Raw genomic sequence first — 54,569 nt, 5'->3', positions numbered from 1 at the left:
GGATGTGCGGTAAAACAGCGGAAACCTCCGATCTACAGGATCTGCTGATTGCGTCACTGCAAGGCCTCTCCGCCTGGGCGCTCCAGGCCCGCGAATATGGCATTATCGACCACGACGTCGATAGCTTTGCGCCGCGCGCTTTTTTCTCTACGCTGACTAACGTTAACTTCGACTCCCCGCGTATCGTTGGCTATGCGCGCCAGGCTATCGCCATGCGTGAAGCGCTTAAAGCGCAGTGCCTGAACATTGATGCCCACGCGACGGTTAACAATCCGATGGCCGCTCTGCAACTGGCTAGCGACGATCTGGGCGACCTGCAGCGTCAGGCGGCGGAATTTACCCCGAACAAAGACAAAGCGGCCATCGGCGACAACATTCTCGGCCTGCGCCTGCTGTGCCTGTACGGCCTGAAAGGCGCTGCGGCTTATATGGAACACGCGCACGTTCTCGGCCAGTACGACAACGACATCTACGCCCAGTACCATAAAATCATGGCATGGCTGGGTACCTGGCCTGCCGATATGAACGCGCTGCTGGAGTGCTCAATGGAGATCGGCCAGATGAACTTCAAAGTCATGAGCATTCTGGACGCCGGTGAGACCAGCAAATACGGTCATCCGACCCCAACCCAGGTCAACGTTAAAGCGACCGAGGGCAAGTGCATCCTGATCTCCGGCCATGACCTGAAAGATCTCTATAACCTGCTGGAGCAGACCGAAGGCACCGGCGTTAACGTCTATACCCACGGGGAAATGCTGCCGGCGCACGGCTATCCGGAGCTGCGTAAATTCAAACACCTGATTGGGAACTACGGCAGCGGCTGGCAGAACCAGCAGGTGGAGTTCGCCCGCTTCCCGGGCCCCATCGTCATGACCTCTAACTGCATCATCGACCCCACCGTCGGCGCCTACGACGATCGTATCTGGACCCGCAGCATCGTCGGCTGGCCGGGCGTGAACCACCTGGAAGGTGAAGACTTCGCGCCGGTTATCGCCCAGGCGCAGCAGATGGCGGGCTTCCCGTACAGCGAGATCCCGCATCTGATCACCGTCGGCTTTGGCCGTCAGACCCTGCTCGGCGCGGCGGATACACTGATCGATCTGGTCAGCCGGGAAAAACTGCGTCACATTTTCCTCGTCGGCGGCTGCGATGGCGCCCGCGGGGAACGTAACTATTTCACCGATTTTGCCACCAGCGTACCGGACGACTGCCTGATCCTGACCCTGGCCTGCGGTAAATACCGCTTCAATAAACTCGATTTCGGCGATATTGAAGGCCTGCCGCGTCTGGTGGATGCCGGTCAGTGCAACGATGCCTACTCGGCGATTATTCTGGCGGTCACGCTGGCGGAAAAACTGGGCTGCGGCGTCAACGATCTGCCGCTGTCGCTGGTGCTCTCCTGGTTCGAGCAGAAAGCGATCGTCATCCTGCTGACGCTGCTGTCTCTCGGCGTGAAAAACATTGTCACCGGCCCGACGGCGCCTGGCTTCTTCACTCCGGATCTGCTGGCTATCCTCAATGAGAAGTTTGGTCTGCGTTCCGTGACCACCGTGGAACAAGATATGCAGCAGCTGCTGAGCGCGTAAGGAGTCCCTGATGACCATGCCAACCTCACAATGCCCGTGGCGAATGCAGGTGCATCACATCCATCAGGAAACGCCGGATGTGTGGACCGTTTCATTGCTCTGCCATGACTATTATCCGTACCGTGCCGGGCAGTACGCCCTGGTCAGCGTGCGTCATTCGGCAGAGACCCTGCGCGCTTACACTATTTCGTCCACGCCGGGCGTCAGCGAATATATTACGTTGACCGTTCGTCGTATTGACGATGGCGCGGGCTCACAGTGGCTCACCCGCGACGTAAAGCGCGGCGACTATATCTGGCTGTCAGACGCGATGGGGGATTTCACCTGCGAGGATAAAGCGGATGATAAGTTCCTGCTGCTGGCCGCTGGCTGCGGCGTCACGCCGATCATGTCGATGCGCCGCTGGCTGGCGAAGTACCGTCCGCAGGCCGACGTGCAGGTGATCTATAGCGTTCGTTCGCCGGAGGATGTGATCTTTGCCGAAGAGTGGCGCAACTATCCGGTTACCCTGGTGGCGGAGCACCACGCGACGCACGGTTTTGTCGCCGGCCGTCTGACCCCGGAACTACTGCAGAGCGTGCCGGATATCGCCAGCCGCACCGTGATGACCTGCGGGCCAGCGCCGTATATGGAGAAAGTTGAACAGGACGTTGCCGCCCTGGGTGTTACCCGCTTCTTTAAGGAGAAGTTCTTCACCCCGGTGGCGGAGGCCGCCACCAGCGGGCTGAAATTCACCAAACTGCAGCCGGCGCGAGAATTTTACGCGCCGGTGGGCACCACCCTGCTCGATGCGCTGGAGAGCAATCAGGTGCCGGTGACCGTCGCCTGCCGCGCCGGCGTCTGCGGCTGCTGCAAAACCAGAGTCGTTTCCGGGGAGTATAGCGTCACCAGCACCATGACGCTGACCGACGGCGAAATCGCCGACGGCTATGTGCTGGCCTGCTCCTGTCACCCGCTGGGCGATCTGGTTCTGGCCTGACCTTAAAAGGCCGGATGACGCTATGCTTATCCGGCCTCTGTTTCTGCTTTACGTCGTACGCAGTTGTTCCGCCTTTCGGCGCATGGCTATCGCCAGACCGACTGACCGGCCAGCGAGTAACGCCCGGCGCCCAAAAGCGCTATCGCCAGCGCGCCAACAAAAAAATAGACCAGATTCTCGATCGCCCACGCGCCCACCGCATCAAGCGCAAACGTCTTGCCGAGACCGACCATCAGCCACGCCACTACCATGGTGAAAGCCAACACCAGCGCCGCTGGGCGCGTCAGGATGCCGACAATCAACAAACAGGGGGCAACCACTTCCCCCACCAGCACACCGTAGGCGATAAACCCCGGCAACCCCTTCGCCACCAGCATCCCGCTAATGCCGTCCACGCCATCCAGCAGCTTGTGCAAACCGTGAAAGAGCATTAACCCGCCGACGGCGAGTCGTAACAAGAGTTTACCGGCATCTTCATGCGACAGCGTTCTGTTTACTGTGTTTAACAATCCCTTAACCATTTGATGTGCTTCCTGTTTTACACCCTTTGAGACCCCAGAGTATGCCCAATACTTCAGCAATAAAACCAGCGAAAAATTGAGGGAAATCGGCAACGTACGCTGCAGTTTCATCTAAGCTTGAAGGCGTTATCAAAAAAAGGAGATGGAGATCATGAAACAAACCGTGGCCGCATACATTGCCAAAACGCTGGAACAGGCCGGCGTGAAACGTATCTGGGGCGTCACCGGCGATTCCCTCAATGGATTGAGCGATAGCCTGAACCGCATGGGCACCATCGACTGGATGGCCACCCGGCACGAAGAGGTCGCCGCTTTCGCCGCCGGCGCGGAGGCGCAACTGACCGGCGAACTGGCGGTCTGCGCCGGTTCCTGCGGACCGGGTAACCTGCACCTGATCAACGGTCTGTTTGACTGTCACCGCAACCATGTCCCGGTGCTGGCGATTGCCGCCCACATCCCTTCCAGCGAGATTGGCAGCGGCTATTTCCAGGAGACCCATCCTCAGGAGCTGTTCCGCGAATGCAGCCACTACTGCGAGCTGGTCTCCACCCCGGAGCAGATCCCGCAGGTGCTGGCGGTGGCGATGCGTAAGGCGATGATTAACCGCGGCGTATCGGTGGTGGTTCTGCCCGGCGACGTGGCGCTGAAAGCCGCCCCGGAGAGCGCCAGCAGCCACTGGTACCATGCGCCGTTGCCGACGGTCTCCCCGGCCGACGAGGAGCTGCGCAAGCTGGCGCAGCTTATCCGCTACTCCAGCAATATCGCGCTCATGTGCGGTAGCGGCTGCGCCGGCGCCCACCAGGAGCTGGTGGAGTTCGCAGCGAAAATTAAAGCCCCCATCGTCCATGCGCTGCGCGGTAAAGAGCATGTGGAGTATGACAACCCGTATGATGTGGGCATGACCGGGCTGATTGGCTTCTCTTCTGGCTTCCACACCATGATGAATGCCGACACCCTGATCCTGCTCGGCACCCAGTTCCCCTATCGCGCCTTCTATCCGACCGACGCCAAAATTATTCAGATCGACATTAACCCCGGCAGCATCGGCGCGCACAGTAAGGTTGATATGGCACTGGTGGGCGACATCAAATCAACGCTAAAGGCGCTGCTGCCGCTGCTGGAAGAGAAAACCGATCGCCGCTTCCTCGATAAGGCGCTGGAGCACTATCGCGACGCGCGAAAAGGACTCGACGATCTGGCGAAGCCCAGCGAGAAGGCGATCCACCCGCAATATCTGGCGCAGCAGATCAGCCATTTTGCCGATGAAGACGCCATTTTCACCTGCGATGTCGGCACCCCGACCGTCTGGGCGGCACGCTATCTCAAGATGAACGGCAAACGCCGCCTGCTGGGTTCATTCAACCACGGCTCCATGGCCAACGCCATGCCGCAGGCCATTGGCGCCAAAGCCACCGCGCCGGAGCGTCAGGTGGTGGCCATGTGCGGCGACGGCGGGTTTAGCATGCTGATGGGGGATTTTCTGTCGCTGGCGCAGATGAAGCTGCCGGTGAAAATTATCATCTTTAACAACAGCGTGCTGGGTTTCGTGGCGATGGAGATGAAGGCCGGGGGCTATCTCACCGACGGCACAGAGCTGCACGACACCAACTTCGCCCGCATCGCCGAAGCCTGCGGTATTAAAGGTATTCGCGTTGAGAAAGCCGCCGAGGTGGATGAAGCGCTGCAGACCGCCTTCCGCACCGACGGTCCGGTGCTGGTCGACGTCGTGGTCGCCAAAGAGGAGCTGGCGATCCCGCCGCAGATCAAGCTGGAGCAGGCGAAAGGCTTTAGCCTGTATATGCTGCGGGCGATCATCAGCGGGCGCGGCGATGAAGTCATCGAACTGGCGAAAACCAACTGGCTCAGGTAAAACAGAAGCAATACTCTGAACCAGAACAAGGAAAAGCCGTGATCGATCTGCGCAGTGATACCGTTACCCGTCCCGGGCGCGCTATGTTGGAAGCCATGATGGCCGCCCCGGTCGGGGACGATGTGTATGGCGACGACCCTACCGTCAATGAACTTCAGCGCTACGCCGCCGACCTGGCCGGCAAAGAGGCGGCGCTGTTTCTGCCCACCGGCACCCAGGCCAACCTCGTCGGCCTGCTCAGCCACTGCCAGCGCGGCGAAGAGTATATCGTCGGCCAGGGGGCGCATAACTATCTGTACGAAGCCGGCGGGGCGGCGGTTCTCGGCAGTATTCAGCCGCAGCCGATTGACGCCGCGGCGGACGGCTCGCTGCCGCTGGATAAAGTCGCAGCGAAAATCAAACCTGACGATATCCATTTTGCCCCGACCCGCCTGCTGAGCCTGGAAAACACCCATAACGGTAAGGTGCTGCCGCGCGACTATCTCCAGGAAGCCTGGGCGTTTACCCGCCAGCGCGATCTGGCGCTGCACGTCGACGGCGCGCGCATCTTTAACGCCGTGGTCGCCTACGGCTGTGAGCTGCGCGATATCGCCCAGTACTGCGACTCCTTCACCATCTGCCTGTCAAAGGGGCTTGGCGCCCCGGTTGGCTCGCTGCTGGTCGGCAGTGAGGCGTATATTCGCCGCGCCGTTCGCTGGCGGAAAATGGTCGGCGGCGGGATGCGCCAGGCGGGCATTCTGGCCGCCGCCGGGCTGTACGCGCTGAAAAATAACGTGCAGCGCCTGCAGGAGGATCATGATAACGCCGCGTGGATGGCGGATCAGCTGCGCGCCATCGGCGCCGACGTCACCCGTCACGATACCAACATGCTGTTCGTTCGCGTCGGTGATGAACAGGCCCGGGCGCTCGGCGAGTTTATGCAGGCGCGCGGCGTGCTGATCAACGCCTCGCCCATCGTCCGTCTGGTCACTCACCTGGATGTCAATCGTCAGCAGTTGAGCGAAGTGGTCGCCCACTGGCAGGCTTTTTTACAACGCTAAGGAGTCAGGCGTGTCGCAATCGGTTTTGGTGCTCGGCGCCAGCGGCTATATTGGTCAGCATTTAGTCCGCGAATTAAGCGCACGGGGTTATCCGGTGCTGGCGGCGGCGCGCCATACCGACCGACTGCAAAAACTCGCTTTGCCCGGCGTCACCTGCCGGTCAGTCGATCTCAATCAGCCGCAGGCTCTGCCTGCGCTGCTCACAGGTATCGATACCCTTTACTATCTGGTACACGGCATGGGCGAAGGCGGCGATTTTATCGCCCATGAGCGTCGGGTGGCGACGCATGTTCGCGATGCCCTGCGCCAGACGCCGGTGCGTCAGATTATTTTTCTCAGCTCGCTGCAGGCTCCAGCGCAGGAGCAGTCCGACCATCTGCGCGCTCGTCAGGTCACCGGCGATCTCCTGCGCGAGTCGGGCGTGCCGGTAACCGAGCTGCGGGCCGGAATTATCGTCGGCGCCGGCTCCGCCGCCTTCGAGGTGATGCGCGACATGGTCTATAACCTGCCGGTGCTGACCCCCCCGCGCTGGGTGCGTTCGCGTACCACCCCTGTCGCGCTGGAAAACCTGCTCGTTGACCTCGTTGAGCTACTGAATCATCCTTCCGACGCGCACCGCGTCTTCGAAGCCGCCGGTCCGGAGGTGTTAAGCTATCAGCAGCAGTTCATTCGCTTTATGGCCGTCAGCGGCAAACACCGCCCGCTCATTCCGATTCCCCTGCCGACGCGCTGGATCTCGGTGTGGTTCCTCAATGTCATCACCTCGGTGCCGCCGACCATCGCCAAAGCGCTAATTCAGGGGTTGAAGCACGATCTGATCGCCGATGACCGGACGCTGCGGGCGCTGATCCCGCAAACGCTGGTCCCCTTCGATCAGGCGGTTCGCCGCACCCTGAAAGAAGAAGAGCAGCTGGTAAACTCCAGCGACTGGGGCTACGACGCCCAGGCTTTCGCCCGCTGGCGACCGGAGTATGGCTATTATCCGAAACAGGCAGGCTGCACCATCACCACTCAGGCGAGCCGCAAAGCCCTGTGGCAGGTCGTTAACCAAATCGGCGGTAAAGAGGGTTATTTTTTCGGCAATCTGCTGTGGAAAACCCGCGGCGCGATGGATCTGCTGGTCGGCCACCGGCTGGCCAAAGGGCGACCGCAGCGCGACTATCTGCAGACCGGCGATACGGTCGACAGCTGGAAGGTGATTATCGTGGAGGAAGAAAAACAGCTCACTCTGCTGTTCGGCATGAAAGCGCCGGGACTGGGCCGGTTAAGCTTTACCATTAACGATAAAGGCGATCGTCGTGAACTGGACGTCCGCGCCTGGTGGCACCCGCACGGTATGCCGGGCCTGGTCTACTGGCTGCTGATGATCCCGGCGCACCTGTTTATTTTCCGCGGTATGGCGCAACGCATCGCCCGGTTGGCCGAACAAATCTCAGGCAGAGTCGAAGGATAAGCATTATTCTTTCATGATTCTCATTGCATAGTCGGGAGAATCACGGAAAAATGCGCACGAAATTCTTTTCTGGGACAGTAGAGTAATATGAAGGTACTGGTTACCGGTGCGACCAGCGGATTAGGCCGCAACGCAGTGGAATATCTGCGCAACAAGGGCATCAGCGTGCGAGCGACCGGGCGCAACGAAGCGATGGGTAAGCTTCTGAGCAAAATGGGGGCGGAATTCATCCCGGCAGATTTAACCGAGCTGGTCTCTTCGCAGGCTAAAGTGATGCTCGCCGGTATCGATACCCTGTGGCACTGCTCAAGTTTCACCTCGCCCTGGGGCACGCAACAGGCTTTCGATCTCGCTAACGTCCGCGCCACCCGCCGCCTCGGCGAATGGTCGGTAGCATGGGGCGTACGCAATTTCGTCCATATCTCTTCGCCCTCGCTCTATTTTGATTATCACCACCATCGCGATGTTCAGGAAGATTTCCGCCCGCACCGCTTCGCCAATGAGTTTGCCCGCAGCAAGGCGGCCAGCGAAGAGGTGATCAACCTGCTGGCGCAGGCCAACCCGCACACCCGTTTTACCATTTTGCGCCCGCAGAGCCTGTTCGGGCCGCACGATAAAGTCTTTATTCCCCGGCTGGCGCAAATGATGCAGCACTACGGCAGCGTCCTGTTGCCGCGGGGCGGCAGCGCGCTGGTCGATATGACCTATTATGAAAATGCCGTCCACGCGATGTGGCTGGCGAGCCACCCTGCCTGCGATCATCTTCCCTCCGCCCGCGCGTGGAATATCAGCAATGGCGAACCGCGCACCCTGCGCAGCATCGTGCAGAAACTGATCGATGAGCTGGGCATCAAATGCCGGATCCGTTCAGTTCCCTACCCGATGCTGGATATTATCGCCCGCAGCATGGAGCGTTTTGGCGATAAAACGGCCAAAGAGCCGGCCTTTACCCACTACGGCGTCTCTAAACTTAATTTTGATTTTACGCTCGATATCACGCGCGCGCAGGATGAGCTGGGCTATCAGCCGGTGGTGACGCTGGACGACGGGATTGTGCGTACCGCCGCCTGGTTACGCGACCACGGTAAACTTCACCGCTAACCCTGGCCATATTTCTCTAACAGCGCCTCGGCTATCGCTTCGGTTTGCGCATCCGCTACGCCATCCCAGCGCTGGGGGCGGAAGTGCATCTGGAAGGCGATAATTACCCGTTTCTTCTGCGCGGGAGTCATCTCCGGCGTGACCTGATAGCCGTAGCGCGCCAGCAAATCCAGCACCTCCTCAGGGTCCACTGGCTCACTGGGCGGCCGCCCGTTCAGATAAAAAGCCACCCGCTGCTCGTCCGGCCAGGCGCCAATCCCCTGCTGCGCCAGCTGTTGCCAGGGGAACAACGGCCCCGGATCGTCTTTGCGCTGCGGGGCGATATCGGCATGGGCCACCACGTTCTGCGGCGCGATGTGGTAGCGGGTGATAATATCGCGCGCCAGCGGGATCAGGGCCGCGATCTGTTCCGGGTGAAAGGGGGTAAAGCTTTTACCTCCCGCGGTCTTCTGCCAGCCGCGGTTTTCCAGTTCAATACCGATGGAAGTATCGTTGATGCGCGTGCTGCCGCGCCAGTAGCTTACACCGGCGTGCCAGGCCAGATCCTCTTCCGGCACCAGCTGCCAGATCCGCGGTTTATTATGGTGGCGCGGCGGCTGTTCAGGAATTAAATAGTGGGAGCTGACCTCTTTATCGGTCAGGGTCGCCAGAGAAGTATCAAAGTTGTCTGCCGTATAGTGGATCACCAGCACTTTTATTCGCGGATAGGCCGCCTGCGCCGGATGGCGGGTGTCCAGCTGGTATCCATCGCGATCGATAATCCCTTTTTCGCCGGCACAGCCGCTTAGCAGTAACGCCAGCAGCGCGATCAGCGCAATCCGTGTCATTGTTTCATCCTTGCCCGGCAGCGTCTCCGGGTTAATAAGACCATCGATTTCGTCCTTTATTTTTCGCCTGGTACAGCGCGCTGTCCGCCCGGGCGATCAGCGTCTCCATCGGAACCGTGCCGTCGGAGGCGACGACCCCCATACTGACGGTCACCACCGAGGCCACCGCCGAAGCCTCATGGGGGATCGCCGCCTCGCTAATTTTCTGCTGAATGCGCTCGGCAATGGAGGTGGCTCGCGCTAAGGAAACCCCCGGCAGCGCGATGACAAACTCTTCGCCGCCGTAGCGGGCGACCAGATCGCCCTCTGCCCGTACCGCCATTTTAAGCACCTGGGCGACAGTCGATAAGCAATCGTCGCCAGCCTGATGGCCATAGTGGTCGTTGTAACGCTTAAAGTAATCGACGTCGATCATCATCAGCGCCAACGGCGTTTTTTGCTGCCAAATCTCCGCCAGATAGGCATTCAGCGCCCGGCGATTCGCGGTCCCGGTTAATGCATCCTGGTTGGCAATACTTTCCAGCCGCTGAATAAGCCGCATATTTTCCTGATGCGTCTTCCAGGCCTCATCATACCAGCGCTTAAGAATACGCCTGCCATAGAGTAAAATCGCCGTAAAAATGCCCCACAGGATCAAAAAGCGGACCTCAGTGTGAGGGTGGTTCTGTATACCCGCCAGCAAGGCGGTTCCCCATAGCGGAAGCATAAAAGCGATAATGCCGGGCCAATGGTGATACAGCGCGGCGAGGCCGGTGGTCATTAATATCACCAGCAGCGGCCAGGCGAAGGGCAGTGTCCAGAAAAAGATAAAACAGTAATTACTCAGGGACCAGCACAGGCTGAGTGCCAGCTGCAGGCCGGTGATAATACTCAACGTATAGCGCCCCTGCGCCAGGCGCGGCGTGACGGCAATAATGGCTAAAATTACCGAAATAATAATAACCGCGATCAGCGCGACTTCGACATAAGGAATAACCGCCTGGTGCGTTAACAGCTTCTTATCAAAATGAGTAAAGATAAAATTGCGGAAGAAAACTATTAACGCAAAAGCGATATTGACAAAGGCCAGCCAGGGCATACTCATGGATAGCGCATGGCGCTGGACATTATCTCTGGTGGCCCACAGCTCGGTTCGCAGCTGGCGGACGCCCTCTTGCTTATTTGTTAACATCTTATCTCCCTGGTGACCTGCATGACCATGGGCGCAGACCCTGCTTTGCTTTATGATAAACCATGTTTCCGGGAATGTCTGTCAACGCTGCCCCCCTTTCTGCCCCGGCGCCTTAAGCTGATTTTCTGCTAACGTCAGATGAAAAGGGTCTGGTCCTCTCCCTATGTGTATCCGGCAAAAAAAAGCAAGCATTATCAATGCGAAATACGTCATCTTTTCTTTAAAAAAGAGTTAACTAACCGTCATAAAATTGCAGTATTCCACTTGAAAAAAAAACGGTGTTAGTACAATCTGAAACCGCTCATTGGTGAGATAAAACAAGAGCATGATGATAGCAAGATAAACAATGGAGTCTAAAAATATGAAATATGCAGCTTTAGTGGCAGGTGCAGCATTGTTTTTAACGGCGAACGCCTTCTCTGCAGAAATTTTAACGAAAGAAGCCTTCGATAAGGTCCATACGCAATATACTAAAATCGGTACCATTTCTTCTACCGGTCAGACTGCACCCAGCGATGCCCGTGAAGAACTGATTAAAAAGGCCGATGAGAAAGGCGCAGACGTTATCGTGCTCTCTTCCGGTAATACCGATAAAAAACTGCACATCTCCGCTAACATCTATAAGAAGAAGTAATTAATCTTATATTTCAAGAAACATTATCATATTGCCCGGGTAATGTTTCTTGTTTGCCCAAAAAGTCTGTTTATTTTTAAACGGCCCCCAGATTTTCCTGCCTTAATATCATACAGCGATCTCCCCTGTCGATGTCCTGCCCTAAGGCCGTAGTCACATCAAGGTCTTAGCTCTTTGCGTCAAGTACAATCCGCACGCTATACGCTATGCTTTAACGGAAACTGAAAACGTAGTTCGCTTATAAGGAAATCATCATGCGCTACAAACTTCTTGCAGCACTTCTCCCTTGCGCGCTGGCGCTCAGCGCCTGTACGACCGTCACCCCGGCCTATAAAGATAATGGCACCCGCAGCGGCCCCTGTGTCGAAGGCGGCCCTGACGACGTAGCGCAAAAATTCTACGACACCCAGCTCCAGAACCGTACGCAGGATCCGGCGGCGCTGCGCCCCTATCTCAGCGACGGCCTGGCGAAGTTACTCAATGACGCCCGTCAGGATCCGGCCAACAGCAAACTGCTGCAGGCTAACCTGTTCTCGAGCAGCAGCACCCCGGCGGACAGCGCCGTCGTCGCCAGCGCCTCAACCATCCCTAATCGCGATGCGCGCAACATTCCGCTGCGCGTGGAGCTAAAGCAGGGAACCCAGAGCTGGAAAGACGAAGTGCTGATGATCCAGGAAGGCCAGTGCTGGGCCGTCGATGACGTTCGCTATCTCGGCAACAACAGCCACGCGCCGGCCGGGACGTTGCGACAGAGTCTGGAGAAACGTTAGTTCCGGAGTTGAAGCGACGTCGCTGAAACGATAACCCCGGTAAAATGTCGGTATTCGCCCCGAGAATGCCGACATTTACTCCCCCCTCACCCACCAGGCAATATTTTGTGCTAACTTTAAAGCTAAACGTGGTTTAGATTTAACTTTTAACGCATAAATATTGCATAACTATTCTGCCAAAGGTAGTATTTGCGGCCTCAATAGCTATTCGTATCAGACTGCCCAGATGAGTATTAAACTAAACGGCATTAATTGCTTCTACGGCGCGCACCAGGCGCTGTTCGACATCACGCTGGATTGCCCGCAGGGGGAAACGCTGGTGCTGCTCGGCCCCAGCGGTGCCGGGAAGAGCTCGCTGCTGCGCGTACTCAACCTGCTGGAGATGCCGCGTTCCGGTTCATTAACCATCGCCGGTAACCATTTCGACTTCACCAGAGCGCCGTCCGATAAAGCGATTCGCGAACTGCGGCAGAACGTCGGCATGGTCTTTCAGCAGTACAACCTGTGGCCGCACCTGACGGTACAGCAGAACCTGATCGAGGCCCCCTGTCGCGTACTGGGGTTAAGCAAGGATCAGGCGCTGGCTCGCGCAGAGAAGCTGCTGGAGCGCCTGCGTCTGAAGCCCTACAGCGATCGTTACCCGCTGCATTTATCCGGCGGTCAGCAGCAGCGTGTGGCGATCGCCCGCGCGCTGATGATGGAGCCGCAGGTTCTGCTGTTCGATGAGCCTACCGCGGCGCTCGACCCGGAAATCACCGCCCAGATCGTTAGCATCATCCGCGAGCTGGCTGAAACCGGCATCACCCAGGTTATCGTCACCCATGAAGTTGAAGTGGCGCGCAAGACGGCAAGCCGGGTGGTGTATATGGAAAATGGCCATATCGTCGAGCAAGGGGATGCCTCCTGCTTCACGCATCCGCAAACTGACGCGTTTAAAAACTATCTTTCACACTGATGTTTTTCGGGGAAATGACGATGAAAAAAGTACTGATTGCCGCCCTGCTCGCAGGCATGAGCCTCTCCGCTTCCGCCGCGCAAACCATTCGTTTCGCCACCGAGGCCTCCTACCCTCCGTTTGAGCTGGTGGATGCCAACAACCAGATCGTCGGTTTCGATGTGGATCTGGCTAACGCGCTGTGTAAAGAGATCGACGCCACCTGTACCTTTACCAACCAGGCCTTTGACAGCCTGATCCCGGGCCTGAAATTCCGCCGTTTCGACGCGGTCATGGCCGGGATGGACATCACGCCTGAGCGTGAAAAGCAGGTCCTGTTCTCCACCCCGTATTATGACAACTCGGCGCTGTTCGTCGGTCAGCAGGGCAAGTTCACCAGCATTGACCAGCTGAAGGGCAAAAAAGTGGGCGTACAGAACGGCACCACCCACCAGAAATTTATCACGGATAAACATCCGGAAATCACTACCGTGCCTTACGACAGCTACCAGAATGCGAAGCTGGATCTGCAGAACGGTCGTATTGACGCGGTCTTCGGTGATACCGCCGTGGTCACCGAATGGCTGAAGAGCAATCCGAAGCTGGCGGCCGTGGGCGATAAAGTGACCGACAAAGCCTATTTCGGCACCGGGCTGGGCATTGCCGTGCGTCAGGGCAACACCGACCTGCAGCAGAAATTTAACGCTGCGCTGGAAAAAGTGAAGAAAGACGGCACTTACCAGACCATCTATAACAAATGGTTCCAGAAGTAAGACTGAATGAACGAAATTTTTCCATTAGCAAGCGCCGCCGGGATGACCGTCGGCCTTGCCGTTTGCGCGCTCGCCATCGGCCTCGTCCTGGCGATGCTCTTCGCGGTACTGGAGTCAGTGAAATGGCGCCCGGTAGCCTGGCTTGCAACCGGCATTGTGACCATTCTGCGCGGCCTACCGGAAATTCTGGTGGTGCTGTTTATCTATTTCGGCTCGTCCCAGCTGCTGCTGACGCTCTCTGACGGTTTCACCATCCCGCTCGGGTTCACGCAGATCCCGGTGCAGATGCAGATTGAGAACTTTGACGTCAGTCCGTTCCTCTGCGGGGCGATCGCCCTGTCGCTGCTGTATGCCGCCTACGCCTCGCAAACGCTGCGCGGCGCGCTGAAAGCCGTTCCGCAGGGTCAGTGGGAGTCCGGCCAGGCGCTGGGGCTGTCGAAAGCGGCCATTTTCTTCCGCCTGGTGATGCCGCAGATGTGGCGCCATGCCCTGCCCGGTCTCGGCAACCAGTGGCTGGTGCTGCTGAAGGACACCGCGCTGGTGAGCCTGATCAGCGTCAACGATCTGATGCTGCAGACCAAAAGCATCGCCACCCGCACTCAGGAGCCCTTTAACTGGTATATCATTGCCGCAGCAATCTATCTCGTCATCACCCTGTTGAGTCAATACATTCTTAAGCGGATTGACCAGCGTGCGACGCGCTTCGAACGGAGACCAGGCTGATGCTCGACTACTTACCCGAACTGCTGAAAGGCCTGCATACCAGCCTGACGCTGACCGTGGCGTCGATTATCGTGGCGCTGATCCTGTCGCTGATCTTTACCATTATCCTGACGCTGAAGACGCCGGGGCTGGTGTGGATAGTGCGCGGCTACATCACCCTGTTTACCGGTACGCCGCTGCTGGTGCAGATCTTCCTGATCTACTATGGCCCCGGGCAGTTTCCTTCGCTGCAGGAATATCCATGGCTGTGGCATCTTATCTCCGAGCCGTGGCTGTGCGCCCTGATCGCCCTGTCGCTTAACAGCGCCGCCTATACCACCCAGCTGTTTTACGGCGCCATCCGGGCGATCCCCGACGGGCAATGGCAGTCGTGCAGCGCGCTGGGGATGAGTAAAAAGGATACCCTGGCGATCCTGCTGCCGTACGCCTTTAAACGCGCGCTGTCGTCCTACTCCAACGAAGTGGTGCTGGTGTTCAAAAGTACCTCTCTGGCCTACACCATCACCCTGATGGAAGTGATGGGTCACGGCCAGCTGCTGTACGGACGGACCTACGACGTGATGGTGTTCGGCGCCGCCGGGATTATTTATCTCATCGTCAACGGGTTGCTGACCCTGTTGATGCGCCTGGTGGAGCGCAAAGCGCTAGCTTTCGAACGGCGTAACTAGCGCCTGGCGTATTTGCATAATAAGCGAACAACAAGACGGACAAGTCTAATACCTGTCCGTCTTTTTTTATATCAAATAAAATAGTTAATCATTTTTATTGAATACAAATTCATTTAATGGCATTGTCACCCTATGCCGCAGACACGGCGAATAATCATAAGATTGACAGACGGGAGTTCCACGATGAAAAAGTTAGTTCTGGCTGCACTGCTCACCACGTTCACCTTCGGCGCCGCCGCCGCGGAGAAAATCAGCTTCGGCGTGTCCGCGACCTATCCGCCGTTTGAATCGATGGACGCGAATAACCAGATTGTCGGCTTTGATATCGATCTGGCCCATGCGCTGTGCAAACAAATGCAGGCAGAATGCACCTTTACCAACCACGCGTTTGACAGCCTGATCCCGGCGCTGAAGTTTAAGAAGTATGACGCGGTGATTTCCGGAATGGATATTACGCCGGAACGCAGCAAGCAGGTGGCCTTCACCGACCCGTACTACGCCAACTCCGCGCTGGTGATCGCCAAAAAAGACGCGTTCCACTCGTTCGATGATTTGAAAGGCAAACGGATCGGCATGGAAAACGGCACCACCCACCAGAAATATCTGCAGGATAAACATCCTGAGGTGAAGACCGTCGCCTATGACAGCTACCAGAACGCGATTATCGACCTGAAAAATGGCCGTATCGACGGCGTGTTCGGCGACACGGCGGTGGTCAACGAGTGGCTGAAAACCAACCCGCAGCTGGGGGCAGCCACGCCGAAAGTAACCGATCCGCAATACTTTGGCACCGGCCTTGGGATTGCCGTGCGCCCGGATAACAAGGCGCTGCTGGAGAAACTGAACGCCGCGCTGAAGGCGATTAAAGCCGACGGTACCTACCAGAAAATCAGCAACCAGTGGTTCCCGGAGTAACTTTTTTGCCGGGGGGGCGCTGCGCTTACCCGGCCTGCTCCGTCCCCGTAGCCGGGTAAGGCGTAGCCGCCACCCGGCAATTTCTCAAAGTGGCACGAAGAACCTGAACCGCGCCCCGCTTACCGACTCCACCAGCCGGATCCCGCCCCCGTGCAGCTCCAGCATCCGTTTCACAATCAGCAGTCCTAACCCACCGCGATCCTCCCGCGACGCCTGGGTAGACAACGCCGACGGCCGCTGGAACAGATCATCGCGCAGCGCGGCATCGACGCCCGTTCCGTTGTCTGCCACTTCAACCTGGAGCTGTTGATTCTCCTGCCAGACCGCCAGACGGATCTCCCCGCCGACGGGAGTATGCCGCATCGCGTTATCGAGCAGGTTGGTCACCACCCTCTCAATCATCGACACATCGGCGTTGATCAGCGGCAACGGCCCCGGCACATCAATTTGCAGGTTCACCTCGCGCGTGCGGGCGGTGAGTTCAAACTTCTGCGCCACGTCGGAAATCAGCTCCGCCATCGCGAAACGCTCGCGCTGCGGCTTAATGCTCCCGTGCTCCAGTCGCGCCAGCTCAAACAGCTGCTGTGAAAGATGGCGCACCTTGTTGCCCTGGCGCAGGGCGATGGTGAGATACTGCCTGCGCTCCTCGGCGGTCAGCCTTTCGTCCTTCAGGGTCAGCGTTTCCAGATACCCCAGCAGCGAAGTCAGCGGTGTGCGCAAATCGTGGGAAATATTGGCCACAAATTCGCGGCGCTGGCGGTCGCTGTCGGCCAGCCGATCCCACTGACCGGCTATCTGCCGGGCAAGGTCAATAAAGCGGTTCTCAAGAACCGCTACCTCGTTACCGGGCTGTGGCTCCGGCGTGCGGGCCGCCAGGGTTTTGATGGCGCTGATGCTGTCCCGATCGTTCGCCGCCACCTGGGCGGTGAGCTGGCGGACAGGCCGGGTAACCCAGAACCATGCCAGGCCTCCCGCCAGCAGACCAAACAGGGCCACCAGTAGCAGGGTCCACAGAACAATGCTCCACAGCGTTTTTTGCCAGGCGTCGGCCGCCAGCTGATTAAAGGTCTCCCCCTGCAAAATGATATACAGGTAGCCGCGCAGCTGGCCGTCGACGCGCAGCGGGGCGGCGCTGAAGACTTTTCGCCCGTCGAGGCTGCGGGGATCGTCGCCATACACCGGCGACGTACTGCCGGTGAGAAAAACCTGTACCGGCGCCATGTCGATCCGCTGGCGCTGGATATGGCCCGGCGGCGCCGCATCGGCCAGCAGGTCGCCATCCGGCGACAGCAGATAGAGCTCCACGCTGGGATTAAAGGTCATCAGGCGGTCAAACAGCGACTTCAGGGTTTGCCGGTTGACCTCGCCATGGGCGTCCAGCAGCGGTTCGCGGGCCACAATTTGCTGAGCCAGCCCGGCGGAGAGGCGCTGCACCATGGCGTTGCCATACTGCGCGCTGCTGTGTAACTGAACGGCGCACACCGCCGCCGCGCACAGCATCAGCAGGGAGACCACCACCAGCGCCAGCCGCTGGCTGAGGCTCAGGCGGCGGATCACGGGGCGGCCTCCTGGGTCACCGGGGCGAACTTATAGCCTTTTCCCCAGACGGTCAGAATGATGTCCGGCTCGGCCGGGTCACGTTCGATTTTGCTGCGCAGGCGGTTGATATGAGTATTGACCGTGTGCTCATAGCCCTCATGCTGATATCCCCAGACCTGCTCCAGCAGCGCCAGCCGGGAAAACACCTCCCCGGGATGGCGGGCAAAGTAATACAGCAGCTCGAATTCGCGCGGGGTGAGGTCCACCATCTCGCCGCGCAGCCTCACTTCGCGGGACAACGGATCGATGCTCAGACCATGGCAGGACAGGCGCCCGGCGTCCATCAGCAGGTTCTGCCCCATCGCCTCCTGGCGACGAAACAGCGCTTTAACGCGGGCGATAAGTTCCAGTAACGAAAAGGGTTTCGCCAGATAGTCGTCGGCGCCCATCTCCAGGCCCAGCACACGGTGCATTTCGCTGGTGCGAGCGCTGATGATGATCACCGGCAGATAGCGGGTCATCTGGCGGATGCGCCGGCAGATCTCCAGGCCGTCGACGCCGGGCAGCATCAAATCGAGGATCACCGCATCCCAGACCCGCGTTTCCAGTCGGGCGAGGGCCTGGCCGCCATCGGCCTCATGCACAATCTGATAGCCCTCATCCTGCAGATTGAGCCGCAGCAGCGTGGCTATATCCTCATCATCTTCCACCAGCAGAATGGTTTTGGCCATTAGATTCCCCCCACCAATAACAAAACATGCTGCGTCAAGCTTACCCGATTTCGGCGGCGCAAAGCCTTCACATTTTGTTTAAACTTCGCGGACCAGCAGGGTCAGCACTTCGTAGTGGGCGGTATGAGGGAACATATCAAACAGCTGGACCCGCTCGACGCGATAGCCGCTAAGACGGGCAATGTCGGTCGCCATGGTGCGGGCGTTACAGCTGGAATAGATAATGTAGGGCGGCGCCATGCGGCTTAAATAGTCGCACAGTTCAGGGCCAATGCCGCGTCGCGGCGGGTTGACCAGCACCAGCTGCGGGATATCCGCTTCATGCGTGGCGAACCGCGTGGAGTCCAGCGCCTGAAAATGCAGATTGCCGAGCCCCAGCTGCGCGGCAGACTGCCTGGCGCAGGCGATCGCTTCCGGGGCTATCTCTATCCCGGTCAGGCGCATCGCCGGCGTCGCGCAGTGCAGGCCAAAACCGCCGACGCCGCAAAACAGATCCCACATATGCTGGACCGGCAGCGCGCGCACCCAGTCGCGGGCGGTGGCGTACAGCCGGCTGGCTACCGTCGGGTTAGTCTGAAAGAAGCTTTGCGGACGGATCCACAGCGGCACCTCATTAAAGACCTCGCCCAGCGCCTGCTGTTCGGTGAAGAAGATCTCCTGTTCGCCTTCCATGATTGCCATATGCACCGGCTGGATATTCGCCGTGATCACCTTGAGCTGCGGGAGCTGTGCCTGCAGCCAGGGCAGCGCGGCGCGCAGCTGGGCCACCTTGGCCTCTGAGCGCAGCACGAAGCGCAGCATCATCTCCCCCTGCTGGCTGGCGGTCAGCAGCAGATATTTCAGCTCCCCGCGCTTGCGCGCGACGTTGTAGGGAGTTAACCCGGCGCGGGCGATAAAGGGCTTCAGGCCGGCAAACACCGGCGCAAACTCGGCGGGATAGAGCGGGCAGTCGGTGAGGTCCACCGGGGTGCCATCGCGGTGCAGCATCCCCAGTAGCGGACGCTCAACGCTGCCGCTGACCACCATTTTGGCCTTGTTACGGAAAGCCGCCTCCGGCCCGCTGACCGGCTCGCCCCAGTCGGCGACGGGGATTGCCGCCAGCAGCGTGCGCAGGTCGGCCATTTTATCGGCGAGCTGTTGCGGAACCGACCGTTCCAGCCATTGACAGGAACGGCAGCGGCCGGCGTCGTAGAGTGCGCAATGCATAATTGACCTTCAAAATTCCAGGGGCGGGGATTGTATCACCGTTATTGCAGGCGGAAAAACCGACGGCAGGTCGCTGGCACAAACAGCAGCGTCAGGACCAGCAGATCCGGCAGTTTTTGCATCACCAGCGAGTGGAAGATCTCCCGTTTGGATTCGCCGGGAATACTGAACAGCTCCGGATACCCGTAGCCCAGCGACGCCGCCCACAGGTAGCCGGCGGCTATCATCTGCGTCAGCAGATAGACCCAGCGCGCCCAGTTGCGCCCTTTCACCAGCGAGAAGGCGCACCAGATTTCGATAAACACCAGCGCCAGGCTGCCGAGGAAGACCAGCGTCAGGTTCCAGGTCTGGACGCTACGGTGTATGAATTCGTTCAGCCCCTGCAGGCCCAACAAATTGAGGATCATCAGCAGATCCAGACCGCGAATCAAAATAATCGCAAAGGCCGCCACCTGCACCAGCGCAGGGACGTTAAGGCGGGCATGCGATGAGCGAGTTTTCGTAAACAATCCCAACGTAATGTCTTCCATGAAAACGGCGCCACAGAGTGGCGCCGACCGGAGGCTGCTGTACCGATTTTAGGTGGTTCAGCCTTGTCTTGCACGCTGGATATCGCGCACTCGCTGCTTTTCTGCGCGGGCCATCAAATACCAGGCGATAAAACCAACAACGCCGACCACGCCGAGGATGAGCGTCGCCAGGGCGTTAATCTCCGGGTTGACCCCCATGCGCACGCTGGAGAAGACCAGCATCGGCAAGGTCGTGGCCCCGGGACCGGAGACAAAGCTGGCGATCACCAGGTCATCCAGCGACAGCGTGAAGGCCAGCAGCCAGCCGGAGATCACCGCTGGCATAATCATCGGCAGCGTGATGACGAAGAAGACCTTCAGCGGCGCGGCGCCCAGATCCATCGCCGCCTCTTCGATCGAGTGGTCCAGCTCACGCAGGCGCGAGGAGATCACCACCGCCACGTAGGCGGTACAGAAGGTGACGTGCGCCAGCCAGATGGTCAGCATCCCGCGATCCGACGGCCAGCCGATGGCATGTCCCAGCGCCACGAACAGCAGCAGCAGCGAGAGCCCGGTGATCACGTCCGGCATGACCAGCGGCGCGGTGATCATAAACGCGAAGCCGTTGGAGCCGCGAAAACGTCCAAAGCGCACCATCACCACCGCGGCGATGGTGCCAAGGATCGCCGCCGCCGTCGCCGCGCAGGCGGCGATAGTCAGGCTGAGCCCCACCGCGCTCATCATCGCGTCATCGTGGAACAGCTCGCTATACCAGCGCGTTGACCACCCGGCCCAGACCGTCACCAGCTTTGAGCTATTGAAGGAGTAGATCACCAGCATCAGCATCGGGGCATAGAGGAAGGTGAACCCGAGCACGAGGATCAGAATGCGCCACGGCGAGCGTACTACCGGCAAGTCGTTCATCCCTGCTCTCCCATCTGTTTTTGCTGGTGCTTATGGAACCACATGATCGGCACGATCAGCAGCAGCAGCATGACAATCGCTACCGCCGAAGCCACCGGCCAGTCACGGTTGTTAAAGAACTCCTGCCACAGCACGCGGCCAATCATAATGCTGTCCGGCCCGCCCAGCAGCTCCGGGATCACGAACTCCCCCACCGCCGGGATAAACACCAGCATGGAGCCAGCGATAATCCCCCCTTTGGTGAGCGGAACAATCACCTGAAAGAAGGTCTTCAGCGGCCGGGCGCCGAGATCCAGCGAGGCCTCCACCAGCGAATAGTCGATGCGGGTCAGCGCGGTGTAGATAGGCAGCACCATAAACGGCAGATAGGCATAGACGATACCGATATATACCGCCAGGTTGGTGTGCAGGATCTCCAGCGGCTGATCGATAACCCCTAGCCACAGCAGGAAGTTATTCAACACCCCGTTGCTTTTCAGCAGTCCCATCCAGGCATAGACGCGGATCAAAAACGACGTCCACGACGGGAGGATCACCAGCAACAGCAGAATATTGCGCGTCGACGGCTTGCTGTGCGCCACCGCCCAGGCCAGCGGATAGCCCAGCAGCAGGCAGCAGAGCGTCGAGATGCCCGCCACCTGCAGCGACTGCAGATAAGCCTCAAAATAGAGCGGATCGTCGGTCAGCTGCAGGAAGTTGGCAAAGTTAAGGGTCAGCGTCAGCTGACCATCCGCCCACTCCATCAGATCGGTGTAGGGAGGGATCGCCCGCGCCATCTCGGCAAGACTTATCTTGAACACGATCAGGAACGGCAGCATAAACAACAGGATCAGCCACAGATAGGGCAGCGCGATCACCAGCTTGCGGCCATGCGCCATCTGCAGACGCGCCGCCCACAGCGCGAAGCCGCCCGGTTTTTTCGCCCCTGACGGGGATTCAACGGTACTCATCGCCCTCTCCTTACACCGTCAGTACAACGCAGCTGTCCGCATCCCAGCATAAACGCACCTCGTCACCCCAGGTGGGCGTCCCTTTCCGATGGCGGTGCTCATTCTGCAGCTGGGCGCTGATCATCTGCCCGCTTTGCAGGCGCACATGGTAGATGGAGAGATCCCCCAGATAGGCGATATGAATCACCTCGCCGACGGCAAAATTGTAGCCATCCGCCGGCGGCTCATCGCACAGCATGATCTTCTCCGGACGCAGCGCCACCCACACCGGCACGTTGTCCACCACCGAGGCGTCGGGGTCGACCTTCAGCGGATGCACCAGTCCCGGCGAGCGCAGCACCAGGCCATCTTCCAAACGCTCTTTCACCAGCCCTTCAAAGACGTTCACCGAGCCGATGAACTCGGCGCTGTAGCGGGTGGTCGGGTGCTCGTAAATCTCTTCCGGTTCGCCAATCTGCACAAACTTGCCGCGGTTCATGATGGCGATACGGCCCGCCATGGTCATGGCCTCTTCCTGATCGTGAGTCACCATCACGCAGGTCACGCCAACGCGCTCAAGAATATCCACCACCTCCAGCTGCATGCGATCGCGCAGCTTTTTATCCAGCGCCCCCATCGGCTCGTCGAGCAGCAGCAGCTTTGGTCGTTTCGCCAGGCTGCGCGCCAACGCGACGCGCTGGCGTTGACCGCCAGAGAGCTGGTGCGGCTTACGTTTAGCGAACTCCTGCATGTGCACCAGAGCCAGCATCTCCTGCACCCGGGCGGTGATTTCCGCCTTAGGCAGACGATCCTGCTTCAGACCGAAAGCGATATTCTGCTCAACGGTCATATGGGGGAACAGGGCGTAGGACTGGAACATCATATTGATAGGCCGCTGATAGGGCGGTACGCGCGCCAGATCCACGCCGTCGAGCATAATCTGTCCGGCGGTCGGTTGCTCAAAGCCCGCCAGCATGCGCAGCAGGGTCGATTTCCCGCAGCCTGATGCGCCCAGCAGAGCAAAAATTTCGCCTTTATAAATAGTGAGACTGACATCGTCGACAGCGTGCTGGCCATCAAACGACTTGGTTAAGTTACGGATTTCCAGCAGCGGGGTCAGCGCTTTGGGGGCTTTCGCCTGTGGGCGGGGCATTACGTCGTTCAATCGGGTGCTCTCCGGCAAAAAAACGATCACCATATGGTCCGGTGCCATACTTCGTGCTTAACAGTGCAGGTGCACCATCCTGGTGCTTCTGCTCGCCGGGCGCGCTGCCATTTCCCGGCGAGTGCCGTTCTGATACGGCCCGCTTACCGGGCCGTCAGAGTTTATTTACCGCTCTTCACTTTGGTCCACGCGCGGGTGCGCACGCGGTCGATCTTCGGATCCTGCACCTTCAGCGTGAACAGTTTGGCGAACACATCCGCTGGCGGATAAATCGCCGGGTTGTTACGGATAGTCTCGCTGACCAGCGGCGTAGAGGCCTTGTTGCCGTTGGCGTAGAACACTTGGTCGCTGATTTTGGCGATCACATCCGGGCGCATTAGATAGTTAAGGAACTGATAGGCCTCATCTTTATTCTTAGCGTCGGCCGGCATCGCAAAGACGTCAAAGAACGCCAGGGCGCCTTCCTTCGGAATAAAGTAGGAGACGTTGACGCCGTTCTTCGCCTCTTTCGCGCGGTTCGCCGCCTGCCAGACGTCCCCAGCCCAGCCGATCGCCACGCAGATGTCGCCATTGGCGAGGTCGTTAATATATTGCGAAGAGTGGAAGTAGCGGATGTTCGGCCGCAGCTTCAGCAGCAGATCGGTGGCCGGACCGGTGTAATCATTCGCTTTGCTGCTGTTCGGATCCTTGCCAAGGTAGTTCAGCACGGTGGCGAAAATCTCTTCCGGCGCGTCGAGGAAGGAGACGCCGCAGCTTTTCAGTTTTTCTAGGTTCTCCGGCTTCAGCACCAGATCCCAGCTGTCCACCGGCGCATCTTTGCCGAGGACGGCTTTCACTTTATCAACGTTGTAGCCAATGCCCGTCGTCGCCCACAGGTAAGGCATGGCGTATTTATTCTCCGGGTCATGCTTGGCGACCAGCTTCAGCACTTCGGGGTCGAGATTCTTCCAGTTCGGCAGCTTGCTCTTATCCAGCGGCTGGAACACGCCCGCCGCCAGCTGGCGCTCAAGGAAGCTGGCCGATGGCACCACCAGATCGAAACCGGTGCTGCCGGCCATTAATTTACCTTCCAGCACTTCATTGGAATCAAAAACGTCATACACGACTTTAATCCCGGTCTCTTTTTCGAAATTGGCCACGGTGTCCGGCGCAATATAATCAGACCAGTTATAGACATGCAGGGTTTTTTGTTCGGCGGCGAGCGAACCGGCAGAGACGGCCATCAGCGCACCCGTAACCAGACCTGTTAACCATTTTTTACCAAAGGCGGTCATATCTCTTTTCCTTCTCAACGCCCGTTAACTTACGGGCTCAAATATACGCATTTCTACGCATGCAAAAATCATGCATATTTTTTCATTGCCTGAGAAAAGGAGAGCGGATCTCTCCCGGAGTGGTTGCTCGCAACTGGAAGCATCGCCAGAATAACTGTAGCCAGAATAAGAGGCTATAGCCCAGGTAAAAAAACGCCTTTTATCAAATTTTTATGCAATAACGGTCTACGTGATAAGCCAAAACGGCCTGAATGGCGGTGAATAATGCTTTAAAGAAAGGTTAAATGCAGAATAAAAGCGGGTAATACGCAGCCGCTGCGGTAGTGGCTGCGCTAATTTTAGGCAGGTTTAGTGAAGAAAATGGTATTGCACGTTTTCTGCGACCGGCTCTTCTTCTTCGCCTTTGTACAGCAGCTGATTGGCGCCGGCTTCGAGGATCACCATCGAGATCTGCTCCTCACTTTGGCGGAAGAACCAGGCGAACTGCTCCATCGTCACCCCGGGGCCGATAGACAGCGACTGGCAGACCACCAGCTTGGGCAAATTATCGTCCTGAATGTCGATAAACGCCTTCACGGTTAACGAACTGGCGTTGATGGCCGAGAGATCCGCCGACAGCGCCAGTAAAGCAGACGGCTTCACCTCCGCCAGGGCGGAAAAGAGCACCACGTTATCCACCAGGTCAATTTTGGCATCAAAAATACCGTCGAAATTCTGCATATGCGGCAGGTGCAATGCCTGACAGGAATCGCACTCAAAAAAGCTGATGCCGATCTCATCCAGCCAGCGACGTAGCGTATCCAGACCTGGAACGACCAGTGAATCCATAGTGCCTGTGACCTCTTACAGTGGAAAAACGACGCCATAGCTTACGCAAAAAAAGCGCCGCATACCATGACAGTCTTGCATCCGGCGGTTAGCCGCCTATTTTCAAACAGAATTCCGGTGTCGCCTGGCGCTCGATCCAGGCGATCATCCTGCTGGCGATGTCCACGCCGGAGGTGGTTTCCACGCCTTCCAGTCCGGGCGAGGCATTCACCTCCATCACCAGCGGCCCGCGGGTGGCGCGTAAAATATCGACACCGGCGACGTCCAGGCCCAGCGTTTGCGTCGCCTTGATGGCAATGGCGCGCTCCTCATCGCTAATCTGCGCCACCGTAGCCATGCCGCCACGGTGCAGGTTAGAGCGAAAATCGCCCTCTTTCGCCCGCCGTTCGATCGCCGCCACCACCTCATTGCCAACTACCAGGCAGCGAATATCGCAGCCTTTCGCCTCGGCAATATACTCCTGCACCAGGATGTGGGCGTTCAGCCCGCGAAAGGCGTCGATCACGCTCTCCGCCGCCTGGCGGGTCTCCGCCAGCACCACGCCGATCCCCTGGGTACCCTCCACCAGCTTCACCACCAGCGGCGCGCCGCCGACCATGGCGATCAGATCGCTGGTGTCATCGGGGGAGTGAGCGATGCCGGTCAGCGGCAGATCGATGCCCTGGCGCGCCAGCAGCTGCAGCGAGCGCAGCTTATCGCGAGCGCGGGTGATGGCGACCGATTCGTTCAGCGGATAGCTTCCCAGGAGCTCAAACTGACGCAGGGCCGCGGTGCCATAGTAGGTGATCGCCGAGCCAATGCGCGGGATCACCGCATCAAAGTGCGGCAGCTGGCGCCCTTTATAGTGGATCGAAGAGGCTACCGGGCTGACGTTCATATAACAGGAAAGCGGATCGAGGATCTCGACCTGATGCCCGCGCTGTTGCGCCGCTTCGCGCAGGCGTCGACATGAATAAAGCGTTCCATCCCGGGATAATATGGCAATTTTCATCCTGCACCTCTGCAAAAAGACCCGCACTGGCGGGCCTCAGCTATCGAACACACATCCACCTTTCCTGCCGCCAGCGGCGGATACCGCCTGGCCGGAGCAGCAGTGTACACGTAATCAGCGCGTTGCCCACCCCTGCTTATGCAGATAGTCGAGAATAAACGGACGACTCTCTTTCACGATAGTGCGACGGATATGATCGCTCCAGGTATCGCGGCGGGCGTTGCTGCCGCGCGACAGATAATAGTGCGCCAGCTGTTCGTCATACTCAGCCAGCAGCGCGTTATCCAGCGGCTGATAGCGGTTCTCATGCACCAGCATGGCGGCCGGCATCCGCGGCTTGATGTCCGGGTTATCCGCCGGCCAGCCAAGGCAAAGACCGAACAGCGGCAGGACGTGCTGCGGCAGCTCCAGCAGCTCGGTCACCGCCTCGATGCTGTTGCGCAACCCGCCGATATAGACGCCACCCAGCCCGAGGGACTCGGCGGCGGTCAGCGCGTTTTGCGCCAGCAGCGCCGTATCGACAACGCCGATCAGCAGCTGTTCCGCCAGCCCCAGCTCCGCCTGCGGGCAGATCTGCAGGTGGCGGTTAAAGTCGGCGCAGAAGACCCAAAACTCCGCCGCCTGGGCGACGTGCTGCTGGCCGCCGGTCAGCGGGACCAGACGTTCACGCAGGGCCGGGTCGGTAATACGGATGATGGAGGTGCACTGTAAAAAACTCGAGGTAGATGCCGCTTGCGCGCTGGCGATAATCGCCGCGCGCTGTTCGTCGCTCACGGGCGCATCGGTGAAGTGGCGGATAGAACGGTGGCTGCGCAGCAGCTCAATGGTCGGCGTCATTTCGTTTTTCTCTGTCAGACAAGGATTCAGGCTCAGGAGAGTGGGTTAACTGCGGGGCCACGATCTGCGCCATCCGCCACATCACGACGATGGCGGCGGGGATCATCAGCACGATCCCGGCAAAGAGCATCACCAGCGCCGCGGTCGGGCTGGCAATGGGCGCAGGCAGCTGGACATACTGGTTAAGCGAGAGCCAGGCGAGGGTTAACAGCCCCATCCCGAGGATCTCAACCAGCAGTATGCTTTTTGGCAACGGGGCAAATTTTCGCATCACGCCTCTCCGGTTGATAAACGCGGCGCGCCAGCCAATGCCACCGCGCCGCCGGGTCAGTATACGGGTTTTGATAGTACGACATTTATCAAACATAGCCGTAAACCATCGAAGCAAAAGGCAGAACCTTCTTTCCCTCACCGGCCAATGCAGGCATCATAAGCGCCATTCGCCATCCGGCTGAGGTTTAAGGAGAGAAGCAATGTTTACCGTTATTTTTGGTCGTCCAGGCTGCCCTTACTGCGTTCGCGCCAAAGAGCTGGCAGAAAAACTGACCAACGAGCGTGATGACTTTAACTACCGTTACGTGGATATTCACGCCGAAGGCATCAGCAAAGCTGATCTGGAAAAAACCGTCGGCAAACCGGTTGAAACCGTACCGCAGATTTTCGTCGACCAGAAACACATCGGCGGTTGCACCGATTTCGAAGCCTGGGCGAAAGAGAACCTTGGCCTGTTTGCCTGAGTAAATTTATTTACTCGATGAATGACTGCGCCAGGTATCAAGCCAGGCGCAGATAAACAAAAAGCACAACGCCCCGAGCGCACACCAGAACACCGCGCTCAGTACCCACGCCATCTCCTGCCAGAACGTCCGGTGCGTGACGAAAAACAGCCGCATCGTCACCATACAGACCGGCGCCGCCAGTATCGCGCCGAGCAAAGGACGCAGCACCCGCCGTCCGGGAGAGAGACAGCTCGCCGCCGCCCCTGGCAGCAAAAAGAAGAGCAGGCCCAGCTCCGGGTTGCCGCTGGCGCGAAAGGCCCCTTTCATATGTAACAACAACGATAAGCACACCACAATGAACAGAACGAAGCCACAGATAATGCCGGCCCAACTACGCTCAGATTTCACCGTATCCTCCTGATGTTGCCTCTAACTCACGTCCACGTCGCCCAGTCAGATAAAGCATTTCGGCAATCCATGCCAATAACTCCCCTACCAGCCTAAAAACGATTGTCACTAGCCGCCGCATCCAGGAAGGATTAAACTAGCGGGTATATTTTTGCTGGTTATAACAGGGTGCCAGAATAGGTTCGCGACAACGCGAACGCCTGAGCAACCTTAGACCAAATAACCATTTCCTTCAACAACTTACTAGTAAACGAGAAGTTGGCTTTCGTGAATATAAACGTCGCAGATTTGTTAAACGGGAATTACATCCTGTTATTATTCGTTGTACTTGCATTAGGACTATGCCTGGGAAAACTGCGTCTCGGCTCAGTACAACTTGGTAATTCCATTGGCGTTTTAGTCGTTTCTCTATTATTAGGTCAGCAGCATTTCGCGATTAACACCGATGCCCTTAATCTCGGCTTTATGTTGTTTATTTTTTGCGTCGGCGTGGAAGCCGGTCCTAACTTTTTTTCGATTTTTTTCCGCGACGGGAAAAACTATCTGATGCTGGCCCTGGTGATGGTCGGCAGCGCGATGCTGATCGCCATGGTGCTGGGTAAAGTGTTCGGCTGGGATATCGGGCTCACCGCCGGTATGCTGGCGGGGGCGATGACCTCCACCCCGGTGCTGGTGGGCGCGGGGGACACCCTGCGCCATTTCGGCCTGCCCAGCGATCAGCTGGCGCAGTCGCTTGACCACCTGAGCCTCGGCTATGCCCTGACCTACCTGGTTGGTCTGGTGAGCCTGATCGTCGGCGCCCGCTATATGCCCAAGCTGCAGCATCAGGATCTGCAGACCAGCGCCCAGCAAATCGCCCGCGAGCGCGGCCTCGATACCGATTCCAAACGTAAAGTCTACCTGCCGGTGATCCGCGCCTATCGCGTCGGCCCGGAGCTGGTGGCATGGGCGGATGGCAAAAATCTGCGCGAGCTGGGCATTTATCGCCAGACCGGCTGCTATATCGAACGCATCCGCCGCAACGGCATTCTGGCCAACCCGGACGGCGACGCGGTGCTGCAGATGGGCGACGATATTGCGCTGGTGGGCTACCCGGACGCGCACGCCCGCCTCGACCCGAGCTTCCGCAACGGTAAAGAGGTTTTCGACCGCGACCTGCTCGACATGCGCATCGTCACCGAAGAGATTGTGGTCAAAAACCACAACGCCGTCGGCCGCCGCCTGGCGCAGCTCAAGCTTACCGATCACGGCTGCTTCCTGAACCGGGTCATTCGCAGCCAGATCGAGATGCCTATCGACGACAACGTGGTGCTGAACAAAGGCGACGTGCTGCAGGTCAGCGGCGACGCCCGCCGCGTGAAGACCGTAGCCGACCGCATCGGCTTTATCTCCATTCACAGCCAGGTGACCGATCTCCTCGCCTTCTGCGCCTTCTTTATCGTCGGCCTGATGATCGGCATGATCACCTTCCAGTTCAGCTCCTTCAGCTTCGGCATCGGCAACGCCGCCGGCCTGCTGTTCGCCGGCATCATGCTTGGCTTCCTGCGCGCCAACCACCCAACCTTTGGCTATATCCCGCAGGGGGCGCTGAACATGGTGAAAGAGTTTGGTCTGATGGTGTTTATGGCCGGGGTCGGGCTCAGCGCCGGGGCCGGGATCAATAACGGGCTGGGCGCCGTCGGCGGCCAGATGCTGGCGGCCGGGCTTATCGTCAGCCTGGTGCCGGTGGTAATCTGCTTCCTGTTCGGCGCCTACGTGCTGCGCATGAACCGGGCGATGCTGTTCGGCGCCATGATGGGGGCCCGCACCTGCGCCCCGGCGATGGAGATCATCAGCGATACCGCGCGCAGCAACATCCCGGCGCTCGGCTATGCGGGCACCTACGCCATCGCCAACGTGCTGCTCACCCTCGCCGGGACGCTCATCGTGATCATCTGGCCAGGGCTACAATAAATTTTTTGCGAAAAAAGCCGCCACAGGCAGAACTTTTTCTCAGGGCATCAGTCATAAGTAATGCCACTGCTTTTCTTTGATGTCCCCATTTTGTGGAGCCCATCAACCCCGCCACTTCGGTTCAAGGTTGATGGGTTTTTTGTTGCCTGAATTTTACAGCCTTTAAAATCATTGAGTTACAAACTCTCTTTTTAAGTCATGGCGACAAAGTGGCGACAGCCTCAAAGAGCCAGCGCAGCCTGGCCTGAATTTGTGGGGTGAGGCTGCACAGGATGGGCCTCTTTAGGTGTAGAAATTGAGCGAACAAAAGTCTCATGCGTTACGAACGTATGGCTGCAGTTGATATTCTGGCACTGGTTGTAACGTTCTTTGGTCATTGAAGAGACCTGGAAACTGCTGCGAGTATGGGCTGCACTTCCACATAATGGGCAAATCATCATTTTTACGTTCCCGCCATTTTTGCTGAAATCGCAATAATGATACAACATTATTTCACTTTGTGAACTTTTAGTTCTCTTTTGAAAACCTCAGTCCATTACTAAATCATCAATTTTCACTTCCAGCTCGATACTGGTTGTAAATCCGCTATCCGGGTTGACGGTGTGCGTTAACGTGGTGATGGTCCAGCTGGCGTCATCAATGGGTTGTTTAAAGCCAGTGACCTTCACGGGCATTTCCGTATAGAGATCCGCGCGGCCTTCTGCCAGTTGCAGGGAAAATGACGCCACACCACGCTGCAGCCGCTCCCAGTTCATTTTTGCAGCCCGCTCTGCATTACTTCGGTTCGCATAGGTCCGGTTCAGAACCAGCACATTTTCATCCGTCCCGATCAGGTAATCCCCCTGCTTTGCTTCCGGCTCTTTGGGTTTTGTCGTCTTCCGGCGGCGCTTCACCTTAGCCGTTTCTTTCTTTTCCGGTTCCCGCGTATGCAGCCAGTGAGCTATAACCCCGGTATACGCTCCCCTGTCCGCCAGGCTGAACCGGTGGCTGTCACCGTCCTTACGGGAAATAGTGATGACCGGCAGCGCTTTACCACTTGCCGTTTTTCCCTGCCCCTGCCGGATAAACAGCAGATTACTATCCTTCACCGAGGCAATCGCACCGTACTGCCGCGCCAGCTTCATCAAAAAACTCGCATCGCTTTCGTTGGTCTGATCAAGGTGGTCCAGTGCCTGCGCAGCAACATCTTTGCCGATGGCAACCTTCAGACTGTGCCGCGTGGCAATCTCCTTAACCACCTCGCCCACCGTCGTTTTGTGCCATGACTTTTCACGCCTGACATTCAGCGTCTCCCTGAAATCAGCGCTGCGGGCACGGATTGTCAGTCGGTCCGGGCTGCCGCTATGTTCGATCTCATCAACGGTAAACTTTCCTTTTGAATACAACGGCTCACCTTTCCATCCCAACGCCAGAGAAATCACCACGCCACGACGCGGCATAATTACCAGCCCGTCCGTGTCGTCCAACTCCAGATCGAGCTGGTCAGCTTCAAATCCGCGGTTGTCGGTCAGCGTCATACCCAGCAGGCGCTTATCCAGCGTCTGCGTGGCATCCTTACCCTCTATCACGATGCGAAAGGCCGGGGTCTTGCTGAGGTTGAGTAAATCAGTCATCTCGCTCACTGCAGTAACCCTCCTACCGTGGTTCTGATATTCCCGATCGCTGCCGCTGCGGAGTCCTGCAGACTGCTAAGCTGGTCGCTCAGGCTGCCTAACATTTCGGACAGCGACTCATCAACACGCTTAAGCCCCAGCGAAAACTCTATTTTTCTCGCTTCACCGCTGGCGAAAAATTCCGTTTTTGTCTGGCTCAGGTTTTCAATCACGTACATACCGTAGATGGTCCCGCCGCCCTCGATCAGCGGCCAGGCCTTTCCCTGCTCCGCCATCAGCTCCAGCGCCAGCAGCGACAACATGCCGCCGGTCACTTCCGGCATGAGGACGCCGGAGAGCGTCAGCTGATCGTTATCTGGCCCCAAAAATTGCGTTGTCGGACGGCGATTAACGCGGTTGTTGGTAACGTGCCGCCAGTTCCGCTGATACTGCAGTTGCTGATAGGGAACCGTGCGCAGCTGAAACACAAACAGGCCCAGGACCATCATCATGAATCGTACCCCCCTTGATCGCTGAAATTGCTGCGGGCCTTAGCCCTCATGCGGCGCTCACGCTCATCGAGCTGTCGCGCAACCTCCCGCGCAATATCCTGCGGACTCTGGCCTGGTTGCGCCTGGATAATAATTTGTGCCTGGGTTTCAAACTGAAATACCGGCCGCGTGCCTGCCGGTTTTTCTGCTGCCGGACGATAGGATGCTACCGGCAGACTCATTGGATGAAGCGGCGCAGCCTCTGCAGGCATAGCTCCCCCCATAATTCCGGCGACAACGGACGCCAGCGCTGCCGTCCTCCGGCGGCTGGTCACATAGGCCGGGCCGTTAATCAGTTCCGGGCCATTCTCGCCAGCAATGCCCACCTGCCCGCGTGGAATATAGCCGCCGCTGTCATACATCCCCGCGAAAAATCCACCTGCGCCTTTTTGCTGGGGTGCGCCTGGCGATTTGTCTCCGCCGGTCATCCAGTCCGGCAGGTAGCTTTTCACCGATGCCAGCTTGCTCTTGAGCGTCTCCCACTTCTCATTGATACCGCTCAGGATTCCGTCAATGATCGCGCCGCCCACCGCTTTAAACTTCGCGGGCAGTGCGGCAACATCACTCAGAATTTCATCCCATTTGCTGCTGATGGTCTGCTTAATCACAGCCCATACCCTGGATACCCCGGATGAGATGGCGTCCCACATTGCTTTGAATTTTGGCCCCAGCGTTTCCCAGTTCTGCCAGATATAAATGGCTCCCATCGCAATCAGGCCAATTATCGCCAGAATGGGGTTAGCCATCATCAACCTGCCCAGCCACAGGATCGCCTGGCCCGCACCGCCGATGACTTGCTTAATCAGACCAAAAGCTGACACAAACTTAATTCCCAGAACCCCAGCGCTCACCCGTACTACCGCCATCGGCCCCAGAATAGATGCCAGCACCAGCGACAACACGCCCGCAGCGGTAGCTACCACGGCAAACACCGCCGCAATCTTAAACAGCGCCGCCGTCAATTGCGGATGCCTCTTAACAAAACCATCCAGCGCGGACGCCAGATTTCCCAGCCAGTCCGCAATATTTTTCAGTACCGGCGCGACGGTTTCACCGATACTCGCCATGGCGTTAGTAAACGAGCCGCCAGCGGCTTCCCATTTATTCCCCAGGGTATTAAGGGACGCCTCGACGCGCTCGCGCAGGGTTGCCTGGTTCTCCAGTTTTGCCACGGTTTCGCGGTAGCCCTCGATACCTTTTGTAGTCATGATGCTCAGCGCTTTTAGCACTTCGTTATCATTACCAAACAGGGCTTTCATCGTCGCAAGCTTTGTTTCTGGATTTAGTTTTTCAAGCTTATCTAACTGTGCGTACATCTTTTCCAAGCCGCCAAATCCGCCTTTCCCGTCGGAAAAATCAAACTTGATACCTTTGCCTTTCAGCTCATCGTTTACACTCTTAATCTTTTTAGCATCCAGCGTGGCCTGAAAAATTTTACGGTAGGCATTACCCGCTGATTCTCCGGCCATCCCCGCCTGATCAGCCATGACCAAAAGAGGGCTGAAGGTTTTAGCAGCATCAAGCCCCCTCTGCTTGATAATCTCCATTGCACTGCTGATATTTGCAAAACCCTGCAGCATATTACCGGGGTCAACGCCCGCGTAATAACCTCGCTGGATCACGTCCATCAGGCTCATCATGTCTCTTTCGGTGGTCTGCGTGGCGTCCTGCAGTTTCGCAGCGAACTCGGCGGCATCCGTCGGGGCCATCTGCAGCTGTACGCCGAGATACGCCGCCGACTCACCCAGCCCGCCCAGGATGACCTGCGCAGACATACCCTGACGGCGTAACATGGTCATCATGTTCTGAAAGTCTGCCGTGGTGCCGGGTAGCCGGTCACCCAGGGCGATCGCCAGCATGTTTAGCTTCGCAAACTCCGGCGCCACCTTTCCGCCCGGCCCCATCATGGAGCCTGCCAGCTGGTTAGCCGCGTTCTCTGATTCCGAGTAGGCGCGAATAGGCGCCATCAGCGTTGCGCCCGTTGTCACCCCGGCGGCCATCATCCCGGCCCCGTTCCCCGCCAGGTTGTTACGCACGTCGCGCATCTTGTCCGCTTTGGCCCTGACTGCATTCAGCTTGCGCTGGCGCTCGCCCACGTCCCGCAAGCGTCGCTCCTGCTCTGCCAGCTGTTTGTTATAGCGATCCGTTTCGCGGGTAATACGTGCCGTTTCACGGGCACCGCCGCCCGCAGAGATGCCGAGGCGGTACAGCTCCGCCCTTGCTGCCGCCATCTGCCGCGTTTCCTGCCCCTGTTTTTGCTCCAGACGTGACACGGCCCGCCATTGCGTTTCAAGCGCTGCCGTCTGCTTTTTCGTGGGGGATTCCAGGGCTGACATTTCGCGGGTCATCATCTGCGCACGCAGCCGCGCCTGGTCCAGTTCGTTACTGGTCCGGCTCAGGCTCTGCGACAGCTGATCGAAAGATTTTAACTGGCCCCCTGCATCGTTCAGCCTCTTAAGCTGTTCGCGGGTCTGCCGGACGGCGGAGACCAGCTCCTTAGAGCCAGCCTGCGCAACTTTTAAAGGGCGGGTGAGTTTATCAACCGCATTCAGAACCACCTGCAGACGCAGGTTCTTATCACTCATCGCTGGCCCCGCTTCGCATTATCGCTCTGTGCCGCCACTCCAGCACCTCCGTGAGCGGCATAACGTCAGTGACGGACGGCGGCCAGTGAAAGATCGTGGCGATATCCGCCACCAGGTCATCTACCGTCAGGCTGTCGGCAAATCGGCAAACGCCGACTTCGGCAACAAAAAAAGGACAACCTCGATCGACATCGCGGCCAGGTCTGCCGGGTCAAGGTCCGCCATTTCCTGCGGGGTCAGCGTAGGTGTGGAGATGCGGGGGATCACGGTCATCATAGAGGCCACGTCCATCTCCATCACCGCCTGCAGCCGCGTACCGCGCAGCGCGCCGGATTGCGGCTTACGCAGCACAATTTCCGTAATCGTGGTATCACCGCGCGTGATCGGGCTATCCAGCTTCACCGTTGCTACTGTTTTCTCACTCATGCTCTTTCCCTGTTATGGGGGGGCTGGCGCGGCATCCCGCGCCAGTGCTGAATTAAAGGCCGATGGCGTTTCGGTGCTCTTCCATCAGGTCAACGCCGTCAACAATTTCAATCATGTTGATCGCATCGACCTCATAGAGCACTTCACCGTTAATGGTCAGCTTCGCGTAACAGTTAACGCTGCTGACTTTGGTGGAATTGCTCTCGCCGGTTTTCCACTCGCCGGAATCCACCTCTTTGTGGCGCCCACGGACGACCAGCTCAACGGCCTGCACTTCGCCGGTGTCGTCGCGCTGAATAGACCCTGTAAAGCGCAGCTGCACGCCGTCCACCGTGGCTTTGCCCATCTGTTTAAACAGAAGCGCCTCCGTACCGCCGATGGTCATTTCCGTATCCAGCGCGCCATCATCCAGCCCCAGATCAATACCGACTGAACCAGGCATGCCGCCGCCGCGGTAGTTTTCTAGCTTGCGGGTGAATTTCGGCAGGGTGACGGATTCAGCAATGCCCATCCAGTTGTTACCGGCGTTAAAAATATTCAGGTGTTTTAACTTGCGTGGTAAGGCCATGGGTCCCCCTTATGCGCTTACGCGGGTGGTGAAATCCACCAGGTAACGGTCAGTGATGCGCTGGCGCAGCATCAGGTTTTCCAGTGGCGGTACTGGCGTGTAGTCGTAGTCGATCCAGAGTTTCCCGGCTTTCAGCGTGTCTTTGTCATTCACACTGTCATCAATCCAGCAATCACCGCCGATGAGGTAGCCCTGATTCACCAGGCTGCGCATTTTGGCGCGGATGCCCTCGATAATGTCGCGGGCCAGCGACGGGTTAAGCGGCATGTCCACTGCCCACATATGGCCCTCTGCCATAGTGTCAGCGAGTACCTGCGCGGTGCGGGTGTAGTTTTCAAACTGGAAGAGCGGGTCATCGCTGAGGCAGCGTGAACCCCAGAAGCGGAAACCATCCTTGCGGATCAATGTGGTGACGTCATGCTGGTTCAGCAGCCCCGCATCGGTTGCCGGGTCTTGCAGGTCCCAGAACACATCCGCAGATAGCCCGGTAACGCCATTCACGCCCACGTTAGACAGGGTTTTGTGCCAGCCGGTCTGCTCGTCGATTTTTGCACGCAGGCCAAGAGCGCGGGCGGTGGCGTAAGCGGTCGCATCCGCCTGCAGCACCGAGTCAAAGTTGATAAAGTCAGGCCAGATCAGCATCCCTTCGCGCTGGCTGAAATTTTCGCGGTAGGCGATCGCCTCTTCCACGGTTTTACAGCCATAGGCAGACAGGTACGCAAATCCGCGCAGGCTCTGCGCCACGCTTAACAGCTCAGTGGATACGGCCTGCGTATCATGCCCCGGCACGCCGAGAATACGCGGCTTCACCCCCAGCTGCGACTGCGCCGAAAGCAGCGCCTTCATGCCGGTTTTCTTGCCGTCCGCGGTCACACCGCCGATGATGTTAGCGGTGGTTTCCGCTTCGGTTTCGCCCTGGGCAACACGCACCACTACGGTGACGGGTTTTGCCTGGTCTGCGATAGCGTCCAGTGAGCGGGCCAGCGTGCCGGACTCGCCCGCTTTGCCGCTGGCGGTCAGTACATCGGTAAGCAGTACCGGCTTATTGAGCGGAAACATAGACGCATCGGCATCATCGCCGGTGCATACCATGCCCACAATCGCCGTACTCACCGTCGTGATGGTTCGGGTGCCGTCGTTAACTTCTACAACGCGCACGCCGTGGTGATAGTCTTGCGCCATGAATGAATCTCCGGTTTAGGGGTTCACCCATGGTATGGAAATCATTCACCGCAAGCCGTTGATGCCCGTTGTACCGTGGATGGCACAAATGCAGGCAGAAAAAAGCCCCTTGTCGGGGCTGATTTATTCATGGTTTTACCCGGTAATCAGGCAACACGGCTCCAGCACATCAGCAGGATGTGATCCTCGACGACGCTGAATGATTTACCCTCGCCGAGGTTATCGGTTTTGCCGCTGACTGAGTGACCGTGACCGGGTACCGTGTATTCGTGGTCATGTTCACCTTCGTCAGAGGTATAGTTTCGCGTTCTGCGGCTGTCATTATCGGAGCCCACAATATAATTACTGTCCCAGGCCTCGCCTGGTCCCGCCATCCCGCCTTTGTGCTTATGTCCTCCGCCTCTGCCGGTTCTCAGTCTCTGCTCCTCCACCTCGGAGGCTGAGCCGGCTACATCAACCTGCACGGCGGGAAGATTCGCCCGCTGCAGGGTGACCGTATCGCTGCCGCCGGTGGCGCCGACGTTCGAACCGTCCGCTTTTGCCACGCGGATGGTTCTGTTCTCACCGGTATACGTCCACGTTGACCACGGGTAGCGTTCATTCGGGTCCACATGCTGACTGTAAAACCGGACCGTGCCGACAGGGTTTTCCGCTTCCCAGAAATCACGAATGGCGGTGCTGACCGCTGAGGTGATGGCCTCCCGCGTCTCATTCTCCAGAGTGGAAACTATGTCATCGGCATAATCTTTGGCGTTGTTCCCCGCCCGGCGGACTTCTTCCACCGTCGCCAGAATGACTGACGGGTCCGCAATCATCTGCACATCGGCAGTCTGACTCACCATCAGCCAGATGTTAATCACCTGAAAACGTCCCGACCCTTCCGCCAGAAGCGGCTTGTAGGATTCGGGCAGGTTCGCCACCGCCAGGCAGATGCCGGTTTCGTCAAAGAGTGCGGCCTCGCGTATCCAGAAGCCCCCGGCCTGCGGCGGCATTATCATTTCGGCGCGGATAACATTTGCCGCCTGGTCGGCGATGACCAGCCGGTTCAACGGTGCGCGGTACTGCTCGTTAATCAGGGCGGTCTGGTCCGGGGACGGCACCGGCAGGACGCCTCCCCCGTCACCGACGGCCATGTGAGTGATACCCAGAGGGATACCCTTCACCGCCGCAGCGGCCAGGCGTTCAGCCCCCTGCGCGGTCAGTATGGCGCTGAATTTTTTACTCATAAGGCAGTCCGTAATAGCGGGCTTCCCCGCCGGAGCGGGGCGGCCTCGGGATTAACTCAGGGGCGCGTAATAAACCGGGCGCAGACCCATCTCGGAGTTCAGCACCTCGATATTGTTGGCAAAGCCAAACTGGAAAATATCGTTCTTACCGCGCACAGGATGCATGCAGCTTGTCGCGCCCGCATTGTAGTTGACGGTGGACCCCGCCGGGACAATCGCCTTCCCGGTCAGGGACGGCCACACGCCATACAGCTCCAGAAGATTTTTTACCGCTTCCGGCAGCGTGTTCTGCGGCTGAACGAAAGTCCCGCCCCAGGCCGGGTGATAAAACTCGTTGTCAGCCAGCCCGGTGGTTTTTGTCACCGCCCGCACGCTGTTGGGGGTTGTGGCCACATAGTCTGCCGTGGTGGTGTTCCCTGTATGTGTCGGGGTGATAAAGGCCCCGGTCACCGCATGGATAGCGTACCAGCCCGGCACATCAGCGCCGTGCGCACTGAACACCGAGGAGGCGGCGAGCGCGGCCTCATTGCCGGTCCCGTAGAGCTGGATTTCACCGCCCACCACGCGCGCACCGTAGGTACGCTCCCAGACGTTTCCGGCAAGGTCGCTGATGCCGTTGTATTTTTTGTCCTGGCGATAAGAGACCGGACCGGAGCCGGTATAAATGCGCGGAGACTGTGAGGACAAATCGCCTGCCTCTTTGCCGTCGATACGGCGTCCGGTCTGGGTCGCATCCAGCGCGGACTTGCCGTACACATCGGCCCCCAGGGGACTGTACCGGCTTTTCACGGCCATCGCCTGCATCAGCGCCCACTCCACCGACGTCATGCCGTGCCAGGTGCTGCCCATCGCTTTCAGTAACGGGAAAAGGGTGGCACTGGTTGCGTTACAGGCATTCGCATCCACGTTGGGCAGACTCAGGACCTCGCCGTTCAGCACGCATCCCTGATAGGTTCCGACATACAGGTACGGGATTTCCCTGTCGCCCTGCTTAAAGGCCGGGTGTACGCCGGAAATCCCCAGCGCCGGGTTCAGGCTTTCGATACTCACCTTCGGGATAATGTTCACAAAGGTCGGCTGTCCCTTCGGGGTATACAGCACCGTCTGTTTTCCGCCCGAAGCCGCCTCAACGGAGGTCCGCAGCGCATCTTTGACTAAAATCGTGGTCATGGTGGGTCCTTACTGGTGGTAGCTGAAAAAAGTGTCCAGGTATGCAATACGCTGTCGGGTCCAGTCCATCATCTGGTCCAGACTGGTGATGCTCAGGGAGGGCACATTCGGCCATTTTTCATATTCAGCCTGCATCAGTTCCGGGGTGTAACGCCCCAGCAGGTCGCGGGCCAGCTCCAGCACGCCGCCCTGTGAAAGCAGGCCGTTATCCCGCAACTCCGCATAGCGGGCATTCATTTCCGCCTGGAAGGTGGTACGGACTTTCTTCCAGAAGGTGCGGTTGACCTGCATGGCGAGACCGTTATCAAACAGATTCAGGTCTGGCGGATAGGCTATCGACGTCCCGGCGTAATGCAGACCAAAGGTGGTATCCAGGTCATAGGGCATGAAAAACCATTTCGTGCCGTCCCAGGTGATAAACGTGGTGTTCTTCTGCACGCAGTCCGGGGCGCAGATAAAGCTGAGGAAGACGTAGAAATCCACCACGTTGTTTTTATCCAGATGTGTACCGGCGGCGGCGGTAAACGCATCCTGTGCGGACTGCGCGAAGTCCCGCCAGCGGTCGAGGCAGGCAGCCGTTTCCGCCGTGGGTTTCGAGGGTGAGTCCATCACCCAGGTGCCGTTATCCGTGAGCGCCGGGATGTTAATCGCCCCGTCCCAGATAATCATGATTTGCTCCGGGCTGTTTTTGGCGATGTTGTAATCCTTGCGCGACGAGTTGTAGAGAAAATCCCCGATGCCGTAAAACTCACCGTTGATATACAGCACGCAGGCGTACCCCTTCGGGCAGCCGATGGCACCGGTATCAATGGCGCTGGCCCCCAGCTTCCCCACATAGCTGTTATCAATATCCCGGCGCGGCCAGCCGCTGCGGGTCGCCATCACCTTCTGCCACAGGTTGTAGCAGAGCACATTGCGCAGGTGGGTCGAGTCAATCCAGTTCGCCTTGAAAATCCATTTGTCCTTTGGCACCACATCGCCGATTTTCAGGCTGACATTTTCGGTATGCGCCGCGTCGGCAAACAGCTCGAATTTCATGTTCTTTTTCGGATACCCCGCCGACGAGGCCCCCTGAACCTTGAAGGACACGTATGCCGTGAACATCTCCCCGTCGACGTCCACCTGTAAGGTGCCGTTAACCGGGTTGTCCTTGCTGGTCGGTGCGCCGCTGTCGGAGGTCACGTCCAGGCGAATCAGACCGCGCGGCTCACCGAAGGCAAACACGCCCGGATATTTCGCCTGCGCCTCCCGGTTTCCCGTGCCGCTGCCTGCCGCTGAGGGGTCGAAGCCGTCGAGCGGGAGCAGTTGACGGGCCAGCACCTGGAAGGCATAGAGGTTACTCAGCTGATGACTTTCCACCTCTTCGGGGGTGGCCTCCACCAGAGCCAGCGCCCGCATACCGGACTGAAACGCCAGCATCAGCGCCTGAATCTGGTCTGACTGACTTTTTTGCGAGGCGGCCATGCTGGTCACCTGCGCGGCCATCTCATCGAGACCGAGCTGCATCAGGGCGGCCGTCAGCGACTGGAGACCGGACTGCAACGCGGTCAGGCCATCCAGCGCCTCGCCGGTGTCCTGCTCCAGCTGCTGGCGCAGGGACGTAATCGCCTGCTGACTTGCCAGCGCATTCAGCCGGTTCGCCTGGCCGTTGCGCTTCTGGTAATAGATAAAGGCCAGCAGTTGCCCCTCGCTGTCAGGCACCACCACGCGAAAGAGTTTCCCCTCCGGCGTACCGGCAAGCCCCGCAACAGTACCGTCCGGGTCATCCGGGGTCATGAAGAAGGTGTAATCCCGGTAGTCCTGCAGCGACTCAACGGCGGTTTTTAAATAGCGGGTACGGTTCGCCAGCTGCCGGGCCTGTTTGTTTGACGGACCATAAATGCCGCCCTCCACCCGGTCTTCACGCGCCAGCAGGTAAACCTCATCTTCCCATTTCGTCTGTTCGTTAATTGCACTCATGTTATTCTCCTGCGTAAACGCCACGGCCATCGTGAAAGGTGCGACCGTCATAGCGGTGAGGGTCTTCTCCCCGCTGGTTTTCGGTATAGGTGACCGACCCGAAATGGAACCCGCCGCCGTCATAACGGGCAGCCTCATCCGGCGTGTATTCCGGCGGATACACGCTGATAACCTCCCCGCCGCACGAAGCCGCGCCGGTATACACCGGGCCGGTGGTCCCCGCCAACAGTGACAGGCGGGCAATGTGGCGGCTGACCGGCCGCGCATCGCCAATAATCCGCTCCAGCTCCTTAATCATCGTCTCGGTAATACCGATATCATTCAGGTCAATCTCAAGGCGGAATGTCCCGGCGGGGTCGGCCACCTCCCACCACTCCTGAAGCGTCATGCTGTAGCCGAGGTTTTCAATCACCCGGCGAACCGCCGCCACCGTTCCCTTGCGTTGGTGGATCCAGAACGCATCGCTGACCGCCTGGCGCTTTTCCCTCTCTGACCAGGTTTCCTCCCAGCGGTCCACAGAAAACGCCCAGGCCAGATACGGCAGGAATTTCACCGGACACTTCCATGGGTTCCAGAGATCACGCAACGGCACGCTTAAATCACTGATACCTGAACAGGCCTGCGCCAGCCTGCGCTCCAGCGACGACGATCCCGGCGGTAACAGGCTATTCATCAGAGCCACCAATTTCTGCTTTAAAATCGATGCAATAGGACGCCTGCGTTTTATCTATCACCATGTCAGCCAGGGGCTGCATCAGCTCAACCCGCTGCACGCCCTGAACATGCAGAGCGGCATAAATCGCAGACAGCCGCACATCACGCCCCAGGCGACGCTGCTCATTGATGTATGCTGTGCCCTGCTCTTTCGCGGCAGCGAGGATGGGTTCCTTTGCCGGGCCGGGATAGACATACAGAACCGCGTCGATTTCATAGCGGACAATCTCAGCAGAGCGGACGCTCACCCGGTCCGCTACAGGCCGCACGGCCTCATCATTCAGTGCAACACCAACTACCTGCAGCAAGTCATCCGGCGCAGTGCCATCACCGTCGCGGGCCAGAATCGTCACCACGACTTCCGCCGGTGCCGGGCTGAATGCTGATGCATCTGCCACACGGCCATCGGCGCTCAGCGCGTGAAATTCATACGCGCCAACCGGCCCGGCAACGCTCATCCCTTCAAATGCGGCAGGAATGCGCTGGCGATAATCCGCGTCCGATTCCATTTCCGCCTTAGTGGGTGGCGTGGTGGTATTGTCTGCTGGGGTGATCACCCGGCGCTGCACGTTATTGTTAGCGCCTAAATTATCCAGGTCATCACTGCCGGAATAGGCCACCATGACGGCCCGTGCCGCCTCGTTAATCCGCTGGCGCAGCAGCAGCTCCCGGTACACGTTTTCCTGCAGCGTTTTAACGATCGGCTCTGACTCAAGCGTTAGCGTTCGTGCCACGGCTTCCCGCTCTTCTGCCGGATAGAGCGCGACAAACTCCGCCTTACGCTCTGTCAGCAAGGTTTCAAAATCTGGCTCATCCACGATCTGCGGCGGCGGCAGCTGGGAAAGGTCAATAACGGCCATTAGTTGCTCCTGTCGATACGGACAGCGATACCGGCACACCGTCATTGCGCTGGCCTGCCAGCTCAATCACCATTGCGCCATCCATGCTGCTGCTGTTAATCGTGATAGTGTCGAGCTGCAGCCGCGGCTCCCAGCGCTGCAACGCGACGTACACCGCCGCCATGATCTGCAGGCGCAGCGCCGGGTTTTGTGGCTGGTCAATCAGTGCGGACAACAGGGAACCATATTCCCGGCGGGCAAGGCGGCTACCCTGCGGCGTCAGCAAAATATCCCGCACGGACTGGCGCAGGTGGTCGGTTTCCGTAATGGCCTGGCCGGTATCGCGATTCATCCCGATATAGAGCGTCATATTGGATCTCCCGTTGTTCCGCCACTGTCGCCAGGGTGCTTATGCTTATCGGCCACAATGCCGTTTGACGTCATCGCTCCGCCGCCGTGGGTGACGTCGCCATTCAGGATCACGTTGCTGTTAAAACGGGTCGTGTCAGCCTCAAACACAAGCTCCCCTGTTTTGCAGGAAACCAGCTGCGAGGATTCGATAAGCACGGCTTTAACACCGCGAATGGTCCAGCGCCCGGTGGCGGGGTCGTATTCGAACCAGCCGCCATCCTCGTATGCGGTCACGTCCGCACTTTCGGAGTCTGACGGCGGCGGGCAGGCGTTGGAGTAGATGGCCGGAAGCGCAAACGCTGTTTCCAGATTGCCGCCCAGGCTGAACAGCACCACCTGCTCCCCTGGAGACGGGCACCACCAGGTGCGGGATTTACCGGCGCGGTATGTCAGCCAGTTAATCCAGTTGGTTTCGAGGTCGCCTGTTTTCACCCGGCACAGCCAGCCTTCCCGGTCCACCTCGGTCACAATGCCGGTGCGGATCAGATTAGTGATGAGGCGCATGATTTCGGTTAATTGAGCATTCATACCTAAAGAATGACAATTTGCTAATTACAATGCCAAAAGAGTCACTTGTGCCTTGAATGACACAATGGAATACTGGACTTTTAACCACAGGAGGATTCTATGAGCAACTATGTATTTGAGTGTACCAATGGTAAATATGGTTTTTTTAGAATGGACTCGGATAATGATAAATACTACATATTAATAAACACTGGAATATTCGGCAGCCTTGACCTAAAAGAAGGGAGACTGAGTCAAATTCAGAGTTATGAAAATAGATCACCAGAGACATTAACATGGTTAAACAACACTGACCCTACAGAAAGATTATTAAGCATAATTCTGTGGCACGAATCGCCACAAAACAGAGAAATAAAAAACATTACGCTCAATACCAACCCAGGGAAATATTATAAAAGATCAGTTAGAGGTCTTTACTACAATACTGAAAACTGCACTACAGAAATTTATAATCAAAGCGCAAAACTTGACGAGGTAAGATCATTTCACAGCATTTGCAACTCGCTAACAAGTCTCTTTGATTTTATAGAACCCGAACCTCAAAACCTGACCACATATAGTAACAAAATAAGAGAAGCTTTAATACTTGGCTGTACTGAAGTTGAATACCTCCTAAAAAAAACACTTATTGATAATAATTATACAAACACGCCACGACTGAGCACAAAAGATTATGTAAAAACACTCCCGTACCTAAAACTTGAACAATACTCTGTAAAGCTTAAAATGTTCCCAAACATTGGTTCATTTAGTCCATTTAACAATTGGTCATCTTCACAACCAACCAAAAGTTTAAATTGGTATGATTCTTATAATGCTGTTAAACACGACAGAGGTAGTAACAAAAATCGCTCTAATCTAGAAATGTTGATAAATGCCATTGCAGCAATTCACATAATCCTAGAGGCCAACTATGGTGAACATTTGTTTGACTCACCTATGCGTTCTAGTTACGAAAGCATATTTCAAACTGTAAATTCACCAGTATGGAATTTGAATGAATTACCAATGCCTTCACTTGGTACAAGTGAAACTTGGGATGGCGCATTGCACGTAGTTTTTTAATTTACTTTCTATCTCTGCATGGTTTTTTAAATGCGCTAGCTCAATTTTTGACCCAGCGCATAATCACCTCATCAATCAACGCTACAAGCTCGCTATTTAGGCCCAGCAACCTCCGTTTCGCATAACGCACTTCAGCGCCCTTCCTGCTAACACGGTCACGCAGACCGTAATGATGAACGCGGGCAATACGCTGCACCCTGCCCTCAAATTCGACACTGGCAGAGTCCGGGCTGGCGACGGCTTTCAGGTATTTTGCGGTGCGGAGTCTGGCAAACATCTGCCGACGGATGCGCCCCTGCTTCATGCGGGCTGTCACGCGGCGCGGCTCGTATGCCGTGCCGTCCGGGTTACGCTGCATCCTGATATTTTTCTGCTGGCTGCGGCGCAGCTGCTGCGCAAGCTCCCGCATCATGCGCTTACGGGCGGCAGGCTCCAGCCCCGCCAGCAGCGCATCTAACCATGCGTCAACTTCCTGCAGCTCAGCCACGGCGCACCGCCCACATTTCGTCCGGCTCGTCCGGTTCCGGCACCGCTTCGACGCAGGACACGTCACCATCAGCACTGACGATCACGCGCTCTGTCAGCTGCAGGTTGAGGCTGATATCGCAGATATCATTGCGCAAGATATCGACCTCAAACGTAAACAGCTTTTCACGCAGTTCCGGGTTATGGACAGCATCGGGCTGATTCTCCATCAGCCAGGCCAGCACGGGAGCCATCAGTAATCCCTGATCGCCGCTGAAATCAACGACCACCACGTTAAGGGTATAGCGATACTCCCAGGACAACGACGCTGCGCTGGTCGCCACCACCGATCCGTTATCCACGAATAAATGCAGCTTGTCCGGATTGTCCCGGACATACGCCACGGCTTTATTCAGGGCGAGGCGTAAAGACTGAGGTTTGTTCACTGTTTCGCTCCTGGCAGGAAATTATCGTGTCCACCTTGTCAGCACAGACCGACCAGGCCGCCTCCGCCTCATCCAGCGCCGCCAGCAAATCGCCGTTAGTGCTGGCCGCTGACTTTTCCAGGCGGCATTGCGTCACCCTGGGACAACCATTCACGGTAAGCTGCACCTCCGGCGAGGGTCGGTCTTTCGCGCATCCTGATAATGTCAGGAGGCAAAGGAGCACCAGCCCAGCGGCGCAAATCCTCGTTTTCACGTTTTAGCTCCTCAATCCGGCGCTGGCGACCCCGCAGCAGCGCGTTTGTACTTTCTGCCGCCGCGTAAAGCCGCGACTGTTCCCGGTTGTTGGTTTCGGTCAGGATGGACAGGGCGATCAGCTGGCTGTTCGTTTTTGCCAGTTTTTCGCCCTTCGCTTTCAGGTCCCTGCCTTGCTGATCGATGGTGTGGCTGGCTTCATTCAGTCGCCATGACTGCCAGCCCAGCGCCGCCAGTACAAGCGCCAGAATAACCGCCAGTGCGCGCGTCATACCGTCACCGGCTGCGCATCAACAACCTGCGCACGCAGGACCTTAATCGCGACCAGCGTCAGCAGATAAAATGCCAGGGTGACAACGTGGCCCGTAAAGGCGAGAAAAATCACAAGCAGTGAACGCCTGGCCCATCTGAGAACCTGGCTTCCTGGCGTGCTGAAAAAGCGCGTCAGCGCCTGCTTTGCCTCTTCCCGATGGATGCCACCCGCATACCACCCGGCCAGGCAAAGCAGCACCGCTACCCAGACCAGCAAACAGGCGACCCAGGTCAACGCGGGGACCAGCGCCGAGGCCATGCCGTTTGGGACAAAGAGACCTAAAATCATCAGCGCAGCGTACAGCACCGAAAGTAACCCACTGATAAATTTCTTTTTCATTTCGTTACGCTCCTTTTAAGCACCATGCCAGCTCCCGCCCGCGGCGGTTTTCCAGGCCCTGATTAAATATGCCTTTGACATATACCCAGCGCGGCAGCTGATAGCAGGCATCGCGCCAGCGCTTCTGATTGATAAACTTCACCATGGTTGAGCTGCAGGCATTGCCCGTGCCGACGTTGAAGGCCAGCGACACCAGGGCGTCATAAACGTACTGCGGCACGCTCACCAGGACACACCGCGCCAGCGCGGTTTCTACCCGTAATACATTGGTGATGAAGTTCCCCGCCGCCTGCCGCGCTGTGATGGTTTTCCCCGGCACCACGCCCGACGTGTTACCGATGCCATCGGTCCACACGCCAGCGTCACACTGGTACGGCTGCAGGCGGCAGCCCTCGTAATCAGCAATCAGCTTCAGCCCTTCCACTGAGGTGTGGAGCTGCTGGAAATTGGGCAGCGTGGCAGCGATGGCCAGCACTGCACCCACCAGGCAGCGCTTAACGATTGAAGGATTCATATTCCCCCCGGGTTATCTTCCCGCCGCGTAGCAGCTGATAGGTTTTGTGTTTGTAGTACCAGTTGATCGCCAGCATCAGCAGACCAATCAGCACACCGCCCACCGTAGAGGCATCTTTAAGCGATAAATCGCCCAACATCGCCAGCAGCACCGCGATGCAGTACGTAATAAAGGCGCTGATCCGTTCAAGTGTCATCATTCAGTCCCATAACTGGACGGTCTGCACCGTGGTGGTGGTCGCAATATCCGGCAGCTCCACCTGCAGCCCGTGTGGTAAAAATGGTCCGTGTTCAGCCAGCCCCGGATTTGCCTGCAGTACCTGCTCTGTGACGCCCTGCGTGCGCCCGTAATGACGCCAGCACAGCTCATCCACCGTGTCACCCTGGTACGCACGCACTTTCATCAGATCAACTCCACCGTACAGTGGGGGGCATCCTGTACCCGGCTAATCGCCCAGCGGGCATCACGCCACAGATCGCCGCTGGCCTCCGCCAGCTCATCCCCCCGTTTGACGCCGGATGCCGTGGCGTCGTAGTCCTGGTAACGCTCATTCACCTGGGCACGCGCCCAGCAAAAAACGGCATTATGGTAGTGATGCAGACGCTCGCTTTTGCCGTCCAGCACGTCCGCCGGTACCTCTGCCAGCGTCTGATACCCCAGCGCCTGCTGCGCCTGACGGAAGGTGAACAGTTCCGCGTTGACCTCCGACATCGCCGACAGGATCAGCTGCTTAAGGCGCGGTGACGTCACCGTGCCATCCGTCCGCATCACGCTGCGAAACTCCGACAAATCCACATCGGGCCAGAATGGGGTGTTTTTGATGACCTCCGCCTGTTCCGGCACCTGCTCTGGCGCAACAAACTTCATGCGGGTTTTCTCCTGAAAAAGTGGGCGGTGGACGGGATTTTGATAAGGCAATGCCTGTCGCCATCCCGTGCCGCCCGTGCGCGGGGCACGTTCCGTTAGTGGCTGTTACGCAAATGGCGCTCCAGCCGCTCTTTGTCTTTTTTCACACCGCAGCGGGGATCGAGCTGCAATGCAAACGTGTAGTGGTTCAGGGCCGCTGCCGGGCGGGACTCGCTGATCACGGCGGCGATGGCTTTATGCAGCCGGGCGCGGGACTGGTCCGGCATATCCAGCGCATCCGTCAGTGAAAGAGCCTGCAGCAGCACGTCAGCAGGGAATTCAGCTTTCATGCGCTGCGCGGCCTCCGCCTGGTCTGCCAGCTCCTCCGCGACAACGGTCTGCACGTTGCGGCGGCCCAGCGCCTGCGGCAGCACCCAGCCGTGTTTAAGCGCGTGCGCGGCAATCTGCAGGCCACCGGCAAAATCACCGGCATCAATACGCCAGAGCATCAGAAACATCAGCACGTCATCCTGCTGCGCTCCACCGGCTGCCAGTACGCCATCCGCCCAGGCGGTATATTTGGGTAACATCTCCACCTTGATTTGTGCCTTTTTCACTGTGGACTGAACCCCTTTGAGGCGGCGACGGTCTTCCACCAGTTGCAGCAGCATCAGGTCATATCCCGACGCATGGCGAACACTGCCGCCCTGGCGGGCGGCCTGTTCAGCCTGAACGCGCAGGCGGTGCTGCCGTGCGGGACTCAGGCTCATGCGTTACTCCCCTGCACCGGCGCTGAAGTCGCCGATGGTGATGTTTTCCACAAGTGCCACGCAGCGGTAATCCTCCACCACATACGCTTCATTGACCGATTCGAAGTTTTCAATACGATCGCGTTTCGGGTTATCAATGACCGAACGGCGGCGGGTATCTTCCTGCCAGTAGATGGACAGGTTATCCAGGCGGGTGATCAGCACGGCATTAGCCGGGAATGACGGGGCGCGGACAGCCTGCAGGCCCCCCATGCGTTTCTGGCTGATAATCAGATCAGCAGCCAGCGCCTCCGTGTTTGCCTGGTCCTTATTGACCAGCGGGAAATACTTGTCGGACAACAGCTCACGGCCACAGATCACAACCAGTTCCGCATCATCCTGGAAAATCGGGTCAATCAGCTCATTGACGGCATCCATCACCAGCGCATCCAGGTTGGCATATTTACCGCCCTTGCCTACCTTCACCGGGTCTGCAGTAGTGGTGCCATCTTCAGCCGTGGTGCTGCCCATCACGCAATCTGCCGCATCTTCGCGGACCTTCTGCAGCCAGCCTTTGTTAACATCCTGCAGCAGCGGGTTATCGGTACGCTTTGAGGTTTTGGCACGCTTAACACCGTTAAACCCGATCATGATGCGGTCCAGCGCCTGGCGCTTGACGATGGCGTTACGGATGCGCACCTGGAAATCCTGGAATTTCGCCCACATGTCCAGTTTTGCGTAGGTCAGCACCGTATCAAAGTTGGTCTGCTCGCACTTGTACTCAACATCCACCATGACCGTCGGATCGGTGGGTTCGCGCTCCTGCGTGGTTGTGTCTGTCGTCCCGGCAATGGTGCTGCCGACGCCCAGACCCAGCAGCTGGCCTGACTGTTCCGCCACGCCAATCACGTTAACCATGGTCAGGAAGGCCGTTGACTGCTGGATCTGGTCTTCGAGCGTCTGCTGCACAGACGGCTCCACGGTAAACTTGCTGGACAGACCCTCAACTTCTACGCCATTCAGGCGCGCCAGCTGCTGCAGGTAGGCGTTAAAGGCAAAACGTGTTTTCTTTTTCATGGGTTCTTATGCTCCATCAGCAATTGGTCAGGGTGCCTGCAGGTGCTTCACCACCTGGCGCACGCTGGCGATAGTCTTTACGGCTGTCTTCCTGGCTCAGTTTCTGCTCCAGCGCAGAAAAGGCGGCCTGCTGCTCCTGCAGTGCAGTTTCCAGCTCAGCAATACGCGTACCCTGCGTGGTCAGGGCCTGATCGGTGCGCTCGCTCAGGTTTTGCTGTTCGGTAGCGACCAGCTCAACAGCACGATGCACATCAGAGAAACGTGCATCATCGGTCTGCTCTTTTTTGGTAAACATCGCGGTGACGCGGGCAAACAGGGAGGTTTTTTCGCCCTGGACCTCTTCCCACTCGATCAGCGTTTCTTCTGCGGCGGTAAAGAGGTTTTCCGGATTCTGTTTACGGCTTGCCAGCGGGTTACTTTTGGCGCTGGCGCTAAACTGCAGCATTTCCGTACCCAGGCTTGCCGGGTCGTCAGTCGCTGCGAGGCCAACCAGGTACGCCTTGCCGGTATCAGCAAAACTGGTATTGACCTCCATGGAGGTAAACAGCTTTTGCAGATTGCGCGTATACGCCACCAGATCAGCTGACGGGGTGATCCACGCATACAGGGCCATTTTGCCCTTCAGTGGTCCATCCGCAATTTCTTCGGCCTCCAGCTTATCCACGGTCCCGAAACGGCGGAATGGGCTGTCAGGGGTGTAGCCCTTGATGTGTTCCAGATTAATCAGCGCGGTATAGACCTGCGGGTTATAGCTTGCCGCCATCTGCTCCAGCCAGGCACGCTCGATGGTGCGCCCGTCCGTTGTTGCCCCTTCCACACCAATGCGGAAGCGTTTTGCTTTAACTGCCATTTGAGCGACTCCATCAAATAACTCAGAGAGGCCTTATGGTTGCTGTGATGGAGGGGGTGAAACAACGCGCAGACCTTGTGCGGTAAACCACACAAAAGCCAGCCGGGGAAAGGCTCAGGGCAAGCCCGTATGTTTGTCCCATGGAAACGATGACCCCCGCAGACCTCGATCCCCGTCGGCAGGCACTACTGCTGTATTTTCAGGGATACCGCATAGCCCGCATTGCTGAAATGCTGGGCGAGAAAGCCACAACCGTTCACAGCTGGAAAAAGCGCGACAAGTGGGGCAGCTATGGCCCGCTTGACCAGATGCAGCTCACCACCGCCGCACGGTATTGCCAGCTGATCATGAAGGAGCACAAAGAAGGGAAAGACTTTAAAGAAATAGACCTGCTGGCGCGCCAGTCCGAGCGCCACGCCCGCATCGGGAAATTTAACAACGGCGGCAACGAGGCCGACTTAAACCCGAACGTGGAAAACCGCAACCGCGGCCCCCGCAAACCACCTGAAAAAAACCTGTTCAGCGACGAACAGATCGAAAAGCTGGAGGAGATTTTCCGCGCTGGCATGTTCGAATATCAGCGCCACTGGTGGGAAGCAGGGATAAAGCATCGTATCCGCAACGTGCTGAAGTCCCGCCAAATCGGGGCAACGTATTACTTTGCGCGTGAGGCACTGATCGATGCGCTGGTGACTGGCCGCAACCAAATTTTCCTGTCAGCAAGTAAAGCTCAGGCACACATGTTTAAGCAGTACATCATTGAGTTTGCCAAAGAGGTCGATGTTGAACTCAGAGGTGATCCGATGGTGCTTCCGAACGGCGCCACGCTGTATTTTCTGGGGACCAACGCCCGCACCGCGCAGAGCTACCACGGCAACCTGTATCTTGATGAATATTTCTGGATACCGAAATTCCAGGAGCTACGCAAAGTCGCCTCTGGCATGGCACTGCACAAACGGTGGCGGCAGACCTATTTTTCTACGCCGTCCAGCCTGACGCACAGCGCTTATCCCTTCTGGTCTGGCGCCCTGTATAACCGTGGTCGCTCAAAATTGGACCGTGTCGATATCGATCTGACCCACTCCACGCTGGCTGCGGGCCAGCTGTGTGCTGATGGTCAGTTCCGGCAGATCGTGACAGTAGAGGATGCCGTGCGCGGCGGCTGTAACCTGTTCGACCTGGACCAGCTGCGACTGGAATACAGCCCGGACGAATACCAGAACCTGCTGATGTGCGAATTTCTTGATGATCTCGCGTCCGTGTTCCCGCTGTCCGAACTGCAGGCCTGCATGGTGGACAGCTGGGAGGTCTGGGAAGATTTTCAGGCGCTGGCCCTGCGTCCGTTTGGCTGGCGTGAGGTCTGGATCGGATATGACCCGGCAAAAGGCACGCAGAATGGTGACAGCGCCGGGTGTGTCGTCATTGCGCCGCCAATGGTGCCCGGCGGTAAGTTTCGCATCCTTGAGCGCCACCAGTGGCGCGGAATGGACTTCCGCGCTCAGGCGGAGGCTATCCGCAAGCTTACCCAGCAGTACAACGTGTCTTACATCGGCATTGACTCTACCGGCGTCGGTCATGGCGTTTACGAAAACGTGAAAGCCTTTTTCCCTGCCGTCCGGGAGTTTGTCTACAACCCCAACGTCAAAAACGCCCTGGTGCTCAAGGCATACGACATTATCAGCCACCGCCGCCTGGAGTTTGACGCCGGGCACACCGACATTGCGCAGTCATTTATGGCTATCCGCCGTGCTACTACCGCCAGCGGCAACCGTCCGACCTATGAAGCCAGCCGCAGCGAAGAAGCCAGCCACGCCGATCTGGCCTGGGCAACGATGCACGCACTATTTAATGAACCACTGCAGGGCGAAGCCGCCAATACAAGCAACATCGTGGAGATTTTTTAATGACTGAGAATACCGCACAGGATGTGATGCCACCTGACGTACAACCCAATGATGCAGCGACTACCCAGGCGTTCAGCTTTGGCGATCCCATTCCGGTACTGGACCGCCGCGAACTTCTGGACTACGTAGAATGTGTGCAAATGGACCGCTGGTATGAGCCGCCGGTGAGCTTTGACGGGCTGGCGCGGACCTATCGTGCCGCTATACATCACAGCTCACCGATTGCCGTTAAGCGCAACATCCTGACCAGCACGTTTATCCCGCACCCGTTGCTAAGTCAGCAGGCATTCAGCCGCTTTGTGCAGGACTATCTGGTATTTGGTAACGCTTATCTGGAGAAAAGGACTAACCGGCTGGGCGGTATTCTGTCGCTGGAACCATCACTGGCGAAATACACCCGACGCGGGATCGACCTCGACACTTACTGGTTTGTGCAATACGGCATGGCCACACAGCCGTATGAGTTCACCAAAGGCAGCATCTTTCACCTGATGGAACCGGATCTGAACCAGGAGATTTACGGCCTGCCGGAATACCTGTCCGCCATCCCCTCAGCGCTGCTTAATGAGTCCGCCACGCTGTTTCGCCGTAAGTATTACATTAACGGTAGCCATGCCGGCTTCATCATGTACATGACAGACGCGGCACAGAATCAGGAGGACGTGAACAACATCCGCCAGGCCATGAAAAGCGCCAAAGGGCCGGGCAACTTCCGCAACCTGTTTATGTATTCGCCCAACGGTAAAAAGGACGGCATCCAGATCATCCCGCTGTCGGAGGTCGCAGCGAAAGATGAGTTTCTGAACATCAAGAACGTGAGCCGCGATGACATGATGGCAGCGCACCGCGTTCCGCCACAGATGATGGGAATTATGCCAAGCAATGTTGGGGGGGTTGGGGATGTGGAAAAAGCAAGCTGTGTTTTTGTCCGCAACGAGTTGATGCCTTTACAGAAGCGCATTAGCGAAACTAACGAATGGTTAAACGACGAAATAATTAAATTTGAAACTTATAGTTTAGGTAGTGACTAGCGCTAAGAAAAAGTGAACAAACTAACTAGCCAGTTTGTTCACTATTATTTTTCTGGCTACTGCATTCGCCCAGGCAAATCACTTTCATTACGTAAACGCCAAGCTAACTCTTCACGATCCCAAACTACATCGTCTTTGCTCGCCTTTCGAAAACGCGCAAGCACAGCGCTACTTATAGCGTAATTACCATTATCATTTGTCTTGATAAATTCATCCCCAAAGTTGTTGATTAAAAATTCAACAACCTGCGACTGATATAGCACACCATTAGCTCTAGTCGTGCTAACCATCCAGTCGATTATTTTGGTAAGAGAATCACTCATCTTCACTTTCAGTCTTAGGAACAAATAAAACTAAAGTATCTTCGTGAAAAACACCCCGCTGATTTTTTGCACCGATGAACCATGTACAAACAGTCATTGTGGATGATTGGTAATGATCAATTACCATTACAGGGCCTTGTCCAGTTACATGTTTTACTTTCTGACCCGGTGTATATTTTGCCACTTTTGTGTCTCCTTTCATCATTAAGCTGCAAATTGAGAATATACCTACATACATTGCAAGTAAACATGCTTGCGCGCGCTCGTATCCCCGCCACGCCTACCCGCTTTGTGTAGTGGTTTTCATGCAGATGCATGACGGGCCGGAAAGCGCGCCAGTTCTGGCGGCCCCGACCCATTGCGATCCTTTTTGGATCATGCGAATCCATGCACCATAGACATGCGCTGATTTCTCAAACCGCAGGGTGCCAATGGGAGGGAGTTTCCCATGGTGCGGAATCACTAATGCGTACTCTCATCCTGCCTTACCCCATATTCATTCAGCCTAGTAACCAGATCGCTTGTCAGCTCCGACAACCACGAAATCGCAACCTCCTTGTCGTCATCGCTACAATCTGAGCTGGCAACCAGCCGGGCCATAAGTTCTATCCGCTGCAGTGCAAGTGACTCCATGAACAAATCGTTCACAACTCCCTCCCAATATTG

At 57.5% G+C, this 54,569-nt stretch carries 64 protein-coding genes (1 of these 64 running past the window's edge); 18 read left to right on the top strand and 46 right to left on the bottom strand.

Translation table 11 applies throughout. From position 1 onward, the window contains the following. Together hcp and hcr are read left to right on the top strand one after the other, a co-directional pair. Positions 1 to 1,586: the 3' portion of a hydroxylamine reductase gene (gene hcp, locus ACOI6Z_RS14790; protein ID WP_065812212.1), read on the top strand. The gene continues 67 nt to the left of window position 1, outside the view; 1,586 of the gene's 1,653 nt are visible here — the last part of the coding sequence; its start codon lies off the left edge, out of view; its stop codon occupies positions 1,584 to 1,586. A 10-nt stretch (positions 1,587 to 1,596) separates the two neighbouring features. Then, positions 1,597 to 2,565, top strand: coding sequence for an NADH oxidoreductase (hcr, locus tag ACOI6Z_RS14785; RefSeq protein WP_032455254.1), 969 nt, complete (start codon positions 1,597 to 1,599; stop codon positions 2,563 to 2,565). 86 nt (positions 2,566 to 2,651) lie between these two features. On the opposite strand, the gene ACOI6Z_RS14780 is transcribed toward hcr, so the two are convergent. Further along, positions 2,652 to 3,086, bottom strand: coding sequence for a DoxX family protein (locus ACOI6Z_RS14780; RefSeq protein WP_032455253.1), 435 nt, complete (start codon positions 3,084 to 3,086; stop codon positions 2,652 to 2,654). Between the two features lie 151 nt (positions 3,087 to 3,237). Between ACOI6Z_RS14780 and poxB the strand changes: the two genes are divergently transcribed. From poxB to ACOI6Z_RS14760, 4 genes are all read left to right on the top strand, one after another. Further along, positions 3,238 to 4,956, top strand: coding sequence for a ubiquinone-dependent pyruvate dehydrogenase (gene poxB / locus ACOI6Z_RS14775; protein ID WP_065812213.1), 1,719 nt, complete (start codon positions 3,238 to 3,240; stop codon positions 4,954 to 4,956). Positions 4,957 to 4,994: 38 nt separating this feature from the next. Beyond that, positions 4,995 to 5,996 (top strand): low-specificity L-threonine aldolase, encoded by a 1,002-nt coding sequence (gene ltaE / locus ACOI6Z_RS14770; RefSeq protein WP_023288996.1) that lies wholly within the window; start codon positions 4,995 to 4,997, stop codon positions 5,994 to 5,996. Positions 5,997 to 6,006: 10 nt separating this feature from the next. Further along, complete coding sequence (locus ACOI6Z_RS14765) at positions 6,007 to 7,449, top strand: SDR family oxidoreductase (protein WP_048297143.1); 1,443 nt, start codon at positions 6,007 to 6,009, stop codon at positions 7,447 to 7,449. An 87-nt stretch (positions 7,450 to 7,536) separates the two neighbouring features. Next, positions 7,537 to 8,550 (top strand): NAD-dependent epimerase/dehydratase family protein, encoded by a 1,014-nt coding sequence (locus ACOI6Z_RS14760; protein WP_420687438.1) that lies wholly within the window; start codon positions 7,537 to 7,539, stop codon positions 8,548 to 8,550. Here the strand turns inward: ACOI6Z_RS14760 and ACOI6Z_RS14755 are convergent. Both ACOI6Z_RS14755 and ACOI6Z_RS14750 read right to left on the bottom strand, forming a co-directional pair. Then, positions 8,547 to 9,377, bottom strand: coding sequence for an N-acetylmuramoyl-L-alanine amidase (locus ACOI6Z_RS14755; RefSeq protein WP_064158123.1), 831 nt, complete (start codon positions 9,375 to 9,377; stop codon positions 8,547 to 8,549). The two genes, ACOI6Z_RS14760 and ACOI6Z_RS14755, sit on opposite strands and share 4 nt — an antisense overlap. A gap of 31 nt (positions 9,378 to 9,408) precedes the next feature. Further along, the gene (locus ACOI6Z_RS14750; RefSeq protein WP_065812161.1) at positions 9,409 to 10,548 is read right to left on the bottom strand and encodes a GGDEF domain-containing protein; all 1,140 of its coding nucleotides are present in this window, start codon (positions 10,546 to 10,548) and stop codon (positions 9,409 to 9,411) included. A 361-nt stretch (positions 10,549 to 10,909) separates the two neighbouring features. On the opposite strand from ACOI6Z_RS14750, the gene yahO reads away from it, so the two are divergent. The 7 genes from yahO (at position 10,910) to artJ (ending at position 15,965) form a co-directional block, all read left to right on the top strand. After that, complete coding sequence (yahO, locus tag ACOI6Z_RS14745; protein ID WP_023288992.1) at positions 10,910 to 11,182, top strand: DUF1471 family periplasmic protein YahO; 273 nt, start codon at positions 10,910 to 10,912, stop codon at positions 11,180 to 11,182. Between the two features lie 254 nt (positions 11,183 to 11,436). Continuing rightward, entirely contained in the window at positions 11,437 to 11,952 is a 516-nt protein-coding gene (locus ACOI6Z_RS14740; RefSeq protein WP_023288991.1) for a lipoprotein, read from the top strand. Between the two features lie 226 nt (positions 11,953 to 12,178). Beyond that, positions 12,179 to 12,907, top strand: coding sequence for an arginine ABC transporter ATP-binding protein ArtP (gene artP / locus ACOI6Z_RS14735; protein WP_032428704.1), 729 nt, complete (start codon positions 12,179 to 12,181; stop codon positions 12,905 to 12,907). Between the two features lie 20 nt (positions 12,908 to 12,927). Further along, the gene (artI, locus tag ACOI6Z_RS14730) at positions 12,928 to 13,659 is read left to right on the top strand and encodes an arginine ABC transporter substrate-binding protein ArtI (protein WP_002896390.1); all 732 of its coding nucleotides are present in this window, start codon (positions 12,928 to 12,930) and stop codon (positions 13,657 to 13,659) included. Between the two features lie 6 nt (positions 13,660 to 13,665). Continuing rightward, the gene (gene artQ, locus ACOI6Z_RS14725; protein WP_023288989.1) at positions 13,666 to 14,382 is read left to right on the top strand and encodes an arginine ABC transporter permease ArtQ; all 717 of its coding nucleotides are present in this window, start codon (positions 13,666 to 13,668) and stop codon (positions 14,380 to 14,382) included. After that, entirely contained in the window at positions 14,382 to 15,050 is a 669-nt protein-coding gene (gene artM / locus ACOI6Z_RS14720) for an arginine ABC transporter permease ArtM (RefSeq protein WP_004201338.1), read from the top strand. Before artQ ends, artM begins: the two co-directional genes overlap by 1 nt. Before the next feature lie 183 nt (positions 15,051 to 15,233). Further along, entirely contained in the window at positions 15,234 to 15,965 is a 732-nt protein-coding gene (gene artJ, locus ACOI6Z_RS14715; RefSeq protein ID WP_004201336.1) for an arginine ABC transporter substrate-binding protein ArtJ, read from the top strand. 84 nt (positions 15,966 to 16,049) lie between these two features. Here the strand turns inward: artJ and ACOI6Z_RS14710 are convergent, their stop codons facing one another. The 12 genes from ACOI6Z_RS14710 to ACOI6Z_RS14655 form a co-directional block, all read right to left on the bottom strand. Continuing rightward, positions 16,050 to 17,522, bottom strand: coding sequence for a sensor histidine kinase (locus ACOI6Z_RS14710; RefSeq protein ID WP_048334568.1), 1,473 nt, complete (start codon positions 17,520 to 17,522; stop codon positions 16,050 to 16,052). Beyond that, entirely contained in the window at positions 17,519 to 18,235 is a 717-nt protein-coding gene (locus ACOI6Z_RS14705) for a response regulator transcription factor (RefSeq protein ID WP_023288987.1), read from the bottom strand. The genes ACOI6Z_RS14710 and ACOI6Z_RS14705 overlap by 4 nt, the downstream gene beginning before the upstream one ends. A gap of 78 nt (positions 18,236 to 18,313) precedes the next feature. Then, positions 18,314 to 19,441 (bottom strand): 23S rRNA (uracil(747)-C(5))-methyltransferase RlmC, encoded by a 1,128-nt coding sequence (rlmC, locus tag ACOI6Z_RS14700; RefSeq protein WP_032455246.1) that lies wholly within the window; start codon positions 19,439 to 19,441, stop codon positions 18,314 to 18,316. Positions 19,442 to 19,482: 41 nt separating this feature from the next. Beyond that, the gene (locus ACOI6Z_RS14695) at positions 19,483 to 19,971 is read right to left on the bottom strand and encodes a YbjO family protein (protein ID WP_023288985.1); all 489 of its coding nucleotides are present in this window, start codon (positions 19,969 to 19,971) and stop codon (positions 19,483 to 19,485) included. Positions 19,972 to 20,028: 57 nt separating this feature from the next. Further along, entirely contained in the window at positions 20,029 to 20,874 is an 846-nt protein-coding gene (gene potI / locus ACOI6Z_RS14690; protein ID WP_023288984.1) for a putrescine ABC transporter permease PotI, read from the bottom strand. Next, complete coding sequence (gene potH, locus ACOI6Z_RS14685) at positions 20,871 to 21,824, bottom strand: putrescine ABC transporter permease PotH (RefSeq protein ID WP_004201331.1); 954 nt, start codon at positions 21,822 to 21,824, stop codon at positions 20,871 to 20,873. The genes potI and potH overlap by 4 nt, the downstream gene beginning before the upstream one ends. 10 nt (positions 21,825 to 21,834) lie before the next feature. Next, complete coding sequence (gene potG, locus ACOI6Z_RS14680; RefSeq protein ID WP_044521950.1) at positions 21,835 to 22,968, bottom strand: putrescine ABC transporter ATP-binding subunit PotG; 1,134 nt, start codon at positions 22,966 to 22,968, stop codon at positions 21,835 to 21,837. 161 nt (positions 22,969 to 23,129) lie between these two features. After that, positions 23,130 to 24,242, bottom strand: a complete 1,113-nt coding sequence (potF, locus tag ACOI6Z_RS14675; protein WP_023288982.1) for a spermidine/putrescine ABC transporter substrate-binding protein PotF — start codon at positions 24,240 to 24,242, stop codon at positions 23,130 to 23,132. Between the two features lie 348 nt (positions 24,243 to 24,590). Continuing rightward, on the bottom strand, positions 24,591 to 25,070 hold the full coding sequence (locus ACOI6Z_RS14670) for a YbjN domain-containing protein (RefSeq protein ID WP_064158119.1): 480 nt from the start codon (positions 25,068 to 25,070) through the stop codon (positions 24,591 to 24,593). Positions 25,071 to 25,158: 88 nt separating this feature from the next. Further along, positions 25,159 to 26,061, bottom strand: a complete 903-nt coding sequence (gene rimK / locus ACOI6Z_RS14665) for a 30S ribosomal protein S6--L-glutamate ligase (protein WP_023288981.1) — start codon at positions 26,059 to 26,061, stop codon at positions 25,159 to 25,161. 114 nt (positions 26,062 to 26,175) lie between these two features. Further along, on the bottom strand, positions 26,176 to 26,898 hold the full coding sequence (nfsA, locus tag ACOI6Z_RS14660; RefSeq protein WP_032455244.1) for a nitroreductase NfsA: 723 nt from the start codon (positions 26,896 to 26,898) through the stop codon (positions 26,176 to 26,178). After that, complete coding sequence (locus ACOI6Z_RS14655; protein ID WP_004201326.1) at positions 26,882 to 27,169, bottom strand: YbjC family protein; 288 nt, start codon at positions 27,167 to 27,169, stop codon at positions 26,882 to 26,884. Before ACOI6Z_RS14655 ends, nfsA begins: the two co-directional genes overlap by 17 nt. A gap of 202 nt (positions 27,170 to 27,371) precedes the next feature. On the opposite strand from ACOI6Z_RS14655, the gene ACOI6Z_RS14650 reads away from it, so the two are divergent. Then, complete coding sequence (locus ACOI6Z_RS14650) at positions 27,372 to 27,635, top strand: GrxA family glutaredoxin (protein ID WP_002896352.1); 264 nt, start codon at positions 27,372 to 27,374, stop codon at positions 27,633 to 27,635. A 6-nt stretch (positions 27,636 to 27,641) separates the two neighbouring features. On the opposite strand, the gene ybjM is transcribed toward ACOI6Z_RS14650, so the two are convergent. Continuing rightward, positions 27,642 to 28,025 (bottom strand): inner membrane protein YbjM, encoded by a 384-nt coding sequence (ybjM, locus tag ACOI6Z_RS14645; RefSeq protein ID WP_002896351.1) that lies wholly within the window; start codon positions 28,023 to 28,025, stop codon positions 27,642 to 27,644. 267 nt (positions 28,026 to 28,292) lie between these two features. Here ybjM and ACOI6Z_RS14640 point away from each other — a divergent pair, with 267 nt between their 5' ends. Continuing rightward, on the top strand, positions 28,293 to 29,978 hold the full coding sequence (locus ACOI6Z_RS14640) for an aspartate:alanine antiporter (protein WP_004179131.1): 1,686 nt from the start codon (positions 28,293 to 28,295) through the stop codon (positions 29,976 to 29,978). 221 nt (positions 29,979 to 30,199) lie between these two features. Here the strand turns inward: ACOI6Z_RS14640 and ACOI6Z_RS14635 are convergent, their stop codons facing one another. From ACOI6Z_RS14635 to ACOI6Z_RS14565, 15 genes are all read right to left on the bottom strand, one after another. Then, a complete protein-coding gene (locus ACOI6Z_RS14635; protein WP_004223962.1) occupies positions 30,200 to 30,418 on the bottom strand; it encodes an ogr/Delta-like zinc finger family protein in 219 nt (72 codons plus the stop codon). A gap of 87 nt (positions 30,419 to 30,505) precedes the next feature. Continuing rightward, positions 30,506 to 31,591 carry a phage late control D family protein gene (locus tag ACOI6Z_RS14630; RefSeq protein WP_416380886.1) on the bottom strand — a complete coding sequence of 362 codons (1,086 nt, stop codon included), beginning with the start codon at positions 31,589 to 31,591 and terminating at the stop codon, positions 30,506 to 30,508. A gap of 5 nt (positions 31,592 to 31,596) precedes the next feature. Next, entirely contained in the window at positions 31,597 to 32,082 is a 486-nt protein-coding gene (locus tag ACOI6Z_RS14625; protein WP_334261640.1) for a phage tail protein, read from the bottom strand. Then, positions 32,079 to 34,706: a phage tail tape measure protein gene (locus tag ACOI6Z_RS14620; protein ID WP_420687437.1), complete on the bottom strand. Its 2,628-nt coding sequence runs from the start codon at positions 34,704 to 34,706 to the stop codon at positions 32,079 to 32,081. The genes ACOI6Z_RS14625 and ACOI6Z_RS14620 overlap by 4 nt, the downstream gene beginning before the upstream one ends. Then, positions 34,699 to 34,818, bottom strand: a complete 120-nt coding sequence (locus ACOI6Z_RS14615; RefSeq protein WP_002896220.1) for a GpE family phage tail protein — start codon at positions 34,816 to 34,818, stop codon at positions 34,699 to 34,701. Before ACOI6Z_RS14615 ends, ACOI6Z_RS14620 begins: the two co-directional genes overlap by 8 nt. Positions 34,819 to 34,832: 14 nt before the next feature. After that, the gene (locus tag ACOI6Z_RS14610; RefSeq protein WP_098362948.1) at positions 34,833 to 35,132 is read right to left on the bottom strand and encodes a phage tail assembly protein; all 300 of its coding nucleotides are present in this window, start codon (positions 35,130 to 35,132) and stop codon (positions 34,833 to 34,835) included. Between the two features lie 52 nt (positions 35,133 to 35,184). After that, positions 35,185 to 35,700: a phage major tail tube protein gene (locus tag ACOI6Z_RS14605; protein ID WP_023318906.1), complete on the bottom strand. Its 516-nt coding sequence runs from the start codon at positions 35,698 to 35,700 to the stop codon at positions 35,185 to 35,187. A 9-nt stretch (positions 35,701 to 35,709) separates the two neighbouring features. After that, positions 35,710 to 36,882, bottom strand: a complete 1,173-nt coding sequence (locus ACOI6Z_RS14600) for a phage tail sheath protein (RefSeq protein ID WP_334261642.1) — start codon at positions 36,880 to 36,882, stop codon at positions 35,710 to 35,712. A gap of 146 nt (positions 36,883 to 37,028) precedes the next feature. Further along, positions 37,029 to 38,108, bottom strand: coding sequence for a phage tail protein (locus ACOI6Z_RS14595; RefSeq protein ID WP_334261643.1), 1,080 nt, complete (start codon positions 38,106 to 38,108; stop codon positions 37,029 to 37,031). A 51-nt stretch (positions 38,109 to 38,159) separates the two neighbouring features. Then, entirely contained in the window at positions 38,160 to 39,278 is a 1,119-nt protein-coding gene (locus ACOI6Z_RS14590; protein WP_420687436.1) for a hypothetical protein, read from the bottom strand. A gap of 9 nt (positions 39,279 to 39,287) precedes the next feature. After that, positions 39,288 to 41,237, bottom strand: coding sequence for a CotH kinase family protein (locus ACOI6Z_RS14585; protein WP_420687435.1), 1,950 nt, complete (start codon positions 41,235 to 41,237; stop codon positions 39,288 to 39,290). A gap of 1 nt (position 41,238) precedes the next feature. After that, positions 41,239 to 41,910, bottom strand: a complete 672-nt coding sequence (locus tag ACOI6Z_RS14580; RefSeq protein ID WP_416380889.1) for a phage tail protein I — start codon at positions 41,908 to 41,910, stop codon at positions 41,239 to 41,241. After that, on the bottom strand, positions 41,903 to 42,811 hold the full coding sequence (locus tag ACOI6Z_RS14575; protein WP_334261804.1) for a baseplate assembly protein: 909 nt from the start codon (positions 42,809 to 42,811) through the stop codon (positions 41,903 to 41,905). Before ACOI6Z_RS14575 ends, ACOI6Z_RS14580 begins: the two co-directional genes overlap by 8 nt. After that, positions 42,798 to 43,160, bottom strand: coding sequence for a GPW/gp25 family protein (locus ACOI6Z_RS14570; RefSeq protein ID WP_064407298.1), 363 nt, complete (start codon positions 43,158 to 43,160; stop codon positions 42,798 to 42,800). The genes ACOI6Z_RS14575 and ACOI6Z_RS14570 overlap by 14 nt, the downstream gene beginning before the upstream one ends. Continuing rightward, on the bottom strand, positions 43,157 to 43,729 hold the full coding sequence (locus tag ACOI6Z_RS14565; protein WP_149302190.1) for a phage baseplate assembly protein V: 573 nt from the start codon (positions 43,727 to 43,729) through the stop codon (positions 43,157 to 43,159). Before ACOI6Z_RS14565 ends, ACOI6Z_RS14570 begins: the two co-directional genes overlap by 4 nt. Positions 43,730 to 43,828: 99 nt before the next feature. Here ACOI6Z_RS14565 and ACOI6Z_RS14560 point away from each other — a divergent pair, with 99 nt between their 5' ends. Beyond that, entirely contained in the window at positions 43,829 to 44,794 is a 966-nt protein-coding gene (locus ACOI6Z_RS14560) for a hypothetical protein (protein WP_149302189.1), read from the top strand. A 40-nt stretch (positions 44,795 to 44,834) separates the two neighbouring features. On the opposite strand, the gene ACOI6Z_RS14555 is transcribed toward ACOI6Z_RS14560, so the two are convergent. The 12 genes from ACOI6Z_RS14555 to ACOI6Z_RS14500 form a co-directional block, all read right to left on the bottom strand. Continuing rightward, complete coding sequence (locus tag ACOI6Z_RS14555) at positions 44,835 to 45,281, bottom strand: phage virion morphogenesis protein (RefSeq protein ID WP_149302188.1); 447 nt, start codon at positions 45,279 to 45,281, stop codon at positions 44,835 to 44,837. Beyond that, entirely contained in the window at positions 45,274 to 45,705 is a 432-nt protein-coding gene (locus tag ACOI6Z_RS14550; RefSeq protein WP_334261803.1) for a phage tail protein, read from the bottom strand. Before ACOI6Z_RS14550 ends, ACOI6Z_RS14555 begins: the two co-directional genes overlap by 8 nt. Beyond that, entirely contained in the window at positions 45,668 to 45,913 is a 246-nt protein-coding gene (gene lysC / locus ACOI6Z_RS14545) for an Rz1-like lysis system protein LysC (protein ID WP_233447206.1), read from the bottom strand. The genes ACOI6Z_RS14550 and lysC overlap by 38 nt, the downstream gene beginning before the upstream one ends. Then, entirely contained in the window at positions 45,801 to 46,229 is a 429-nt protein-coding gene (gene lysB, locus ACOI6Z_RS14540; protein WP_334261802.1) for an Rz-like lysis system protein LysB, read from the bottom strand. The genes lysC and lysB overlap by 113 nt, the downstream gene beginning before the upstream one ends. Next, complete coding sequence (locus ACOI6Z_RS14535; protein WP_334261801.1) at positions 46,226 to 46,609, bottom strand: DNZ54_00345 family protein; 384 nt, start codon at positions 46,607 to 46,609, stop codon at positions 46,226 to 46,228. The genes lysB and ACOI6Z_RS14535 overlap by 4 nt, the downstream gene beginning before the upstream one ends. A 4-nt stretch (positions 46,610 to 46,613) precedes the next feature. Next, complete coding sequence (locus tag ACOI6Z_RS14530; RefSeq protein ID WP_122117472.1) at positions 46,614 to 47,123, bottom strand: lysozyme; 510 nt, start codon at positions 47,121 to 47,123, stop codon at positions 46,614 to 46,616. Further along, on the bottom strand, positions 47,104 to 47,319 hold the full coding sequence (locus ACOI6Z_RS14525) for an HP1 family phage holin (RefSeq protein WP_049090061.1): 216 nt from the start codon (positions 47,317 to 47,319) through the stop codon (positions 47,104 to 47,106). Before ACOI6Z_RS14525 ends, ACOI6Z_RS14530 begins: the two co-directional genes overlap by 20 nt. Before the next feature lie 3 nt (positions 47,320 to 47,322). Then, positions 47,323 to 47,526, bottom strand: coding sequence for a tail protein X (locus ACOI6Z_RS14520; protein ID WP_122117471.1), 204 nt, complete (start codon positions 47,524 to 47,526; stop codon positions 47,323 to 47,325). After that, on the bottom strand, positions 47,526 to 47,990 hold the full coding sequence (locus ACOI6Z_RS14515; RefSeq protein WP_122117470.1) for a head completion/stabilization protein: 465 nt from the start codon (positions 47,988 to 47,990) through the stop codon (positions 47,526 to 47,528). Before ACOI6Z_RS14515 ends, ACOI6Z_RS14520 begins: the two co-directional genes overlap by 1 nt. Before the next feature lie 95 nt (positions 47,991 to 48,085). Next, positions 48,086 to 48,739: a phage terminase small subunit gene (gene gpM, locus ACOI6Z_RS14510; RefSeq protein WP_334261800.1), complete on the bottom strand. Its 654-nt coding sequence runs from the start codon at positions 48,737 to 48,739 to the stop codon at positions 48,086 to 48,088. Positions 48,740 to 48,742: 3 nt separating this feature from the next. Continuing rightward, a complete protein-coding gene (locus ACOI6Z_RS14505; protein ID WP_420687434.1) occupies positions 48,743 to 49,795 on the bottom strand; it encodes a phage major capsid protein, P2 family in 1,053 nt (350 codons plus the stop codon). Positions 49,796 to 49,811: 16 nt separating this feature from the next. Beyond that, positions 49,812 to 50,645 carry a GPO family capsid scaffolding protein gene (locus ACOI6Z_RS14500; RefSeq protein WP_122117467.1) on the bottom strand — a complete coding sequence of 278 codons (834 nt, stop codon included), beginning with the start codon at positions 50,643 to 50,645 and terminating at the stop codon, positions 49,812 to 49,814. A 140-nt stretch (positions 50,646 to 50,785) separates the two neighbouring features. Between ACOI6Z_RS14500 and ACOI6Z_RS14495 the strand changes: the two genes are divergently transcribed. Both ACOI6Z_RS14495 and ACOI6Z_RS14490 read left to right on the top strand, forming a co-directional pair. Continuing rightward, a complete protein-coding gene (locus ACOI6Z_RS14495; RefSeq protein WP_122117466.1) occupies positions 50,786 to 52,549 on the top strand; it encodes a terminase ATPase subunit family protein in 1,764 nt (587 codons plus the stop codon). 26 nt (positions 52,550 to 52,575) lie between these two features. Further along, positions 52,576 to 53,580, top strand: a complete 1,005-nt coding sequence (locus ACOI6Z_RS14490; protein WP_420687454.1) for a phage portal protein — start codon at positions 52,576 to 52,578, stop codon at positions 53,578 to 53,580. Positions 53,581 to 53,636: 56 nt separating this feature from the next. Here the strand turns inward: ACOI6Z_RS14490 and ACOI6Z_RS14485 are convergent, their stop codons facing one another. The 3 genes from ACOI6Z_RS14485 to ACOI6Z_RS14475 form a co-directional block, all read right to left on the bottom strand. Then, a complete protein-coding gene (locus ACOI6Z_RS14485) occupies positions 53,637 to 53,903 on the bottom strand; it encodes a DUF6953 family protein (protein WP_122117464.1) in 267 nt (88 codons plus the stop codon). Continuing rightward, the gene (locus ACOI6Z_RS14480) at positions 53,896 to 54,087 is read right to left on the bottom strand and encodes a hypothetical protein (RefSeq protein WP_183129345.1); all 192 of its coding nucleotides are present in this window, start codon (positions 54,085 to 54,087) and stop codon (positions 53,896 to 53,898) included. Before ACOI6Z_RS14480 ends, ACOI6Z_RS14485 begins: the two co-directional genes overlap by 8 nt. Positions 54,088 to 54,365: 278 nt before the next feature. After that, a partial coding sequence (locus ACOI6Z_RS14475) for a hypothetical protein (protein WP_420687433.1) occupies positions 54,366 to 54,569 on the bottom strand: 204 nt, incomplete at its 5' end.

Source organism: Klebsiella sp. C239 (genome assembly GCF_048822715.1).
In the GTDB taxonomy this organism is placed as follows: Bacteria; Pseudomonadota; Gammaproteobacteria; order Enterobacterales; family Enterobacteriaceae; genus Klebsiella; species Klebsiella quasipneumoniae.
This window is presented reverse-complemented; position numbering and strand designations above follow the sequence as displayed.

Excerpts from the sequence above, each read along its gene's own strand:
- hcr (WP_032455254.1), top strand. The coding sequence starts at position 1,597 with ATGACCATGCCAACCTCACAATGCCCGTGGCGAATGCAGGTGCATCAC.
- ACOI6Z_RS14780 (WP_032455253.1), bottom strand. The coding sequence starts at position 3,086 with ATGGTTAAGGGATTGTTAAACACAGTAAACAGAACGCTGTCGCATGAA.
- poxB (WP_065812213.1), top strand. The coding sequence starts at position 3,238 with ATGAAACAAACCGTGGCCGCATACATTGCCAAAACGCTGGAACAGGCC.
- ACOI6Z_RS14760 (WP_420687438.1), top strand. The coding sequence starts at position 7,537 with ATGAAGGTACTGGTTACCGGTGCGACCAGCGGATTAGGCCGCAACGCA.
- ACOI6Z_RS14755 (WP_064158123.1), bottom strand. The coding sequence starts at position 9,377 with ATGACACGGATTGCGCTGATCGCGCTGCTGGCGTTACTGCTAAGCGGC.
- ACOI6Z_RS14750 (WP_065812161.1), bottom strand. The coding sequence starts at position 10,548 with ATGTTAACAAATAAGCAAGAGGGCGTCCGCCAGCTGCGAACCGAGCTG.
- yahO (WP_023288992.1), top strand. The coding sequence starts at position 10,910 with ATGAAATATGCAGCTTTAGTGGCAGGTGCAGCATTGTTTTTAACGGCG.
- ACOI6Z_RS14740 (WP_023288991.1), top strand. The coding sequence starts at position 11,437 with ATGCGCTACAAACTTCTTGCAGCACTTCTCCCTTGCGCGCTGGCGCTC.
- artP (WP_032428704.1), top strand. The coding sequence starts at position 12,179 with ATGAGTATTAAACTAAACGGCATTAATTGCTTCTACGGCGCGCACCAG.
- artI (WP_002896390.1), top strand. The coding sequence starts at position 12,928 with ATGAAAAAAGTACTGATTGCCGCCCTGCTCGCAGGCATGAGCCTCTCC.
- artQ (WP_023288989.1), top strand. The coding sequence starts at position 13,666 with ATGAACGAAATTTTTCCATTAGCAAGCGCCGCCGGGATGACCGTCGGC.
- artM (WP_004201338.1), top strand. The coding sequence starts at position 14,382 with ATGCTCGACTACTTACCCGAACTGCTGAAAGGCCTGCATACCAGCCTG.
- artJ (WP_004201336.1), top strand. The coding sequence starts at position 15,234 with ATGAAAAAGTTAGTTCTGGCTGCACTGCTCACCACGTTCACCTTCGGC.
- ACOI6Z_RS14705 (WP_023288987.1), bottom strand. The coding sequence starts at position 18,235 with ATGGCCAAAACCATTCTGCTGGTGGAAGATGATGAGGATATAGCCACG.
- rlmC (WP_032455246.1), bottom strand. The coding sequence starts at position 19,441 with ATGCATTGCGCACTCTACGACGCCGGCCGCTGCCGTTCCTGTCAATGG.
- ACOI6Z_RS14695 (WP_023288985.1), bottom strand. The coding sequence starts at position 19,971 with ATGGAAGACATTACGTTGGGATTGTTTACGAAAACTCGCTCATCGCAT.
- potI (WP_023288984.1), bottom strand. The coding sequence starts at position 20,874 with ATGAACGACTTGCCGGTAGTACGCTCGCCGTGGCGCATTCTGATCCTC.
- potH (WP_004201331.1), bottom strand. The coding sequence starts at position 21,824 with ATGAGTACCGTTGAATCCCCGTCAGGGGCGAAAAAACCGGGCGGCTTC.
- potF (WP_023288982.1), bottom strand. The coding sequence starts at position 24,242 with ATGACCGCCTTTGGTAAAAAATGGTTAACAGGTCTGGTTACGGGTGCG.
- ACOI6Z_RS14670 (WP_064158119.1), bottom strand. The coding sequence starts at position 25,070 with ATGGATTCACTGGTCGTTCCAGGTCTGGATACGCTACGTCGCTGGCTG.
- rimK (WP_023288981.1), bottom strand. The coding sequence starts at position 26,061 with ATGAAAATTGCCATATTATCCCGGGATGGAACGCTTTATTCATGTCGA.
- nfsA (WP_032455244.1), bottom strand. The coding sequence starts at position 26,898 with ATGACGCCGACCATTGAGCTGCTGCGCAGCCACCGTTCTATCCGCCAC.
- ACOI6Z_RS14655 (WP_004201326.1), bottom strand. The coding sequence starts at position 27,169 with ATGCGAAAATTTGCCCCGTTGCCAAAAAGCATACTGCTGGTTGAGATC.
- ACOI6Z_RS14650 (WP_002896352.1), top strand. The coding sequence starts at position 27,372 with ATGTTTACCGTTATTTTTGGTCGTCCAGGCTGCCCTTACTGCGTTCGC.
- ACOI6Z_RS14635 (WP_004223962.1), bottom strand. The coding sequence starts at position 30,418 with ATGATGATTTGCCCATTATGTGGAAGTGCAGCCCATACTCGCAGCAGT.
- ACOI6Z_RS14630 (WP_416380886.1), bottom strand. The coding sequence starts at position 31,591 with ATGACTGATTTACTCAACCTCAGCAAGACCCCGGCCTTTCGCATCGTG.
- ACOI6Z_RS14625 (WP_334261640.1), bottom strand. The coding sequence starts at position 32,082 with ATGATGATGGTCCTGGGCCTGTTTGTGTTTCAGCTGCGCACGGTTCCC.
- ACOI6Z_RS14620 (WP_420687437.1), bottom strand. The coding sequence starts at position 34,706 with ATGAGTGATAAGAACCTGCGTCTGCAGGTGGTTCTGAATGCGGTTGAT.
- ACOI6Z_RS14610 (WP_098362948.1), bottom strand. The coding sequence starts at position 35,132 with ATGAGTGAGAAAACAGTAGCAACGGTGAAGCTGGATAGCCCGATCACG.
- ACOI6Z_RS14605 (WP_023318906.1), bottom strand. The coding sequence starts at position 35,700 with ATGGCCTTACCACGCAAGTTAAAACACCTGAATATTTTTAACGCCGGT.
- ACOI6Z_RS14600 (WP_334261642.1), bottom strand. The coding sequence starts at position 36,882 with ATGGCGCAAGACTATCACCACGGCGTGCGCGTTGTAGAAGTTAACGAC.
- ACOI6Z_RS14595 (WP_334261643.1), bottom strand. The coding sequence starts at position 38,108 with ATGAGTAAAAAATTCAGCGCCATACTGACCGCGCAGGGGGCTGAACGC.
- ACOI6Z_RS14590 (WP_420687436.1), bottom strand. The coding sequence starts at position 39,278 with ATGACCACGATTTTAGTCAAAGATGCGCTGCGGACCTCCGTTGAGGCG.
- ACOI6Z_RS14585 (WP_420687435.1), bottom strand. The coding sequence starts at position 41,237 with ATGAGTGCAATTAACGAACAGACGAAATGGGAAGATGAGGTTTACCTG.
- ACOI6Z_RS14580 (WP_416380889.1), bottom strand. The coding sequence starts at position 41,910 with ATGAATAGCCTGTTACCGCCGGGATCGTCGTCGCTGGAGCGCAGGCTG.
- ACOI6Z_RS14575 (WP_334261804.1), bottom strand. The coding sequence starts at position 42,811 with ATGGCCGTTATTGACCTTTCCCAGCTGCCGCCGCCGCAGATCGTGGAT.
- ACOI6Z_RS14570 (WP_064407298.1), bottom strand. The coding sequence starts at position 43,160 with ATGACGCTCTATATCGGGATGAATCGCGATACCGGCCAGGCCATTACG.
- ACOI6Z_RS14565 (WP_149302190.1), bottom strand. The coding sequence starts at position 43,729 with ATGAATGCTCAATTAACCGAAATCATGCGCCTCATCACTAATCTGATC.
- ACOI6Z_RS14560 (WP_149302189.1), top strand. The coding sequence starts at position 43,829 with ATGAGCAACTATGTATTTGAGTGTACCAATGGTAAATATGGTTTTTTT.
- lysB (WP_334261802.1), bottom strand. The coding sequence starts at position 46,229 with ATGACGCGCGCACTGGCGGTTATTCTGGCGCTTGTACTGGCGGCGCTG.
- ACOI6Z_RS14535 (WP_334261801.1), bottom strand. The coding sequence starts at position 46,609 with ATGAAAAAGAAATTTATCAGTGGGTTACTTTCGGTGCTGTACGCTGCG.
- ACOI6Z_RS14530 (WP_122117472.1), bottom strand. The coding sequence starts at position 47,123 with ATGAATCCTTCAATCGTTAAGCGCTGCCTGGTGGGTGCAGTGCTGGCC.
- ACOI6Z_RS14525 (WP_049090061.1), bottom strand. The coding sequence starts at position 47,319 with ATGACACTTGAACGGATCAGCGCCTTTATTACGTACTGCATCGCGGTG.
- ACOI6Z_RS14520 (WP_122117471.1), bottom strand. The coding sequence starts at position 47,526 with ATGAAAGTGCGTGCGTACCAGGGTGACACGGTGGATGAGCTGTGCTGG.
- ACOI6Z_RS14515 (WP_122117470.1), bottom strand. The coding sequence starts at position 47,990 with ATGAAGTTTGTTGCGCCAGAGCAGGTGCCGGAACAGGCGGAGGTCATC.
- gpM (WP_334261800.1), bottom strand. The coding sequence starts at position 48,739 with ATGAGCCTGAGTCCCGCACGGCAGCACCGCCTGCGCGTTCAGGCTGAA.
- ACOI6Z_RS14505 (WP_420687434.1), bottom strand. The coding sequence starts at position 49,795 with ATGAAAAAGAAAACACGTTTTGCCTTTAACGCCTACCTGCAGCAGCTG.
- ACOI6Z_RS14500 (WP_122117467.1), bottom strand. The coding sequence starts at position 50,645 with ATGGCAGTTAAAGCAAAACGCTTCCGCATTGGTGTGGAAGGGGCAACA.
- ACOI6Z_RS14495 (WP_122117466.1), top strand. The coding sequence starts at position 50,786 with ATGGAAACGATGACCCCCGCAGACCTCGATCCCCGTCGGCAGGCACTA.
- ACOI6Z_RS14490 (WP_420687454.1), top strand. The coding sequence starts at position 52,576 with ATGCCACCTGACGTACAACCCAATGATGCAGCGACTACCCAGGCGTTC.
- ACOI6Z_RS14485 (WP_122117464.1), bottom strand. The coding sequence starts at position 53,903 with ATGAGTGATTCTCTTACCAAAATAATCGACTGGATGGTTAGCACGACT.